Raw genomic sequence first — 57129 nt, 5'->3', positions numbered from 1 at the left:
CCGCGGATACAACGGCTTCAGCTACGCCGACGTCGCCGAGGAAGTGAAGGTGCGCAAGGCCAGCATCCACCACCACTTCCCCACCAAGGCGGACCTCGCGCAGGCCGTCGTCGAGGAATCGCGGACGGGCATCCTCGCGCAGACGCAGCTGATCGCGAACGCGCCCTTCGATCCCGTCGAGCGCCTGCGCTTCTACACCGGCTACTGGGAGAAGTGCATCGCGGACGCCACGGCGCCCTTCTGCGTCGCCGGCATGCTCGCGGCCGAACTGCCGTCGCTGCCGCAGAGCCTCGCCGAATCGGTGCGCGCGCATTTCCGCGATCTTTCGCGCTGGCTCGAGACGATCCTCACCACCGGCGCGCAGATGGGCGTTTTCCGCCTCATGGGCCCGGCGAGCGCGGAAGCCGAGGCGTTCATGTCGATCGTCTACGGCGCGATGCTCACCGCCCGCGCGTACGACGACCCGAAGAAATTCCCGGAGATCGTGCAGGGCGGGCTGCAACGGCTGCTCACGGTGGATGCGAGCGCCAAGGTCCGGCACTGATCGTCCGACACGCCACGGGGGGCTGCACGTCCGCATCGCCTGCCGTCAACGCCGCGTCCACCGCGGCCTCTGAATGCTTGGCCACCTTTCTCCGGCGCCACGCTCATGACGCAGTCCCCCACCGACCCGGCCATCCGCATCACGGAGGGCCGGCCATTTCCGCGCGGTGCCTCCTTCGACGGTAGCGGCACCAACTTCGCGATCTTCTCGGCGCACGCCACCCGGGTCGAACTATGCCTGTTCGACGACGAGGGCAACGAAACGCGCATCGATCTGCCGGAATACACCGACGAGGTGTGGCATGGCTATCTTCCGGATGTGAAAGCCGGACAGCTCTACGGCTACCGTGTCCACGGTCCGTATGAGCCGACGCAGGGCCATCGGTTCAACGCCAACAAGCTCCTCATCGATCCCTACGCCCGGGAGCTCGCAGGCGACCTGGTGTGGTGCGACGAGCTCTATGGCTACACCGTCGGGCATCCCGACAAGGACTTGAGCTTCGACGAGCGCGACAGCGCGCCATTCGTCCCCAAGGCGGTGGTCGTCGGCGACGATTACGACTGGGGCGACGACCGACCGCCCATGGTTCCCTGGGACGAGACGGTCATCATGGAAACGCATGTCCGCGGCTACACGATGCGCCACCCGTCCGTCGACACGGCGGTGCGCGGCACGTGCGCCGGCCTGGCGACCCCGGCCGTGCTGGACGGCATCCGCTCGCTGGGGGTCACGGCCATCGAGCTGCTGCCGATGCACGCCTACCTCGACGACAGGCATCTTCTCGAAGCCGGTCGCAGGAACTACTGGGGCTACAACACGATCGCGTTCTTCGCGATCAAGCGACGTTACCTCTCGACCGGACATCGCGACGAGTTCCGCGACCTGGTCAAGGCCGCGCACCAGCGGGGTCTCGAATTGATCCTGGACGTGGTCTACAACCACACCGCGGAAGGCAGCGAACTCGGTCCGACACTTTCGCTGCGCGGCATCGACAATCTCTCGTACTACCGCCTTGCGGAGGATCCGCGTTTCTACATCAACGACACGGGCACGGGTAACACGCTCAATGTCAGTCATCCCCGCGTCATCCAGATGGTGATGGATTCGCTGCGCTATTGGGTCACCGAGATGCACGTCGACGGGTTCCGGTTCGACCTTGCGACGATCCTCGGGCGTGAACCGACGGGCTTCGATCAGCGTGGCGGCATCCTCGACGCGGTCGCCCAGGACCCCGTGCTCGCGGCGGTCAAGATGATCGCGGAGCCATGGGATTGCGGACCCGGCGGCTACCAGGTCGGCCATTTTCCTCCGGGCTGGGCCGAGTGGAACGACCGGTTCCGTGACGATGTGCGTGCGTTCTGGAAGGGAGACGAGGGCAAGCTCGCCGACGTCGGCAAGCGGCTCACCGGCTCGGCCGACTTCTTCGACAAGCGCGGCCGACGTCCCTGGGCAAGCGTCAACTTCATCACGGCGCACGACGGCTTCACGCTGTACGACCTCGTGAGCTACAACCAGAAGCACAACGAAGCGAATGGCGAGGACAACAAGGACGGGTCCGACAACAATCACTCGTGGAACGGCGGAGCGGAAGGTGAAACGGAAGACACCGGCATCCGGGCCTTGCGCGAACGGCAGATGCGCAATCTCCTGGCGACCCTCTTCCTGTCGAAGGGCACGCCCATGCTTCTGGCGGGCGACGAGCGTGCGCAGACACAGGGCGGCAACAACAACACGTACGGACAGGACAGCGAGATCGCGTGGATCGATTGGGAGCGCGACCCGACCGAAGGCCGCCTGACGGACTTCGTGCGCGAGCTCACGGACTTGCGCAAGCGCTACCCCCTGCTCCGTCGCGGCAGGTTCCTCGACGGCCGATACGACGACGCGAGCGGCACGAAGGACATCGTATGGCTCGCGCCCGACGGCTCGGAGGCGGGCGAAGCGCAGTGGACCGATCCCAGCGCCCGCTCGATCGCCGCGCTCATCGATGGTCGCGCGCAGCAGTCGGGCGTGAAACGCCCCGGGACGGATACCAGCCTTCTCGTGCTGCTGAACGCATGGACGGAAGGCGTGGCGTTCCAGCTGCCCGGGGACGCGACCTGCGACGCGTGGAAAGTCGTTCTTTCGACCGCGCCCGAGCTCGCACCGGGCATCGCCGCCGGCAGTGGCACGTCCTTCGTCTGCCCTCCGCGCGCGATGGTCGTCCTCGCCTGCGACATCGCCTGATACCCGGGCGCACCGGCCGGGCCACGGAGGGCCCGGGCCGCGGGAGCCTGCTGTGGGGACGCAGGGAAGAAAGAATGTGCTCGAGACGATCGAACTGACCGCGGCGGCGGAAGGTGGATTCATTGGGACGCGGATGCAGACCGGCGAAGCGTCGTCGCCGGTGCGCCTGGATCAAGAAGTCGCGGCTGATTTTGCAAGTGTCTTGCAGCCGAGCCCTCTCGGCCCGCTTCGTCACCCTTCGGCCAAGCACGGGCAACCCGACCCGTCGTACTCGCTCAACGCGTGGACGTTGTCGACCCTTTCGATGATTCCCTTTGGAGAAGCGACCTTTTCCGCTCGATTCCCCAGGCGTATCCCCAAAGATTTCCGTCATCTCTAACGACGCGGTGGCAAGGAATCAGAACGGCAACCGGATTCGCCGCACACGCGGCGGCAACCGCCCGCTCCTGCCTTGGCACACCGAGGCGCAGTGCTATCTCCCGGTAAGTGATGGTGTGCCCGGAGGGGACATCCCGTAATACGTCCCAGACCTGCCGCTGGAAGATCGTCCCCTTGATGTCCAGAGGCAAGGAAACCCCGGCCGACGACTCGATGGCGCCCACCACGCTTGCGACCAGCCGTTCGTAGACCCGGTCGCCACCGATCAGCCTCGCCCTTCGAAAGCGCTGCTGGAACAGGGTGAGCACCTCGTCGGGTGAATCTCCGAGCATGACGCAAGCAACGCCCTTTGTTGTTGAAGCCACTAGCACGGTTCCAAGCGAGCATTCGCCGAGGGCGAAGTGCAGTTCGGCCCCTTCACCGCCTTTTCGGGTATTGCACGGGTCGCATGCCAAGGGCCCGACCCGTTGCCCCATAGAACTGGGCAGACGACGCGTACCCTGCTTCGAAAACGGCCTGCGTCACGGAGGAGCTTGACGGCAGCAGGCCACGCATCCGCGCTTCGATGCATGCCCGCCAGTACCCCTTCGGAGTCGTGCCGGTGTGGGCCTTGAACAAGCGGTGGAAATGGCTTGCACTCATGCCTGCCATTGCTGCGAGGGCTCGAAGCGGAAGCTCGCGATCCGCTTCCGCGATAGCTCGACATGCCAAGAGCATCGCCAGGCGGTTCGTTTCGTAACCCGGAAGCTGATCGGGCCTGCAGCGCCGGCACGGGCGAAACCCCGTCGCTTGCGCTTCCTGAAGGGTTTCATGCAACGTGATGAAACGTCTCGCTGCATGCTTGGCCGGACAAGACGGTCGGCAATAGACACCCGTGCTGCTGACGGAATACCAGAAGTGCCCGTCTGCCTCACGGCACCGCCCGAATAGTTGTTGCCAGCGTGGATCCACTCACCGGTCCTGTCGTCAGTTCACGCTCTTAGCGCAGTCCCGAACGGGTTGTCGATGAGGTAACGCCAGAGCCCGTCGCTACCCCGCCGCGCAATGTCGTTGGCAGTTGCCACCATGTTTACCTCTGTTCCGTCCGGTGCGACTCCACAAATGGACCAGTCAAGAACCAGGGAAGCGATATCCCCTGCGACGAAGATGTGCCGGGCCTTGATGGTCATGGGCAGTCGGTACGAAAAATAGCGTTCCAGTTCTGCGCGTATGCGATCGCGACCTTTGTGCGGAACGCCATCTGCACCCACCAGCATGGCGCCCGGCTCGTAAAACCCCAGCATGACATCTGCGTTCAGAGAATTGATGTGCGAAAGCAGGGAGGGAACGATGTCCTCAGGCATGGACGCAAGGGGAAGAACCGTATGCATGGAAACCTCATGGCTGGATGGTGAGGCCAAGGCTACGGTCCAAGGTCGGCCACGGACATCCGAAAACCTGCTTTCAAACCCGGCGCGGACGCGTGGACTCGCGGCGTGCGCGGTCTCCCTGCATTCCGATGAACAGGGGTACGCGGTCACTTTTGCCTATCTTGGGGGGGGGGACGCGGAATCGAACGTGGACCCCGGGGAGGGGCGATGCAGGGCAAGGCTTCGGCTCGAGGCCGATACCCCGAGCGATACCGTTCGAAGGCCTCTTCTCGGCGGCAATGATGCCTGCCACCGTCGAGCGCGAGAGCGCTGAGAGAGGCTGGAGCGGGTGAAGGGAGACCACGTCGCCCAATCGCAACACGTTGTTTTAGATCAACTTCTTGCCGCACCACTGATGATGAGACGATACCCTAAGCAGTACCCGATCGCCACCCCAGCTTGCGCCAGACAGCAAACCAGCTCACCGCTCGGCCGCCTACCCTACCGCCCGGACCTGTCCATTTCCGTCTTGCGCATGCCCAAGCTCAGGCCGGTGGGTAGGTCTTGAAGAGTGGCAATCAGCATCGGGCTGTCCACGATCATCCGTCCGTTTGCCAACCGGGCATACGACGGGTACCAGCGGCCCGAAGTCTCGTTGAACTCGTATACGACGGTGGCGACCGACAGGCCCTTGGCTTCCAACCTATCGATCAGGGTGGCCGCTTGGGCAGCTGCCTCTGACAGGCCCTCATACGCGGCCGCGTGCGTCGCCGGGTTGGTCCCTCGGATGAGAAACGACACCCGACATTGTCGATAAGGTCCTTCCAGGCAGATGATCGGCGACTCCAGCTGCCGGCTTCGATCAAGGACCGTCTTCAGCCAAGTCCGCGCGGCGGCGTATACATCCTTCCCCGCTTCCGTCGCAATGGCTTTGACGAAAGGGTTCCACAGAATGCCGTAAGCCAACGCGATCCGAATTAGCTCATGGGTGGTGTTCGCCGCGTTGTAAGACATCTGTACGTGAACGGTCCGCGGTGGCGCATCACTCAGGACCTCGTCCAACCACCCATTCGGCAGATCCCGAGGATCGGTGGCCAGCTCAATCGGACCATCGACCGCGACCAGAGGCGCCTCATCCCTGTGCTGCACCTCGCTGTCCGCTAGATCCAACTGAGCAAACGTTGCGAGGCCTCCCCGGCCGTAGTAGCCGACGATGCCTGCCACGAAGTGTTGGCCGTCAGGGGTAACGAAGGCTTCCACCTCCAGGACCTGACCCAAGGGAAGACCAGGGTCGTGGCCGTTCAGCAGCACGGCTGGGTCTCGTCGATGGCTGTCCACCAACGCTGCGGGGTCAGCTGGCACGGCCAGTCGGCCGCTGGCGTCCCGTTCGTCGGTCCAAAGGACCGCCGAGGCCACCTGGGCGTAAACGGGCGGCCCGTATCGTTCCAGCCCCTTTTCGGCCCACTGCTGTGCCTCCGGCGTCAGTTGAATTTTATTTGCCATGTCCCTGCTCCGGCCTTTGCTCTAGCCATGGAATCACCCGCTGCGCCGATATTCAAATGCTTCAGCAGGCCAGTCCAGGTGAGGCGCGCCCGACACTACGGCTCCAGCGCCTCAATCGAGTAAACCGCGCCGGGGCGTCTTGACTTCATGACGTTTGGGTTCAAGCTTTGTGCTCGACCAAAGGGAGGCAGGACGTATGATCGAACGGTACGAAGGGGATGCGGGGCAACGGCGGCTCATCGCTGCGTTGATGGAGGACCGTTTGGTGGCGCACCAAGCTGACTTGGCCGAACGCTTAGCTGCCGTCGGCCAACTCGTCGCTTTCGCGCCGGGCGACGTGTTCATCTCCCAAGGGGATCACACCAACGACGTGTTCTTCATTGTCGCCGGTGCCGTGAGCATCGCCGTCAATGGCGTCATCATCGCGAACCGCTTTCCCGGCCAATCCGTGGGCGAGATGGCAGCTGTCGAGCCGTCGCAACCTCGATCGGCAACCGTCACGGCGACCGAACCGACCGTCGTCCTGAAGGTCACGGAAGAACAGTTCTCTGGCGTCGCCGAGGCCTTCCCAACCATCTGGAGGCGCGTGGCGGCGACGCTGTCGCGGCGTCTTAACGAGCGCAATCATTTGGTGACCGCCAAGCGAGAGGTCATCAAAGTATTCGTCATGTCCTCGCGAGAAGCCCTACCCATCGTCGACTTGATGATCGAGCAATTTGCGCATGACCCATTTCTCGCGGTCGCCTGGAAGAACGGCGTCTTCAAGGCCTCCCATTACACCCTCGATGATCTCGAGGCCATGCTCGACGATTCCGACTTCGCCGTGGCCCTGGCGTATCAAGATGACGTCGTGATTACCCGCGACGACGAATGGCCCGTCATGCGGGACAATGTGGTGTTTGAGCTGGGCCTCTTCATGGGTCGTCTCGGCCGACGCCGCGCCTTCTTGATGGAGCCACGTGACGTAAAGCTCAAGCTCGCAAGCGATCTGACGGGATTGACGACTATTCCTTATCGGTACGTACCGGGTAAAAATGCGGCGGATTATCTGGCGCCAGCCTGCGCCGCTCTGCGCCGTTTGATCTTGGACTCGATGGCGAAGGAGTAGTCATGGGACGGAAAGCGGACTTAGAGTCATGGTGCAATAGCGTCTTTCGTGATGCCTGGGAGACGCGGCAGGGCGCCAAAGTGCCCGACGAAGACTCCAAGCTTAGCCTGATGAACGAAGCCATCGAATTGGAAGCGACGGTGCTCTACGCTGACATGGCCGACTCGACCAAACTGGTGGACACTAAGAAGGCGTCCTTCGCCGCCGAGATCTACAAGACGTTTTTGCACTGCGCCGCGCGAATCATCCAGCATTACGGCGGCGCGATCACCGCCTACGATGGCGACCGCATCATGGCGGTGTTCATCGGGGATCAGAAAAACACCAATGCGGTGAATGCGGCTCTAGAAATCCGCTGGGCCGTCCTGCACATCATCACCCCGCAGATGAAGCGCACGTATCAAACCACCGATTATGTCCTTCGCCACGTCACCGGCGTCGATTCAAGCTCGCTGTTTGTCGCCAAGACCGGTGTGCGTGGGGCCAACGATCTGGTCTGGGTTGGCCGGGCGGCCAACCACGCTGCAAAGCTCTCGTCCCTGCCCTCGGACTATATCTACATCACGAAGGCGGTCTACGGCCGATTGAACGATAGCGCGAAGCTAGGAAGCAACGGCAAAAATATGTGGGAGCCGAGAACGTGGACGTTCAACGATCAAACGATCTATCGGTCAAACTGGACTCGGTCTATCGGGTGACTCGGGTGGACGCGATGCCCTCAACCACCGCACGTCCGCGCCCCCAGCGGGTTTGGTAGGACCCACTGATTCCCGCCTTATTGTCAGCATAGATATCCGGCGCTGTTGGTGCGCAGACCGAATCTTTCGAGGCTTGTCCAGCCCGGGCCGCCGGGTCACGCTCTCCGGTGGTTGAGGGCAGTGTGATCGCTCCATCCACGGACGTCGCAACTCGGTAAGGAACGGGGTAATGCCGCTATATTCTGAGAAGGACCTAGACCGGGTGCGCCATGCGTTTCAGACCGCGTGCGCGGACTTGTTTTTGTGGCCCACGGCGGGCAACCCGCGGAGTCCAATCAGATCGGCCGATGTCTTGATGCCTTGCTTGATGCACTGGCCAACCTCGAGATCGTCGAAGAGTCCTTCCGCATGGAGGGAATGTCCCCGCTCGCGGCTGATGAGTTGAACTGCGCCCTGACGGACACGCGGCAAGCCGCGCCTCGCGTCCGCTGAATGGGTCCAATCGTCCGCTGGGTTGCGCGCGGCTAGGGCACCGAATATGCATATCGCGGATCCACATTTACCCCTTGAATTTGAGACATTCGTCACAGACATTTAGGTGGAGGAGCGCACACACCGCGGGGGTTGCATTGGTGTGCTGAGTTCCGGGGATTACAGGCCAACTATCGACCGGGGCCGCATCGGCCTCGCGGGGGAGAGCGCATGAGTTCCAGGACTTGGAGTGAGAGCCGTGCTGAAAAGCGCATTCAAGCCAGCATCGATGCTGTGCCGCTCTCGGACATCACGATCAAGAAGTATGTCCGCGACACGGACCTGAGCAATTTGAGCAAGAAAGTTGCCTACCGGGTGGACGGTGTGCATCTGTACGCCGACATTCTCAATTTGAAGGACATGTTGCATGTCACGGACACTGAGGGCGAATCATGCCACCGGCGCACGCTTCGTTTCCTGAACCTGCATTACCGAGCCGTCCAGCGCATCGTGAACAACGAGGACACGGTGCTGGTTGACTTTCACAATCAGCGTCTGCATACGGTCGTGACCAAGCCCTATGACGATGAGCCACAACGGATTCACCGTGCCGTCGCCATTGGCCAGTTGATCATCGATGTGCTTGCGCGCACGGGCGAAGACGCCGATCACCCTGCCGCGAAGGTTCGGGTGGGCATCGACAGCGGCCTGGCCCTGGCCGTCAACAACGGTCGGCGCGGCCATCGGGAGCCGCTGTTCCTTGGGGAGCCGGCCAACCATGCCGCCAAGCGCTCGGGCGGTGGCACGAAAGCAGGCATTTATCTCACCAACACCGCTCGTAAGGTCATCGGCCTGAAAACCGTGACTGACGAAGATGCGACGGCGCTCACGGCCGATGAAATCAGTATCAGTCAGGGCAAGGCCGCGCTGGTTAGCACCGTTGATAAGGTTGTCGCCGACTGGGAGGCCGATCTCAAGGCCAATCCCATCGGCCGGTTTGAGTTCAGCGCCCACACCCCGCCCTATGCCGGCCTCGACTTCGAGTCGTTGTCGGTTACATCAACTCGGCGGCAGGACGCAGCCACCGTCTACGCCGACATCGACGGCTTCACCAAGTATGTCAGCGCCAACATTACGGACGATGAGAAGGCAAAGCACGTCGTCCGAGCGCTCCGGGTCCTTCGGAGCGAGCTGGACGCGGTCCTCCATACCGAATTCCAGGGCCGGAAGGTACGGTTCATTGGCGATTGTGTGCACGGCCTCTTGGTCGAGGGAACATACGCGACCACGGATGAGGAGACCACCGTCAGCAACATGGTCTTGTGTGCCGGCGGCATGCGCAGCAGCTTTCGTCTCGCCCTGAAGTTGCTGGACGCGGCCGGCACCAATGCCAAGAGCCTGGGGCTCCAGATTGGGTTTGAATATGGGCCGATGACGGCGACCCGCCTGGGCCTGAAGGGCGACCTCATCCGCTGCTCGGTCAGCCGCGGCGTGCTCGAAGCCGAGCGAGAGCAAGGGCGATGCAAGGGTGCCGAGACGGCCATTGGCGAAATCGCGTACAAGCGCGGCTCGCAGGCCGTTCGAGACCTGTTCGGGACGACGCGTATTCGAGCGGATATGGACTACGCTGATGCCGTCGATGGGCTGGCCAACAAGGGCGACAAGACCGCGAAGGCAGCTCGCTCGGGCGGTGCGGGCGCATCGTTGCTTCAAGGGGCAACCTCGTCGTCCGGTGGGTATGGCTTTCGTGACAGCCCTGCTGGCCCGGTGAAACGCGATGGCTTCGCTTAATTTTTGGTATATCGAAAACCTCGCGCGCTTTCGCGATGAAGGCGTGGCGCTAGCGAACCTGGCGGCTCGCGTCGACTGGATTGAGGTGGGCCCGCAGCGGATTGATGCGGACGGCCGCGTCATTGTGGATTTCACCCTCGAGGTCGGCACGCGGATCTACGAGGCTCGCCTGCGCTACCCGACCACCTTTCCGTTGTCGCCCCCCATAGTCGGCTCGCGCGACGGATCGGCGAACTGGTCCCGGCATCAGTACCAAGGGGGCGACTTGTGCCTGGAATACCGCGCCGATAACTGGACGCCTGAGGTGCTGGGCGCGCAGGTGGTGGAAAGTGCCTATCGGCTCTTGGCTGGGGAGAATCCCTCTCCCGGTGTGCGCGCTGAAGTCCCAAGCGCGCATGTGGGCAGTGTCGGTCAGCGTCTGCGCGGCTCACACTCGCGCTTCGTCCTGACTCGGGACTCGCAGGCCGTATTGGCCGAGCTTATCCCGGGCCTAGGTTTCAACGGCATCGCCAGGCGCTTCAGCTTCGGTCTCACCGGCAACGTGCGCTTGATGAGCGAGGCCGTGTTGCCCGATGGTCGCGCGTGGGCGGACGCGACCCTGCCGGCGAGCGATTACAACGACCTGCTCGATGAAGCGATGCATGTCCGTCACCTGAGCGACAAGGAAGACCTCCCCATCGACCTGGACAAGGTCGCGTTCAACGAAGCGATGGTCCAGTTGGGCGTGCCTGCTGAGGCCAGGGTCGTCGTGCTTTTGAAGGACTTTAACTTCAAGGCCTATCGCATCTTTGACGATGAAGTTCATGCGCTTGCTGTCATGGGTGCCCCACCAGCGCGTCCACGCCTGACCGCCGCCCATGTCGCGCTTTCGCTCAAACAGGTCGCCGTGATCGGGTGCGGCTCGCTCGGCAGCAAGGTCGCCACCTCGCTGGCGCGGTGCGGCGTGCGCAGCTTTGTGCTCGTGGACGATGACATTTTCACGCCCGACAATCTGGTTCGCCACGACCTCGATTGGCGGTCGGTGGGTCTGCACAAGGTCGACGCACTGGCGAGCCGATTGAAATGGGTTCAGCCGGGTGCGGCGGTGACGGTTCGACGCAGCAAGCTGGGCGGCCAGGAATCCGCGACCACCTCTGAAAGCATCATCGCTTCCATTGCAGGGTCGGACCTGGTCATCGACGCCACCGGTGTGCCGGAAACGGGCAACTTGCTCGTGCTGCTGCGGGAACGAGTGCAGGTGCCAATCCTGTGGGGAGAGGTCTTTGCGGGAGGCATTGGAGGCCTGGTCGCTCGGCAACGTCCGGGCCAGGAGCCGAGCATCGGCTTGATGCGTCGCGCCATCGACAACTGGTTCGCCGAGCACGATGTCCGCGCTGAGGATCTGGCGGTGCCTGAAGAGCCTTACGCCCGCCGAACGGGGGAACAGGTCTTTGTCGCCGACGATGGCGATGTGAGCACCATTGCCAGCGCCATGACGCGCCTGGCGGTGGACACGCTGTTGGAGCGCTCGCCCTCGCACTTCTTGCACTCCATCTACCTCATCGGCATGGCCCCAGAAGGTCCGTTCACGCAGGCGTTCGACACTCGCCCCATCTACTTACCGGAGGTCGACGAAAGCCAGGAGACGCAGATCATGACCAAGGCCGAACATGAGGAAGCGGTCGCGATGCTGGCCAACATGTTTGGCCAGGACGTGGTCCAGTGATTGGCGTCACATTCACCGCCGACGCGTTGAACAAGCTGCGCTCCGCGCTGCAACGCACGCGCAGCCACGAAGTCGGCGGCGTGCTGGTGGGCCAGCACCTGAGCGCGGACTTATTTGCCGTGCTCGATCTCAGCGTTCAAGTCACTGAAGGAACCCGAGATCACTTCGTTCGAGACCCGAGCCAGCACCGCGCGTTCTTGGACGCGTTCTTCGAGCGCACCGGTCACGACTATGCGCGATTCAACTATCTGGGCGAGTGGCATTCGCACATCCATGTGGCTGCGATCGCCAGCGGGCCCGACATCGCCACGATGCAGGCGATCGTGGCCGATCCGGCCGTCAATGCGGCCATGGCGGTGTTGGTCGTTGCACGGCTCGGTGGAGGTGATCGTCTGGAAATGTCGGCCACGGTCTATCGCGATGGATCTGATCCAGCCCCCGTTGCCCTCTCGGTCATACCCCTTCACGGAGCGGCTGTTGCTCCGCCCACTCCCATCACTCCAACGGTTTAACCCTCACGAGGAAAGCCATGAAAGAGCGTTACGAAGACCCAACCGCCCTGAAGGAAGCTCTGCTGGGTCAGCGCATCGTCCAGGGTGATGCGGCCCTGGCTGATGCACTGATGTCCGAGGGGTCGCTGGTCGAGTTCCAACCGGGCGAGACCGTCATCACGCAAGGCACCTTTGACCGGGATGTCTACTTACTGCTGTCCGGCGCCGTGCGCATCATCATCAATGGCGTGCGCCACCATACGCGCACCAAGGGCGACACCATCGGCGAGATGTCGGCCCTGAACGCGTCCATCGCGCGGTCGGCCACCCTCGAGTCCGAGGGCCTCAGTGTGGCATTCAAGGTCGATGGTCCGCGGTTCGTTGCGCTGTTGAACGAGCATCCGCAAGCCTGGCCGCGCTTGGCGTCTGAGCTTGCCGCGCGCATCGAGCAGCGCAATCAGTATGTCAACCCGACCAACCGACGGCCGCGGGTGTTCATCATCAGCTCGCTCGAAGGCAAAGAGATTGCCAACGCCATCCAGCAAGGGCTTGAGTACGAGGACATTGCTGTCGAAGCGTGGGACGACCACAACATCTTCCCGCCGGGTGCTTATGTGCTCGAAACGCTGGAGAAGGAAGTCGCTTCGGCGGACTTTGGTATCGCCATCGTCAGCCCCGATGACCTAGTGCGGGCCCGCGACCGGGTCCAGCCGGCGCCTCGCGATAACGTCATTTTCGAGCTGGGTTTCTTCGTGTCGCGATTGGGGCGGCATCGCACGCTGTTGTTGACCCCGCGCGGTGCGCCGGACACCAAGATCCCCAGCGACTATAAGGGGATCGTGCCCATCTCCTACAAAGAAGCGTCCGCCGATCAAAAGCTCGCATCGGCCATCAAGCCGACCGTGATCCAGATCATCAACGTGATCAAAGAACGCGGCATGCGCGCTTCGTATCAGGTCGCTCAGTGATTGCTCGGGGAGGCGCGATGCCATCCGCCTCCCCGCGTGGGGCGCCCTCCCCTGGTCGGCGCTCGGCAAGGAAGGACCCAAGACCTTTGAGTTGGTGCATGCTTGGGTGACGTGTGGGTTGGCGATCGTTGGGATGATCTTCCCCGTGCACAGCTATCTCCGCTTGGTGAACCGCCAGAAGCAGAAGGGCGAGGTGGCCTATGCGGAGTGGTGGAGCGCCGAGAAACGGAGCACAACCAATCGTGACGTCCTGACCGTCGTCATTTGGATGGTCATGGTGGCCTTTGGACTGACCGCACCGTTGTATGCCTTGGATCACAAGGCCGGCGGCAGATCGTGTGGCACCAAAAAGCGCGCGAAAGTGCCTGAGGGACGGTCCAGCAGGAGGGCCTTAGCCATGGAAACGATACCCAAAACGATACCCGAAGAAATCGGTCTCTCGCTTTGCCTCGCACCATCTCCTCGTTCTGCTGCAAGCACTTACCAAGCAGAAGAGGACGGCTGGAGCGGGTGAAGGGAATCGAACCCTCGTCAGTAGCTTGGGAAGCTACAGCTCTACCATTGAGCTACACCCGCGTCGGGCTCGGATGGTAATACGCCGGGCGTGCCGGGGGAAAGGTGGCGGCCGGCTGAACCTGTCCGTCGGGCCCCGAGCGTTGCGCAAGGGCCGGGCGCATAATCGGGGCGGGGAATCCTCACGAGGGCCGGATCATGCGTCGTTCGTCTTCGTTGTCCATCGCCGTCGCCCTGGCGCTCGTCGCCGGGGGCGCCTCCGCGCAGTCGCGCAGCGTGTCGACCGCCGACATGCCCAGGCCGGGCGTGAGTTACATCTCCGGCCCCTCGGCGCCCGTCCGCAAGGAGACGGTGAGCACCGGCACCCTGCCCCAGCCCGCGCGCCTTTACGTGGGTGGCCAGGTGTCGGTCGGTGGTGGTGGTTATCAGGAGCGGACCAGCTACGGGAACGGCTCCCTCGTCGACAGCGGCTTCTACTACGGCGATGGCTATCCGCCGGGATACGGCTATGACCGGGGCGGCCATGGCGACGGCCGCGGCCGTCCGGGGCACGGGCACGATCACGACGGGCCCGGTGGCGGTCATGGCGGTGACCATGACCACGACCACGGACCGGGACGAAACAACGGGTCGTTGACGCTGGCCGCACCGCCGGGCGGTGGCGGCCACGGCATGGCCACGGGCGGCGGTGTCCGGTTGTCGCCGGATCGGTCGAACGATCGACCCGGGCACGGGGATCGCGGCTGGAATCAGGGTGTCTACGGGTACCCGCGGCCGGCGCAGCCGGGCACCGGCATGACGAACAGCCGCGCGCCTCAACCGGGGACCGGCATGTCGGGTGGGAATCAGCCGGGCACGGGAATTCCGATGCGGGGCGGGCCCGGCGGCTGGCGCGGGAACGGCCGCTAGGCTGCCCTTGCGCTCGCGATGTCGCCCGAAGCGGGCATGGGTCGTACAATTCGCGGATGCCGATGACGCCGGAGGCGCGGAGCGTGCGAATACGCGCCTTGTTCCTCCCGGCCGCCCGTCGAGCCGCGACTTTTCGACCGGACCCACCCATGAACCCTTTTTCCCCCGCCGCGGACGGCTCGCTCGTCGGTCGCCTCTTCTCTTCGCCGGAGCGTTGACGATGGCGCACGACGAAGACACCCCGGGCGACGCCCCGTTCCATCGCCGCATCCGTAGCTTCGTGCTGCGCGAGGGACGCATGACGCCCGCGCAGCAGCGCGCGTTCGACGACCACTGGGCGCGCTTCGGGCTCGACTACACGGGCGGCGCGCGCGATCTCGACGCGACGTTCGGTCGTGGCGCGCCGCGCGTGCTGGAAATCGGTTTCGGCAACGGCGAAGCGCTGGCCTGGGCGAGCGAGCACGATCTCGCCCGCGATTACATCGGCGTGGAAGTGCACGGCCCGGGCGTCGGTCGCCTGATGAACGCGCTCGCGGCACGCGACGCGTCGAACGTGCGCCTCTACAAGCACGACGCCGTCGAGGTGCTGGAGAACGAGATCGCGCCGGGCACCCTGTCCGAGGTGCGCATCTGGTTCCCCGATCCGTGGCACAAGAAGCGCCACAACAAGCGCCGCCTCGTGCAGCCGGCCTTCGTGGAGCTGCTCGCCTCGCGCATGGCGCCGGGCGGTCTGCTGCATCTGGCGACGGACTGGGAGGCGTACGCCGAGCACATGCGCGAGACGATGGAAGCCGCCGAGGGCTGGCGCAACCGCGTCGGGCCGGGCGCGGTCGCCGAGCGTCCGGCATGGCGCATCGAGACCCATTTCGAGCGTCGCGGCACGCGGCTCGGGCACGGTGTGTGGGATTACCTGTACGAGTGGTCGGGGGCGACGACAGGTCGTTGACTGATCGAGGCGCATAACATGGGGCTTCACGTCACCGACCGGAGCCCCTGTCCATGTCGATCTCCAATCTCGCCGACCTCATCGCGGCGACGCTCGAAGAAGCCGGCGTCCGCCGCATCTATGGCCTGGTGGGCGACAGCCTCAACGCCATCACCGACTCGCTGCGCGAGCGCGGGGCCATCGACTGGGTACACGTGCGTCACGAAGAATCGGCCGCGTTCGCCGCCGGCGGCGAAGCGCAGCTGACCGGTGAGCTCGCGGTATGCGCCGGCAGCTGCGGCCCGGGCAACCTGCACCTGATCAACGGCCTGTTCGACTGCCATCGCTCGCGCACGCCGGTGCTCGCCATCGCGGCGCACATCCCCAGCGGCGAGATCGGCAGCGGCTATTTCCAGGAGACGCACCCGACCGAGCTCTTCCGCGAGTGCAGCGTGTACTGCGAGATGGTCTCGGACGCGTCGCAGATGCCGCACGTGCTGGAGTCGGCCATCCGCGCGGCGGTGGGGCAACGCGGTGTCGCCGTCGTGGTCATTCCCGGCGACGTCGCGATGCGCAAGTCGCCGGTGAAGAAGGTGACGCCGGCCGCGGGCCTGCTGCCGCCGGCGCCGAAGGTGGTTCCGGGCGAGCGGGAACTCGACGCGCTGGCCGACTTGCTCAATGCCGGCAAGCGCGTGACGCTGCTCTGCGGTCGCGGCACCGCGGGCGCGCACGACGAGCTGATCGCGCTCGCGGAGGCGCTGAAGTCGCCGATCGTGCACGCGCTGGGCGGCAAGGAATTCGTGGAGTACGACAATCCGTTCGACGTGGGCATGACGGGCCTCATCGGCTTCAGTTCCGGCTACCACGCGATGGAGGATTGCGACACGCTGCTGATGCTCGGCACGGATTTCCCGTATCGCCAGTTCTATCCGGAGGACGCGACGATCGCGCAGGTGGACATCCGCCCGGGCAACATCGGGCGGCGCTGCCGTGTCGATCTAGGCGTCGTCGGCGACGTGGGCGAGACGCTGCGCGCGCTGCTTCCCCGCATCGAACCGAAGCGCCTGCGCGGCCATCTCGACCGTTGCCTGGCGCACTACGCGCGGGCGCGCGAAGGCCTCGACGAACTGGCGCGCATCGACGGTCGTCACGACCTCATCCATCCGCAGCAGGTGACACGCCTGGTCAGCGACCTGGCGGAAGAGGATGCGGTGTTCACCTTCGACGTCGGCACCCCGACGATCTGGGCCGCGCGCTACCTGCGCATGAACGGCAAGCGCCGTCTGCTGGGCTCGCTGGTGCATGGCTCGATGGCCAACGCGATGCCGCAGGCCATCGGTGCGCAGGCCGCCTATCCGGGCCGGCAGGTGATCTCGCTCTCGGGCGACGGCGGCTTCACCATGCTGATGGGCGACTTCATCACGCTGGCGCAGCAGAAGCTGCCGGTGAAGGTGATCGTCCTCAACAACGGCACGCTGGGCTTCGTGGAGCTGGAGATGAAGGCCTCCGGCTACATCGAGACCGGCGTGCAGCTCGACAACCCGGACTTCGCCGCGATGGCCAACGCGATGGGCATCCACGGCCGCCGGGTCACGCGCGCCAGCGATCTGCAGTCGGCCATCGCCGAGGTCCTCTCGCACGAGGGTCCCGCCGTGCTCGACGTCGTCAGCAACCGGCAGGAGCTGTCCATGCCGCCGAAGATCACGGCCGAACAGGCGAAGGGCTTCAGCCTGTACGCGCTGAAGGCCGTGATGAGCGGCCGCGGCGATTCGATTCTGGACCTGGCGGTGAGCAACCTCAGCCGCTGAGCGCGGCTGGGCGCGGTGCGCCGTAGGAGCGCACCTGGGCGCGATTGGGGGCTTGCCGCGAGCAGCTATCGCGCCCAGGTGCGCTCCTACGGGGATCAGCTTCAGCCGCGAGCCACCCCCAGCGCGTATACTCCTGCGGCAATCACCGCAGCTGGCGCCGTAGATGCCACCGCACGTCTCCATCGACCGGATCCGGACAGCCGGCTAGTGGCTCTGACCCTCACTCCCGAAATGATCCTCGTGCTGGGCCTGGTGGGCTTCACCATGCTCATGCTCGTTCTGGAGTGGATCCGGGCCGACATGGTGGCCCTGCTGGTCGTGGTCACCATCGGCCTCACGGGGCTCATTCCCGGCGACCAGGTGTTCAACGGCTTCGCCGGTAACGCCGTCATCGCGATCATCGCCATCATGATCATGGGCGCGGGTCTCGACCGCGCCGGCGTGCTCAACCTCACCGCGGCCTTCGTCATGCGCATGGCGCGCGGCGTGGAGTCCCGACTGGGTGTCGTCGTCAACAGCGTCACCAGCCTGTTCAGCGCCGTGATCCCCAGCCAGGCGCTGGCCGCGCTGATGATCCCGGTGACCAGCCGCCTGTCGGCCCGCACCGGCGTGCCACTGTCGCGCCTGCTGCTTCCGATGGCCTTCTGCATCCTGACGGCCACGAACACCACGCTGATCGCGAACTCGCCGCTGATCGTCCTCAACGACCTCGTCGCCAGCGCGAACAGCAACCTGCCCCCCGGCGCGCACACGATTCCCAAGTTCGGCCTGTTCAGCGTGACGCCCGTCGGCCTGGTGCTCGCGGTGGTGGGCGTCCTGTTCTTCTATTTCTTCGGCCGCCGGCTGCTGCCCGAGCGCGAGGACGAGCGCCTCAAGGTCACGCCGGGCCGCACCGAGAGCTACTTCGCCGACACCTACGGCATCGCGGGCGAAACGGCCGAGCTGACCGTCACCGCGGAGAGCCCACTGGTCGGCATGAGCATCGGCGAGGTCGAGCAGCTGCACGGCGCGCCGCTCATCCTGGCGATCAAGAACGGCAACGAGAGCCGCGTGGCGCCGCCCTCGGACCAGATGATCTGGGTCGGTACCGTGCTCGGTGTACTGGCACCGCGCGACGCCATTAACGCGTTCGCCAACAACCAGCTCTGCCGGGTGTCGTGGCGCATGCGCCAGCTCGGGGAGCAGTTCAACACCACCCGCGCCGGTATTTCCGAGGCCGTGGTGCCGCCCAGCTCGCGCTTCATCAAGCAGTCGGTGGGCGACCTCCGCCTGCGCAAGCGTTTCGGCATTTCGGTGCTGGCGGTGAACCGCGGCGACGAGGTGTTCCGCGAGGATGTCCGCGCCGTCACCCTCCGCGCCGGCGACACGCTCGTGCTGCACAGCAAGTGGCGCGACCTGATGCTGGCCGAGGAAGACCGCGACATCGTCGTCGTCACCGACATTCCGAAGGAAGAACAGCGGCCCGGCAAGATCTGGCAGGCCGTGGGCTTCTTCGTGCTGGCCAAGTGCCTGGCCCTGTTCACCCACCTCGACCTGTCGGTCGCGATGATGACGGGCGCGGTGGGCATGCTGCTCACCGGCGTGCTGAACATGGACGAGGCCTACAAGGCCATCAACTGGAAGACCATCTTCGTCACCGCGTGCCTGATTCCCCTGGGCTGGTCGATGGACTCGACGGGCACGGCGTCGTGGATCGCCCAGGAAGTGCTCGCGATCCTCGGCCACGCCCCGCAGTGGACCCTGCAGGCGTCCATCGCGATCCTCACCCTCCTGTTCTCGCAAGTGATGTCGAACGTGGGCGCCACGGTCATGATGGTGCCCATCGCGATCAGTGTCGCGGTGAGTACGGGCGGCAACCCGTCCGCTTATGCGCTGATCGTGGCCGTATCGTCGTCGAACACGTTCCTGCTGTCGTCGGGTCACCCGGCCCTGATGATGGTCGCGGGCCCCGGCGGCTATCGCTCGAAGGATTTCCTGCGGGCCGGCGTCCCGCTCACGGTCCTGATGCTGGTGATCACCATCGTGACCATCAACCTGATGTATCGCTGATCGAGAAATATCTCAGGCGAGGCGGACCGCGCCATCGACGACGCGGACGTCGACGCGCCGCAGGCTGTCGCCCTTGCACGGGCCCTGCGTGCATTCACCGGAATCGGCCGCGAAGGACGCGCCGTGGGCCGCGCAGATGATGGTGCCGCCGCGGACCAGGAACTTGCCCGGCGCGTAATCCAGCCGGCGGCCCGCATGGGGACAGACGTTGAGGTACGCCCTCGCCTCGTCGCCGTGACGGTAGACGAGCAGCGACTCGGCCTCGCCACGAAGAAGGGCCTCGACTTCGACGGCGCCGCCGTCGGGGATGTCCGTCAGGAGGCAGAGGGGAGCGGCATCGGTGATAGGGGTCATGGCACTTGTCTATGAGGATCGGATGCCCCAAGGTAAAGAGGCTCACACGCATGTCATTGTGCCATACGGATTTTTAACCAATGCGCTTCGTCTTCCCGCCCATCCGCCGCTCGCGTAATCCCCTCGTCCGCGCCCTGTCGCTGGTGCTGGGCCTCGCCGCCGTGGGCGTGCTGCTCGTGTTCGGCGTGGTGGTGATCGGCGTCCTGTTCGCCGGCGGCCTCGCGTTCTTCGCGGTGCGCCAGTGGAAGCTCGCCCGTGGCCGTCCCGTCGGCGCCCAGGCGTCCGCGCCGAAGGACCCGGACGTGCTCGAGGGCGAGTTCGTGGTGATCCGCCAGGGCCAGCCCGTCCACCACCACTGACGGCGCAAGAACCGGATGGTCGCGGGGCGCGGCCCCGCCTACGCTGGCTTCCCATGAAGGAGGCCATCATGAATCAGGCTCACGCCCACGCCATGCGTCCCCACGCCGACGATGCGCTCGAACGCGTCCGCGCCACCCTCGATCGCGAGGACGGGCCGACCGACCTCGCCAGCCTCGCCGCGGTCGCCGGTCTCAGTCCGACGCACCTGCAGCGCGCGTTCCGGCGCCGCTACGGCGTGAGTCCGGCGGAATACGCGCGGGCCCGCCGCTTCGATCAGTTGCGCGAGGCGCTTCGGGAGGGTGCCGCGGTCACGGACGCCGTCTACGAGGCGGGCTTCGGGTCGGGCAGCCGCGTCTACGAGGAAAGCGACCGGCGGCTCGGCATGACGCCGGCCAGCTATCGCGCCGGCGGTGCCGGTGCGTCGATCCGCTACACCACCACGACCACGCCGTTGGGGCGCCTGCTCGTCGCGACGACGGCGAAGGGCATCTGCTCGGTGACGCTCGGGGCCGACGACGCGGCACTCGAGGCGCGCCTGGGCGACGAATTCCCCTATGCGACCCGCGAGCGCGTCGACGAGGGGCGCGAGGAGTGGCTGGACGCGGTCATCGCGCGCGTCGCGCGCGAGCTGGGATGGAGCGACGCCGACGCGCCGGCGCTCCCCCCGCTCGACGTCGCGGCGACCGCGTTCCAGTGGCGCGTCTGGGATGCCCTGACCCGCATCCCGCGCGGCGAGACCCTGAGCTACGGCGAACTCGCGGCGGCGCTCGGCGTGCCCCAGGCCGCGCGGGCGATCGGTCGCGCGTGCGGCAGCAACCGCCTCGCCCTGCTGGTGCCCTGCCACCGCATCATCCGCGAGGACGGGAGCCTCGGCGGCTGGCGCTGGGGACTCGAGATCAAGCAGCAGCTGCTCGCCACCGAGCGGGCCATGAAAGCCGCTCAAGGCTGACCGGCGAAGGTTTCGCTACCGTCCGCGGCCCGCGGACGATATCGTGGGTGATTCGCGGCGCACGATGCGCCGCGTGACAGCCCTGGAACACCGCATGTCCGACGCCGCCCTCACGCCCAGTCAGGCCCCCGCCTCCGTCGTGCGCGACCCGCGCTGGATGGTGCCGCTCGCCCTGTTCGCGCTCTATGTGATCTGGGGTTCGACGTACCTCGGCATCCGCTATGCGCTGGTCAGCTATCCGCCGTTCCTGCTCGCCACGCTGCGTTTCGCGATCGCGGGCGTGCTGCTGTTCGCCGTGCTGCGTCTGCGTGGCGCCGCGCTGCCGACGGCGCGGCAGTGGAAGAACGCCGCCATCGTCGGCACGCTGCTGCTCGCCGGCGGCAACGGCCTGGTCTGCTTCGCCGAACAGTCGGTCAGTTCCGGGATCGCCGCCGTCGCGGTGGCGAGCATGCCGCTGTTCGCGGCCGTCTTCGGGGGCATCTACCGCGAGTGGCCGACGCGCGGCGAAACCGCCGGACTACTGCTCGGCTTCGCGGGCGTCGTCGTGCTGAACCTGGGGGCCGGCTTGTCGGGCGCACCGCTGGGCGCCGTCGCCCTGATCGTCGCCGCCATGTCGTGGGCCTTCGGCTCCGTGTGGTCGAAACGCCAGGACATGCCCAAGGGCCCGATGAACACCGCCGCGCAGATGCTCTGCGCGAGCGTGTCGCTGGCGATCATCGCGCTGCTGCGCGGCGAACGCCTCCCGGCGCATCCGGAGACCAGCGCGACCGTCGCGCTCGCCTACCTCATCGTGTTCGGCTCGATCGTCGCCTTCAGCGCCTACCTGTACGTGCTCAAGACGGTCCGTCCCGCGCTGGCCACCAGCTATGCGTACGTGAATCCGCCCGTGGCCGTCGTGTTCGGCGTGCTGCTCGCGGGCGAGCACGTGGGCGTGTTCGAACTGGTCGGCATGGCGATCATCCTGGTCGGCGTCGGCATCATCACGATGATGCGGGTGCGCAAAGTGTGACCTGCGTCGCAGGCCTCCGGCCTGCGGCGATTTTTGAGAAAACTTCCATATCCGCAACCGGTACGCGTCCCTAGCCTCGTCGCCTCTCTCAGCCGCCGGAGCTTACCGTGGGAACGATCGGGCCATCGTGCATTCGGTGCCCGCGGTGCCGGCGCTGGTGGCTGGCCCGCGCCGGCACGCTGTTCGGCATCGCGATCGCGGCGCTCGCCTCGTGCCAGCGTTTCCGCAACGAGGAGGTCAGAGCTCGCGAAGCGCCGCCGTCACCGGCAGACGCGCGGCACGCAGCGCTGGAAACAACCCGCCGATGAAGCCGATGGCCAGCGCCCATTTGATGCCCGTCCAGAGCAGGTCGCCGCTCACGTGGAAGCGGAAGACGACCTGGCTGAAATTCGCACCCAGCGTCGACGCGGTGTAGCCGTTGAAGATGATCCAGACGATGCCTGCGCCTATCAACCCGCCGAGCAGCGCGAGCAACATCGTCTCCAGCATGATCGACACCACCACGGGAAGGCCGCGGAAGCCGATGGCGCGCAGCGTCGCGATCTCGCGCGCACGCGCCTGGATCGCCGCGAACATCGTGTTGAGCGCACCGAAGACCGCGCCGATCGCCATGATGATGCCCACGGTGATGCCCACCGCGCGCAGCACCTTCGTCAGGCCTTCCGATTGCTTGCCGAAGTACTCGCGCGTCGTGCTGACGTCGACCTTCAGCCGTGGATCGCCGGCCAGGGCCGCCTTGAACGTGTCGAACGCCTTCGGTGAATCGAGCAGCACCGTCACGGACTGCACGCTGCTGCCGCGCCGGTAGGCGGACGCGACGCTCTGCGTGTCGCCCCAGAGCTCCGATTCGAGCGCGTCGCCCGAATCGAACACGCCCACCACCGTCCAGGTCTGCCCTGCGAGGCGGATGCTCTTGCCGACGTCGAGCCCTTCGAACTGCGCGCGGGCACCCTTGCCCACGATCAGTTCGCGCAGCCCCGGCTGGAACTTGCGACCTTCCACGATCTTCACCTGCTGGCGCAGGTTCCACACGTCTTCGCTCACGCCGCGGATGGGCACGTTGGCGTCGCTCTGCGGATCGCCCTTCTTCGGGAGGTTGGCCACCACGACCAGTTCGCCCGAGGCGATGGGCTTGCCCTGCGCATCCTTCTTCACGCCCGGCGCCTGGATGACGACGTTGGCGCTGTCGCGATCGAGGATCGAATTGAGTTCCGCCTGCGAGCCGCCGCGAAGCACGATCGCCGTCTGGTCGTTGCCCGTCGAGCGCAACGTCTCGGCGAAGCCTTCGCTCATCGCGAGCATGGCGACCAGCACGCCGACCACGCCCGCGATGCCCACGACCACGACCGACGACGAGCCGAGCCGCTGGGTCACCGTGGCGAGTCCGACCTTCGTCACCTCCCACGTCTGCCGACCGCGGCGGGTCAGCGCCATCCACAGCGCCAGCACGACGGCGAGCGCCACGATGCCGGGCCAGGGCAACGCGATCCAGATCGCGAGGAACACCGCGACGATCAGAAGCGTGAGCAGGCCGGCGCCGAACTTCTTCAGTGATTTCATCGTCAGTGTCCTCTCAACGACCGGCGAGCGCATCGACGATGTTCAGTCGCATGGCACGGATGGCGGGCAGCAGGCCGACGAGCGCGCCGATGACGAGCATCAGCACGATGCCGAGCGTCCAGGTCTGCATGCCGAGCGGCGGCAGGTTGAGCATGCCCCCGCTGCCCTTCGCGACGATCGGCACGACGATGCCTGCGAGCACGAGGCCCAGCACGCCGCCGAGCAGCAGCAGGAGCACGCCCTCGGCTAGCACCATGCACAGCACGCTGCGACTGGAGAAGCCGATGGTCTTCAGCACGGCCAGCTCGTTGGTTCGCTCGCGGACGGCCTGCGCCATCGTGTTGCCGGTGAGCAGGATCAGCGTGAAGAACACGGCGCCCATGATCGCGGACACGATGAGGCCGATGTCGCCGAGCTGTTTCGCGAACGAGGCGTTGAAGGCCTGCTCGGTCTGCGTCTTGGTTTCGTGGTCCGAGTTGGCGGAGAGCGCGTCGATCGCCTTCGCGACCGCGTCCGCCTTGTCGGCGGAGGTGAGCTTCACGACGTACCAGCCGACGGTCGTGCCGATGCCCTGGAACGCGTTGGCTTCCTGGAAATACTTGTGGTGGAAGAAGAACTGCTGATCGGTGCCGTTCGCCGCGCCGGGCGCCGCCTTGTAGATGCCGACGATGTCGAACGGCCAGGTCTTGTCGCCGTTGCGCTGCGGGAAGATCGTCGACTGCAGCGGGATCTTGTCGCCGACCTTCCAGCCGAAACGCTTCGCAAGCGGCTCACCGACGACGGCGCCGGTGCGCGTCGCATCGAACGCCTTGCGCTGGTCGGCGGGCAGTTCGATCTCGTGGTAGATGTCGAGGAAGTTGTCGCTCACGGCGAAGCTGAGCACGAAGTTTTTCGGATCCTGGTAGATGCCGCCGAACCAGTTCGCCGATCCCACCGCGGCCACGCCGGGCACGGCCGCGATGCGCGTGCCGAGGCTCGCCGGCAGCGACTGGATGATCGAGTACCTCGACGTCGTCAGCAGGCGGTCCACGCCGATGACGCTGTCGCCCGAGGAGAAGGCCGCGCGCGTGGCGTCGAGCATGCCGAAGAGCAGGAAGGCGGCGAGGATCGAGATGAGGGTGAAGAACGTGCGCGCCTTGCGACGGAACAGCGCGGCCCAGATGAGATGCAGGTATTTCATGCCGGCATCCTCCTGGCTCAGCTCACGACCTGTTCGACAAGGGATCCCTTGTCGAGGTGCAGCGTGTGGTTGGCGTACTCGGCGGCCTTCGGATCGTGCGTCACCATCACGATCGTCTTGCCGTGCTCGCGATTGAGTTCGCGCAGCAGGCCGAGGATGTCTTCCGCCGACTGGCGATCGAGGTCGCCGGTCGGCTCGTCGCAGACCAGCAGCGTGGGATCGGACACGATCGCGCGGGCGATCGCGACGCGCTGCTGCTGGCCGCCGGACAACTCGGACGGCTTGTGCGAGGCACGATCGGCGAGGCCCACGAGTTGGAGCGCGATCGACGCGTTCTGCCGGCGCTGCGCACCGGACAGCTTCGTCAGCAGCAGCGGCAGCTCCACGTTGCGCTGCGCGGTGAGCATCGGCATGAGGTTGTAGAACTGGAAGACGAAGCCGACGTGCGCGGCACGCCACTTCGCCAACGCGCCGGAGCCGAGCTGGTCGATGCGGTCGCCGCCCACCGTGATGCTGCCGCCCGTGGGCGTGTCGAGGCCGCCGATCATGTTGAGCAGCGTCGTCTTGCCCGAGCCGGACGGTCCCATCAGCGCGAGGAAGTCGCCTTGTTCGATCTTCAGATCGACGCCGTGCAGCACCTCCACCTTCTGCCGGCCGCGTTCGTAAACCTTCGAAAGATCCTGGATGTCGATCAGGGTGGCCATCGGTGAGTCTCCGCGGGGTCAGTTCGTGGTCGGTGAGGTGGCGACGCGGACGGCGGCGCCGTCGGCGAGGTCGGCGGGGGGCGAGACGATCACGGTGTCGCCGGCTGCGAGGCCCTCGCTGACGAGGCGCAGATCGCCATTCGGTTGAGCGGCGGCCGTCACCTGGCGGCGGGCGGCCTTGCCATCGGCCACGGCGAAGACGACGTCGCGATCGTCGCGACGGACGACGGCGCTGGCCGGCACCAGCACGCCTTTCGGCACGGCGGCCTGCGCAGGCGCGCGGCGTTCGAGGAACGACACGCGCACGCCCATGTCGGGCACGATCCGGCCATCCTTCGTTTCCAGCGCCACGCGCACCTTCACCGTGGCCTTGCCGCGGTCGGCCGCCGGCACGATGGCGATGACGTGCGCGGGGATGCGCCAGTCCGGGTACGCGTCCAGCACGGCTTCCGCCGGCATGTCGGGCTGCACGCGGCCGATATAGGCCTCGTTGACGTCGACGTCGATCTCGAGCGAATCCATGTCGACGATCGTGCCGACGCCGGTACGCGTGAAGCCGCCACCGGCCGAGAGCGGCGAGACGATCTCGCCGACCTGGGCGGCCTTGTCCGTGATCACGCCATCGAAGGGCGCGCGTACCACCGTGTAATCGAGGTTGACCTGCCCCACGCCGACCTGGGCATCGGCGGCGTCGGCCTGGCGCCGGGCCGTGTTGAGCTGCGCGCGGAACGTGTTGGCCTGCGTGCGCGTCTGCTCGGCGAGCTGGCGGGACACGAGCCCCCGCCCGACCAGCGTCTCCTGGCGATCGGCGTCGCGCAGCGCCTGGTCGAGCTGCGCCTGCGATTGAACGACGTTCGCGTGCGCGGCCGCGGCGTTCGCACGCGCGGACTCGAGGCTGGCGCGCAGGGCGTTGTCTTCGAGGCGGGCGAGGATCTGGCCTTTCGCGACGCGGTCGCCTTCCTCGATGTGCACTTCGACCAGCGCGCCGGTGATCTGGGCCGACACGGTCGCCTGGCGCCGCGCGGTCACGTAGCCCGTGGCCTGGAGCACCGCCCCGGCGTCGCCGGCGGCGGTCGGCGCGACGGCGGTCGCCGTGCGCACCTCCACCGGCCGCCGGGCGAGGAACGCCCACGCGCCGCCGGCGATGGCGAGGACGACGAGCACCGCCAGGGCGGCGATCAGCACGGTGCGCGCCCGCGGGCCACCCCCGCCGCCGTGCGCCTCCTTGTGCGACTTGTCGATCTTGAGCTGTTTGAGCAGCTCGGCGTTCGAATTCATCGTCCCCTTGCCCTCGCCCCTGGTCAGACTCGCAGCACGATCATGCGATGCGTCCGGACCGTGCACCACTTTCCGGTATCAGTCATCTGTCGTGACAGGTGTCACCTGATACGCTTGGCCTATGAATACCGTCATCCCCCCGCCGGCCTCGCCGAGCATCCCCGTCGTCGGCCGCACCGAACGGTTCCCCGTCCGCCGCGTCTTCTGCATCGGCCGCAACTACGCCGATCACGCGAAGGAAATGGGCGCCTCGGTCGACACGGCGAATCCCATGTTCTTCACCAAGCCGGCCGACGCGCTGGTCACCGACGGCGCCGACGTGCCCTACCCGTCCGCCACCAACGACCTGCATCACGAAGTGGAGATGGTGGTGGCGCTCGGCTGCGGCGGCACCGACCTCACGGTCGAACAGGCCGCGCGCATCGTCTGGGGCTACGGCATCGGGCTCGACCTGACCCGTCGCGACCTGCAGGCGCAGGCCAAGGCCAAGGGGGCGCCGTGGGACGTCGCCAAGGCCTTCGACCATTCCGCGCCGGTCTCGGCCATCGTCCCCGCGACGGATTACATCCCGGACGCGGCGACGCCCATCGCCCTGACGGTCAACGGCGAGCGCCGCCAGTCGGCGACGCTCGCGGACATGGTGCTCGACGTGCCGCACATCCTCAGCGCGCTGTCGCGGCTGTTCGAACTAAAGGCCGGTGATATCGTCTACACGGGCACGCCGGCCGGTGTGGCCGCGCTCCACCGCGGGGATCGCTTCGTCGCCACGCTGGGCGATGTCGTCACGCTCGAGGGACGCGTGAGCTGACTTCGCGGTATGCCTACATACGGATCGTTAGGTTTGACGACCGACGCCAATGCCACGAGGAGGAAGGGCCGATGAGTTTCGTCGCGGAATTCAAGAAATTCGCACTGCGCGGTAACGTGATCGACCTCGCGGTCGGTGTGGTGATCGGTGCCGCGTTCGGCAAGATCGTCACGTCGCTCGTCGACAACATCATCATGCCCCCGATCGGATGGCTGATCGGCGGCATCGATTTCTCGGACTGGAAATGGGTGCTGAGGCCCGCCAGCGAAGGGGTCAAGGAAGTCGCCGTGCAGTACGGCATCTTCATCAACGTGCTCATCCAGTTCATCATCATCGCCTTCGCGATCTTCGTCGTGGTCAAAGCGATCAACCGCATCACGCGTCGCGAGGAAGCGGCTCCCGCCGCCCCGCCGGCCGATGTCGCGCTGCTGACGGAAATCCGCGATCTGCTGAAGCAGCAGAATCGCGAGATCTGATATCCCGCGGCAGGAACGATCGCCGATACGATCGGCTCCCACCCCTTCGGTAGCCAGGCCTCTACCGAGGGGTGGAAGCCGGTCCCGGCCCATGACTTCCGGCCTATCTGCCCCGCGTTCCCCGGCGCAATAATCGACGTTTCCGTCCCCGGGGGTCATTCGATGCGTCACACCTTCCGCCTGCATGCGCTGGCCGCATGCCTCGCGCTCGCCTTCTCCGCCCACGCCGCCGACAAGGCCACGACGATTCCCGAGAAGGCCGTCGCCGCGGCGACCGAACTGCGCGACCGCGCGATGAACGACAACACCGGCTACGAATTCGTGTCGGGGCTCACGACCGAGGTGGGCCCGCGCGTGGCCGGCAGCGAAGCCGACGCGCGCGCCGTCGCCTGGACCGTCGCGAAGTTCAAGGCCATGGGCTTCGACAAGGTCTACACGGAGAAAGTCAGCTACCCGCTGTGGCAGCGTCGCAGCGAGCACGGCGCGATCGTCTCGCCGTATCCGCAGCCGCTCCTGCTCACGGCGCTGGGCTACTCGGCCGGCACGCCCTCGGGCGGACTCACCGCGGAAGTCGTCGGCTTCGACGACCTCGACGCGCTGAAGAAGGCCGATCCGGCCAGCGTGAAGGGCAAGATCGTCTACGTCAGCACGCACATGCAGCAGCAGAAGGACGGGCACGATTACGGCAAGGGCTCCGCCACGCGCACCGGCGGCCCCGTGCTCGCCGCGGAGATGGGCGCCGCGGCGTTCCTGCTTCGCTCGGCCGGCACCGATCCGCACAGCCGCACGCCGCATACCGGCGTCACCGGCTTCCAGGATCCGAAGGCAGCCATTCCCGCCGCCGCGCTGTCGCTGCCCGATGCCGACCAGCTCGAACGCGTGCTGAAGCAAGGCAAGCCCGTCACGCTGAAGCTCGATCTCGATGTGGGCTTCGCGGGCACGTACGAAGGCGCGAACGTCATCGGCGAAGTGACCGGCCGCAAGCATCCGGACCAGGTCGTCGCCATCGGCGGTCACCTGGATTCGTGGGATCTCGGCACGGGTGCCATCGACGACGGCGCGGGCGTGGCGATCGCGGCGGCCGCCGCGAAGCTGATCAAGGACATGCCGCAGCGTCCCGACCGCACCATTCGCGTGATCGCGTTCGCGAACGAAGAGATGGGTCTGTGGGGCGGCCGCGCCTATGCGGAAGCGCACGCGAAGGAGGTCTCGAAGTTCCAGCTCGGTACCGAGTCCGACTTCGGCGCGGGCCGCATCTGGCGCATGACCGCGAGCGTGAAGCCGGAAGCGCGCGGCGCGATCGAACAGATCGCGAAGGTGATCGAGCCGATCGGCGTCGCGTACGATCCGAACAAGCCCGGCGGTGGCGGCTCGGACCTCTCGCAGATGCACGCGAAGGGCATGGCCGCACTGTCGCTCACGCAGGACGGTACCGATTACTTCGACTACCACCACAACGCCAACGACACGCTCGACAAGATCGATCCGAAGGCGCTGGCGCAGAACGTGGCGGTCTATGCGACGTTCGCGTACATGGCCGCGCAGGCCAACGGCGATTTCGGCTCGGCGCCGGGCGCGTTCGCGAAGGACGGAGCGCACGACTGATCCCCCGCCGGGGATCGTCGCCGATACGATCGGCTCCCGCGAGGGCTCAGGCCCTCGCGGGATCGAGCTTCTTCCCGGGCGCCAGCCTGTCCTGCAGGCGATTCATATAGAGGTAGATCACGGGCGTCAGGTACAGCGTCAGGATCTGCGAGACGACGAGGCCACCCACCACCGCGAGGCCCAGCGGACGGCGCGTCTCCGCGCCCGCGCCGATGCCCAGCGCGATCGGCAACGTGCCCGCGAACGCCGCCATGGTCGTCATCATGATCGGGCGGAAACGCACGCGGCACGCCTCGAAGATCGCGTCGTGCGGCGCGAGCCCCGCGTCGCGCTGACGCTCCAGCGCGAAGTCGATCATCATGATCGCGTTCTTCTTCACGATGCCCACCAGCATGATGATGCCGACGAAGGCGAACAGGTCGAGCGACGCGTTGAAGATCACCAGCGTCAGCAGCGCGCCGACCGCCGCGGCCGGCAGGCCCGAGAGGATCGTGAGCGGATGGATGAAGCTCTCGTACAGGATGCCCAGCACGAGGTAGATCACGAACACCGCGAGCAGGAGCAGCAACCCCATGCCCTTGACCGAATCCTGGAACGCCTGAGCCGTGCCCTGCACGCTGCCGCTCAGTGTGGCGGGCAGCTTCATCTCCGTCGTCGCGCGGTCGATGCTTGCCACCGCGTCGCTCAAGGACACCCCCGGCGCGAGATTGAACGACACGGTCACCGCCGGCAGCTGGCCCTGGTGGTTCACCGTGAGCACCTGGGGCTTGCGCTCGAAACGCGCCACGGTGTTCAGGGGAATGAGCTTGCCGCTGTCCGACGTGACGTAGAGCCGCGACAGCACGGCGGGATCGTCCTGCATCCGGCGCTCCACCTGCAGGATCACCCAGTACTGCGTGGCCGAGCCGTAGATCGTGGAAATCTGGTTCTCGCCGAACGCCGTGCCGAGCGCGGTCTGCACCTGATCCATCGTCAGACCCAGCGGCGCGAGCTTGTCGCGATTGACGGTGACGACCATCGACGGGCTGTTCAGATCGAGGTCCGTCGTGACGTCCTGGAAGCCCGGCAGTTTCTGGAACGCGGCGACGAGCTTGCCCGACCAGTCGTACAGCGCATGCAGGTCGGTGGACTGCACCGTGTACTGGTACTGGGCCTTCGACTGCCGCCCTCCGACCTGGATCGCGGGTGGATTCTGGATGTACGTGCGGATGCCGGGCACCTCGGCGAACTGGCGCCGTAGGCCCTGGATGATCTCGTCGGGCGTCGTGCCACCGCGCGCGTCGCTGTCCTTCAGGCGCAGCAGGAGCGAGCCCGAATTCACGGTGGAGCGCGGGCCACCCGCGCCGACGCTCGACATGACCGCCGCGATGTTCGGATCCTTCATGGCGATGTCCGCGAGCGCCTGCTGCCGTGCGGACATGGCGGCGAACGAGATGTCGGTCGGCCCTTCGGAGGTGACGCGGAGCTGGCCGCTGTCGCCGGCCGGGATGAAGTCCTTCGGCGTGACGACGAAGAGCAGGCCCGTGGCGACGAGGCTCAGCGCGAAGCCGAGCAGCACCGTGCGCGGGTGCCGCATGCACCAGGCCAGCGTGCGCGTGTAACCGGCGGTCACCGCGGCGAAACCGCGATCGAAGCCGACGACGATGAAGCTTCGCTTGTCGTGGTCGTGCGCCTTGACGAAGCGGCTGCACAGCATGGGCGTGAGCGTGATGGAGACGAAGCCCGAGATGAGGATCGATACGCTGATGACGACGGCGAACTCGTGGAACAGCCGACCGACGATGCCGCCCATGAACATCACGGGGATGAACACCGCGACGAGCGACAGCGTCATGGAGAAGATGGTGAAACCGATCTCGTTCGCGCCCTTCACCGCGGCTTCGAAGGGCTCTTCGCCGAGCTCGATGTGGCGCATGATGTTCTCTAGCATCACGATGGCGTCGTCGACGACGAAACCGACGGCGAGCGTCAACGCCAGCAGCGAGAGGTTGTCGAGGCTGTAGCCGAGCGCGAACATCGCGCCGAACGTGCCGAGCACCGAGATCGGCAGCGCCACGGCGGGAATGAGCGTCGCCGACGCGTTGCCGAGGAACAGGTAGATCACGAGCACGACGAGGATGCCGGCGAGCACCAGGGTGAACTGCACGTCGTGCACGGAGTCGCGGATCGATACCGAACGGTCGTACATCACGTTGAGTTTCACCGACGGCGGCAACGTCTCCTGGAACGCGGGCAAGAGCGCGAAGATCTTGTCCACCGTCTCCACGGTGTTGGCGCCGGGCTGACGCTGGATCGCGAGCGTGATCGAGCGGTGGCCGTTGAACCAACTGGCCTTCTGGTCGTCCTGCACGCTGTCGCGCGGCACGGCGATGTCGGACAGCCGCACGGGTGCGCCGTTGCGATAGGCCACCACCACCTGGCCGTAATCGGCGGCGCGCATCAACTGGCCATCCGAACGGATCGACAGCAGCTGGCGTTGCCCGTTGAGCGAGCCGGTGGCCTTGTTGACGTTCGCCGCAGCGATCGCTTCGCGCATCTGGTCGACGCCGATGCCGGTGGCGGCGAGGCGGTCCGGATCGACGGCGATGCGCACGGCGTATTTCTGCGAACCGTAGACGTTCACCTGCGCCACGCCGTCGACCATCGACAGGCGCTGCGCCAGTTCCGTCTCGGCGTAGTCGTCCACCGTCGAGAGAGGCAGCGTCGACGACTGCATCGTGAGGAAGAGGATCGGCGCGTCGGCCGGGTTCACCTTGCGGTACGTCGGCGGCGTCGGCATGTCCTGCGGCAGCTGGCGCTGCGCGGCGGAAATCGCGGCCTGCACGTCCTGCGCCGCGCCGTCGATGCTGCGGTCGAGCGCGAACGTGACGGTGATGGTCGTCGAACCCAGTGAACTGGACGACGTCATCGAATCGATGCCGGCCACCGTCGACAGCTGCGCCTCGAGCGGCGTCGCGACGGACGAGGCCATCGTCTCCGGCGAGGCGCCGGGCAGGCTCGCGCTGATGTTGATGGTGGGGAAGTCGACGTTGGGAAGCTCGTTGACGGGAAGCCTCGGGTACGCGGCGATGCCGAAGATCACCAGCGCCGCCATCAGCAGCGTGGTCATCACCGGGCGGCGGATGCAGAGTTCCGGCAGGTTCACCTGGTGTGCCCCTCAGCCCTTGTCGACGCGCACGCGGGCGCCGTCCACCAGCAGCATCTGGCCTTCCGTGACCACGCGCTCGCCGGCGGTCAGGCCTTTGTCGACCACAACGCGGTCGGCAGTCGTCGCTCCGGTGGAAATGCTTCGCTGCTCCACCGTGTCGTCCGGCTTCACGACGAAGACGAACGTGCCGGCGGTGGAGCTCTGCAACGCCACGACCGGAATGCTGATCGCGTCCGTGAGCCGCGTGGTCGGCAGCGTGACTTCCGCGAACTGCCCTGCCGTGAGGCGGCCGTCGGCGTTCGCGAAGCGCCCCTTGAGCACGATGGTGCCGGTGGTCGCGTCGACCGCGTTGTCGATGAATTCGAGTTCGCCCTGCAACGGCTGGCCCTCGTCGCCCGGAATCTTCGCCTGCACCGGCAGCGTGCCGCGGCGCAGGCTGTTGCGCACGGCGGCGAGGCTGTCTTCGGGAATGGAGAACGCCACGCGCATCGGGTCGATCTGGTTGAGCACGACGATGTCGGTGGTATCGGCGGTGAGCGTGGCGCCGGGATAGGCGAGCGGCGCGCCGGTCACGCCGTCGAACGGGGCCACGATCGTGGTGAACTCCAGCTGCGTCTGCGCCGCACGCGCCGCCGCTCGATCGCTTTCGAGCGCCGCGCGCGCGACGCCGAGGTTCGCCTTGTAGAGATCGTAATCGGCACGGCTGACGAAGCCCTTGCCGAGCATGTTCTGGTAACGCTCCAGATCCGCCTCGGCCTTGACCAGCTGCGCCTGGTCGCGGGCCACGTTGCCCTGGGCCTCGTCGTAGGCCGCCTTGAGCGGGCGCTGGTCGACGCGCGCGAGCAGATCGCCCTTCTTCACGTGCTCGCCGGGCGTGAAGGCGAGCGATTCCAGCTGACCGTTCACGCGCGAGCGCACGTTCACTGTCGAATAGGCCTCCGCCCGCCCGATCACCTTCAGCGACAGATCGATCTCACCACGGGTGGCGACGGCCGTCGTGACCGGCACGCCCGCCGGCGCCTTCTTCGCCGGCTGGTCGGCGTCCTTCGCATCCGGATCGTGCTTCCAGACGCCGAAGCCGATGGCGACGACCGCGACGAGGCCGACGATGAGGACGAGTTTCTTCCCTGGGGATCGCTGCATGGGGTCTCCGGCCGGGTCCATCGGGATCCGGTCGCCGCGCTGGGGAACACGGGCGTGGGTTCTGGGACGGGTGAAACGTAAAAACTAACGCATCGGCCCCTGGATCGGTTGACCCGCCGGTCAGGCGTCGTCGGACGGGCCGTCGAGGCCCTGCAGGTTTTCCTTCATGCGGTCCAGCACGGCCAGCATCGTCTGCAGGTCGTCCGTCGAGATTCCCTGGGTGGCATCCCGGCGCAGGCCGCGGGCGATATCTTCCATGTCGTCGATGACACCCCGTGCCTGGTCGGTGTCGTGCAGGCGCCAGGCGCGGCGATCCTTGGGATCGGCGCGACGCTCGACGAAACCGGCCGCCTGCAGGCGATCGATGACGCGGCCCACGGCGATCGGCTCCATGTCGAGCTGCTCGGCCAGCTCGTTCTGGCGCATGCCCGGGCGCCGATGCAGCGCCTTCAGGGCGCGCCACTGCGCGCGCGTCAGCCCGAACCGCACCGCCCGCCGGTCGAAGTGCTTGCGGAAGAGCAAGGTCACGTCGTTGATCAGGTAGGCGAAGGAGATGTCTTCTACTTTGAGCTGGTCGGCCATAACCTTGGGCTGCATGGGTGGACTGTCACTCGCATCGTAGCCAAATGGCGCCTGCTCGTCACAAGGACACTCTGCCATGAACCCCCGAGTTTTCGAAGGCGACGTCACCACCCTGCGAGTGGATGCGATCGTCAACGCCGCCAACGAATCCCTGCTGGGCGGCGGGGGCGTGGACGGGGCCATCCATCGCGCCGCCGGCCCCGGCCTGCTGGCGGCCTGCCGCGCGCTGCCGGAGGTGCGGCCCGGGGTGCGCTGCCCCACCGGCGAGGCCCGGATCACCGAGGGTTTCGCGCTGCCGGCGCGCTTCGTCATCCATACCGTCGGGCCCGTGTGGCACGGTGGCCAGCGGGGCGAGCCGGCCCTCCTGGAGGCGTGTTACCGCGAGTCCCTCCGGCTGGCACGGGAGCATGGCGTCGCGTCGATCGCGTTCCCCGCGATCAGCGCGGGGGTCTATGGCTATCCGGCGGATGCGGCCGCCGCCATCGCCGTCCGGATGATCCGGGACGCGCCGTGGAGGCCCGGAAGCGTAGTGTTCTGTACGTTCAGCGCGGCGATGACGCGGGTCTATGCGTCGGCGCTAGGCTGAGATACGCCGTAGGAGCGCACCTGGGCGCGATGGCTTTTGGCCGTGAACCTGGAGCTGGCGCGCCAGCTTTCGGACTGGCGCGAGAAGCTGTCGCGGCCAGGTCCGCTCCCACGGCAAAACGCCGTTGGAGCGCATCTGGGCGCGATAGCCGTAGCCCCGGGGCTGGCGCGCCAGCTTCCGGAATGGCGCGAGAAGCTGTCGCGGCCAGGTCCGCTCCCACGGCAAAAGCCGTTGGAGCGCACCTGGGCGCGATAGCCGTAGCCCCGGGGCTGGCGCGCCAGCTCCAGGTTCACGGCGAGAAGCTGTCGCGGCCAGGTCCGCTCCCACGGCAACCCGGAGGTGGCGCGTATCAACGGGGATAGAGCGGCGGCAGGGCCTCGTCGCCCTTCGCTGCCGAGGGCGCCCAGTCGAAGCCCTTCGCGAACGCCTCCCGCAGCTTCGGGCCGGGCGCCTCGCCATCCGCGAAACGGGCACGCTGCAGCATCGCGATCGCCTCGCGCTGCGGCCCCTCGCGCAAGGCCGCGGAAAGCGCGCCGAGCGAATGGATCGAAGGACGCGCGATCCGGGCCCAACGCAGCAACGCATGTTCCACCGCGGCAAGGTCACCGCCGGCGGCGACCTTGAGGAATTGCTCATGCGCGGGCTTTTCGCGAACGATCTCGGGCTTCGGCCGCGGTTCGACGGCGACGCCGCGCGCACCGCGCCGGCGCGCCAGCACGAACCACGCGACCAGTGTCGCGAGCCAGAGCGAAAGGACGGCGACGAACAGCCAGCGCCACGTCGAGCCACCGCGTGTCCCCACGGCAGGAGCGGGAGCGGACGTGCCCGCCGGTGCCGGCGCGGCCGCGCCGCCCGCCGTCGAGGACGGCGGCACGGACGCCTGTGTCGCGCCCGCGGCGGTCACCTCGATGTCGTGCGCGGGCACCGTCGCCACTTCGGGCTTGTCGGTGACCACGTTCCACCAATGCAGCGTGGTGGCGGGAATGTGCAGCGTGCCGGGGCGCGTCGGCACGACGGCGAAACCCTGCTGGCGGCGACCGGTCACCCAGGCGCCGCTGCTTCCGCCGCCCGTCACGGCCTTGTCCGGATAGACGTCCGCACCGTCGAGCTTCGGCAGCGAGAGCGCCGGCAGCGCCTCGAACGGCATGCCCGTCGCGTCGAGCCGCATGGTCAGCGTCACCGGCTGCCCCACGCGCGCCTTGCCGTCCGCGGGGATGCCTTCGAGGGTGAGCTTCAGCTCGCGAGCGGGAATCCATGCACCGCCGGCGGCGCCATCGGGGCGCGCGCGCACGTCGACGCGCACGCGCTCGGCGACGGCGTTCACCGGTTCGCCCGCGCCGAAGAACGAGGTGGCATCGGTCGGATCGACCGCCGTGCCCTGGAACGTGGGCGGCTGGATATCGAGCGTACCCGGGTGCTGCGGGAAGATCGCGTAGTGCCGCTCGACGACGTTGAAGCGGCGACCGCCGCGCATGGTCTGGTAGTTGGCGTCCTGCCCGATGCGCCGCACCTCGGCGCCTTCCGCCGAGGGATCGCCAAGCTGGCCGTCGGCGAGATTGACGGCGAAATACAGCCGCAGCGTGTAATCGATCTGCTGGCCCACGTACGCGGTCGACGGATCGGCCTTGCCTTCGAGCGCGACGGGTCGGCCCTCGGCCGTCGCCGCGCCGGTGTCGGTCGACGCCGCGACATCGACCGACACCGGCTGCGTCGACTGCCCGCCAATGGCCAGCGCGGGCACCGTGAGGTGACCTTCGCGACGCGGGCGCAGGGCGATCCCGAGGATGGTTCGCGCCTCGCGTTTGCCGTTGACGATGCTCAAGGTGTGATTGGTCGACGTGCCCAGCACGACGAAGTCGGACATCAACGGCGACAGATCGGGCGAACCGTCCGCCTCGTCCGCCACCTCGATGTTGAGCGTGACGGTCTCGCCAAGCCCGACCTTGCTGCGGTCGAGCGTGGCGACCGGCGCCGCTCCCTGGGCCATCGCCATGAAGGGAATGCAGCAGAGCACGAAGCCGAGCAGTCGCGCACGTCGCTTCATTCTTCCGGCTCCGCGCCGTGACGGCGTTGGTACTCGAGCATGAACTTCCTCCTCAACAGGCCACCCGGATCGTCGGGCACGCGCATGAGCGCGCGCTGCACGTCCGGCGGCAGCTTCGACGCGGCGTCCTTCGCGGAGACCGCGCCGAGGTCGTGATCTTCCTCGCCTTTCTTTCCATCCTTGCCCTCGCCCTGCGCCGCCAGCTTCGCGTCCATCTGCCGCTTGAGGGCGTCCTGCGCCTGTTTCGCCTGCGCCTGCTCGGCCTGCGATTTCGTCGCGGCGTCGCCCTGGGGCGCCTGCCCCTTGCCGCCGTCCTTGCCGCGATCGCCGCCTTCGCCTTCGCCCGCCTTGTCCTTCGCACCCTGCGTATCGCCGGCGTCGTCCTTTCCGTCGGCGCCGGACTGCTGCCCACTCTGACCGTTCTGGCCGTCCTTGCCGTCCTGCTGGCCCTGCTGCTGATCCTTCTGCTGGCCGCCGGACGGCGGTTGCCGGTCCTTGTCGTTCTGGCCCTTGCCGCCCTGCTTGTCCTTGTCCTTCGAGTCTTTCTGTTGCTGCTTCTGCTTCGCGAGGAAGTCCTCGACGGCCTTGCGGTTCGCCGCCGCGTCGGCGTTCGACGGGTCGGCCTTCAGCGCGCGATCGTAGGCCGCGATCGCCTCCTCGTACCGCTGCTGCTTCGCCAGCGCGTTGCCGAGGTTGTACTGCGCGTCGGTGCCCTGGCCGTGCGCGAGCGCGGCTTCCGCCGCCGGATAATCCCCCGCGCGATACGCGGCGGCGCCACGCATGGCCTCGCCCCGCGCCAGCGACTGCGCGCGTTTCGCATCGCCGTCGGCCAGCGCGCGCGCGGCCTGCTGATCGCGTGTGCGGAACAGATCGGCGATGCCGTCCGCGCGGGCCGGCGACAGGGGAATGAAGGCGAGCGCCAGCACGAGCAGCCAGCCGCGGCGGAACGCGAGCGCGACGATCGGGAGCAACGGCAGCAGCAGCCACGGTCCACGATCCTGCCACTGGCCGGATGCCGCGCCCTCGACCGCCTTGCCGTCGCCCTCGTTGGTCAACTCGCCGGCGAGCGCCGCGACGTCGGACCCCCCGTCGGCGATGGGCACGAACCGGCCGCCGCCGGCGCTGGCGACGGCCGCGAGCGACGCGTCGTCGCGTCCGGCCATGACGATGTCGCCACGGGCGTCCTTGAGGAAGCCGCCGTCCTCGGCCGGAATCGGCCCCCCGCGCGTCGTGCCCACGCCCAGCACCGAGACGCGATCGCCAGCGGCACGCGCGCGGCGCGCGGCGGCGACGGCGGCGTCGTCGGCACGGTCGGTCACCAGCACGATCGAACCGCCGCGCAGGTCGGCGCGACGGATCAGGTCGGCCGCCTGGTCGATCGCCTTGCCCGGGTCGTCACCGTCCACCGGCATGGTGTCGGGCGCGAGCGCCGTCAGCAGATCGTCGACGCTGTGGGCGTCGGTGGTCAGTGGCGCCACCGTGAACGGCTCGCCCGTATAGGCGATCAGCGCGTTCATGCCGTCGCGGTTCGCCGCGTAGAGCTCGCGCACCTTGTAACGCGCGCGGCTCAGGCGGTCGGGGACGATGTCGTGGGACGACATGTGCGGCGACATCGACACGACGACCACCTGTGCCGCCCGCTCGGCGAAGAGCGGCTGCGACTGGCGATCCCACGCCGGGCCCGCGAGCGCGAGGATGGCGAGCACCGCGGCCGTGGCGAACGCGGCGACGGGCGCCCGCGACGTGGACGCCTTGCCGTCGAGCAGGTAAGGCAGCAGCTCGGGATCGGCGAGGCGCGCGAGCACGCGCTGGCTCGCGCGCCGCCGGCCGATGAACCAGGCGATGACGGGCACCGCCACGAGAAGCCACAGCCAGCGGGGCTCGATGAAATGGAACGAGCCGAACCAGGCGCTCATGCGTGGGCCCTCCCGCCGACGTAGCGCGGCAGCGCGGCGAGGCCGAACAGGATCAGCGCGACGATCAGCGGCCAGCGGAACAGCTCGTAGCGGGGACGCAGCGAGGCGCCCTCCTGCGGCACCGGCTCGAGCGCGTCGATCGCGCGGTAGGCCTGCGCGAGCTGGTCCGTATCGGTCGCGCGGAAGAAACGCCCGCCGGTCTGGTTGGCGATGTCTGTGAGCATGCCGACGTCCAGATCCGCGGAAGGATTGACCACGCGGCTGCCGAAGAAATCGGGAACGCGCATCGCGTTCGCGCCGATGCCGATCGTGTAGACGCGCACGCCCGCGGCCTTCGCGGCGCGAGCCGCCTCGCGCGGCGCGATCGAACCGGCGTTGTTCACGCCATCGGTGAGGAGCACGACGACGCGCGCCTGTTCCGGCATTTCCGCGAGGCGCTTCACCGCGACGGCGAGCGCGTCGCCGATCGCGGTTTCGCGACCCGGCAGCCCGACGACCGCGCCATGCAGCTGCGCTCGAACGGCGTCCAGGTCGTACGTCAGCGGCGTGACGAGGTAGGCCTGCGAACCGAACAGGATGAGACCGAGTTCGTCGCCGGCGCGCCGGTCGATGAAGTCGCCCGCGATCGCTTCCACGGCAGCGAAGCGCGTGACCTGCCGGCCGGCGAGCTGCATGTCGTCGAGCGACATGCTGCCCGAGAGGTCGACGGCGAGCATGGTCGCTCGGCCGCTGCGTCGCTGCGGCTCGGGTGGACCGAGGTGTTGCGGGCGCGCGGCGGCGACGACGAGGCAGAGCCAGGCGAGCGCGAGGAGCAGCGTCGCGGCGAACGGCGCGCGTGCCAGCGACGCCTGGACGAGCGCGATGCCGGGCTGCGGAAGGTTGAGCGCCTGCGCAGGCTTCACCGGACGGAGCACGTGGCGAAGCAGCCACGGCAGCGGCAGGGCGAGGAACATCCACGGCCACGCGAATTCAGGAAGCGACATGCGCGCGCCTCCGGTTGGCGACATGACGCCATGAAGGCGACGGCCTGCGCATCGCGGCGCGCGCCCAGGCCTCGACAACGCGCGCCGTCGCGTCGACGTCGATGTCGACGTCGCGCCGGTACTTCGCCGTGTCGAGAGCGGACACCGCGGCGATGTCGTGCTTCGGCGCCATCGTCGAGAGCGCGGCGCGCCATGCGTCGCCGCTGAGCGTCACGCTGTGCACGTCGCGCGTACGCGCGATGCGCCGCACGAGATCGCTCGCGCTTGCCGCGAACGCGCCGGCATCGCCGTCGGTCGCGTAGCGTGCGCGCGCGTCGCGCAGTCCGGCGAGTGCCGCGTCGACGTGGCGCTTCCATGCACGCCGGCGACGCAGCCACAGGACGACGACGACGCAGGCGATCGCGAGCAGGCAGAGCAGCATCCACCAGCCAGGCGCCAGCGGCCACCACGGCGAGATGTGCGGGACATGGATGTCGCGCAGTTCGGGACCGTTCGTGGGCATCAGCGCGTCCTCGCGCCCAGCAGGGCGACGATCGCGTCGAGCGGATCGGCACTGGTGTCGAGCGTACGTTCGCGCAGACCGAGCCCCGTGCAGAGCGCGGTCAGGCGACGATGGCCTTCGCCGAGGCTCCGCGCGAAATCCTCGCGCTGCCGTTCGCCCTGCAACACGACGTCGTAGTGCACGCCGCGATGCGCGAAGGGATAGCGGCCGGCCGGCGGCTGTGCAAGCTCGAGCGGGTCGGCGACGTTGAGTACCGCGACCTCGGCCTTGGCGACGAGGCCGAGCATGCGGCCGCGCGCGGCGTCGTCGACGGCGAAGCCATCGCTCACGATGAGGACGCGGGAGGCGCCATGCATCAGCCGGCCGGCGCGCTGGAGGGCGGCGGACAGCGTTTCGTCGTCACCCGGAGGCAACGCGTCCCACGCGGCGATGGCACCCGCGACCGCGAGCGCGCCGCGCGCACCGCCTTGCGGACGCAACAGCTGGCGCTGTCCACCGAAGGCGAGCACGCCCACGCGATCGGCGCCGCGCACGGCGTACCACGCGGCCATGGCCGCGGCGCGCGCGGCCTGCACCGATTTGAACCGCGTACGCGTGCCGAAGCGCATGCTCGCATTGGTATCGAGCAGTATCAGCAGGCGGCCTTCGCGTTCCTCCTGGAACAGCTTCGTATGCGCCACGCCACTGCGGGCGGTGAGGCGCCAGTCCATGCGACGGACGTCGTCGCCGGCCTGGTAGACGCGCGATTCCGCGTAGTCCATGCCGCGCCCGTGCAGACGGCCGGGGCGCTGACCGGCACGCTGCGCGCGCGAGACGACCGGCGGTGCCGGTGCGCGCGCGACGCGCGAACGCAACGCGATGAGGTCGGGCAGCGACACGCGGACGCGCCCATCGGCAACGGGGGCGACGGCGTTCACGGCAGCGGCACGAGGTCCAGCAGGCGGTCGATCACCGCGTCGATGCGCACGCCCTCGGCCTCCGCCTCGTAGCTCGGGAGCACGCGGTGGCGCAGCACTTCGTGCGCGATGGCGTGGATGTCTTCCGGCAGGACGTAATCGCGGCGCGCGAGCCACGCGTGCGCGCGGGCGCAGCGATCGAGTGCGATCGTGGCGCGCGGGCTGGCGCCCCAGGCGATCCAGCGGGCGAGCTCCGCGCCGTACTTGCCCGCCTCGCGCGTGGCGACGACGAGTTGCGTGATGTATCGCTCCAGCGGCTCCGCCATGTGCACCGCGAGCACGGCGTCGCGGGCGGCGAAGACGTCATGCGGCGTCAGCATGTGGCGCGGCGGCGGTGCCGGATGCAACGCCTCACGGGCCTGGTTCCGGGCAAGCCGCAGGATCGAAAGCTCGGCGTCGGCGTCGGGGTAACCGATGGTGACGTGCATGAGGAAGCGGTCGAGCTGGGCTTCGGGGAGCGCGAACGTGCCCTCCTGCTCGATCGGGTTCTGGGTGGCCATCACCATGAAGAGATCCGGCAGCGGCCAGGTTCGCCGCCCGATCGTGATCTGCCGCTCGGCCATGGCCTCGAGCAAGGCCGACTGCACCTTGGCCGGGGCGCGATTGATCTCGTCGGCCAGCACGATGTTGTGGAACAACGGGCCCCGCTCGAATTCGAAGCTGCCGGTTTGCGGACGGAAGATGTCCGTGCCCGTGAGGTCGGCCGGCAGGAGGTCGGGCGTGAACTGGATGCGGTGGAAATCGGCCTCGACGCGCGTGGCGAGCGCCTTGATGGCCGTGGTCTTGGCCAGCCCCGGTGCGCCTTCCACGAGCAGGTGCCCGTCGGCCAGCAGGGCGATCAGCAGGCACTCGACCAGATGGGGCTGGCCGATGATGCCTCGCGTCAGGTCCTCCCGCAGACGGACGAAAGCCTCCTGGAGAGGCGCGGGGGCGATCGGCAGGTCGGACATCGGTGGCACTTCCGCAAGAGTCTGAAGGTCCGATCAGACCACAGGAACCGGCGGAAGTTTAGGGCCGGAGGTAAGGAGTGCCGTGCCGGGCGACCCGGAAACGAGAAGGGCGGCCCGGAGGCCGCCCTTCTCGTCATCTCCAAAGCGCGCTTACTGCAGCGTGTCGCTGAGGATGCGCGGGGTGACGAAGATCAGCAGCTCGGCCTTGTTGTTGCCGCGGTTCGTGCGGCGGAACAGCACGCCGATACCCGGAATGTCGCCCAGACCGGGCACCTTGTCGGTGGTGTTGGTCTTGGTGATCTCGTAGATGCCGCCGAGGACGACCGTCTGGCCGTTGTCGACGAGCACCGACGTGTTGATCTCGCGGGTGTCGATCGAGGGGACGAAGCCACCGCCCGGCGACGGCGTGTTGCCGGCGAGGGCGTCCTTCTTCACGTTGATCTTCAGGTAGACGCGGCTGTCGGCGGTGATCGTCGGGGTCACGCGCAGCTCGAGCACGGCGTCCTTGAACTGGACCGTCGCGTTCTGCGCACCACCGCCGGAGCTGGATGCCTGGTAGGTCACGTAACCGATCTGCGTACCCTGCTTGATCACGGCTTCCTGCTGGTTCGCCGTGATCACGCGCGGGCTGGAGATCACTTCGCTGCGGCCCTCGGTCTGCGCCGCCGACAGTTCGAGGTCGACGAGGTAGTTGGCACCGAGGATCGCGAGGCCGATGCTACCCGCGGGGTTGGAGACCGGCAGGTTGACGTTGTATCCGCCCGGCAGCGTGTAGGGATCGCGGGTCGGCAGGTTGCCCGTGGCACCGTTGGCGAGGTACTGGTTGACCGAGTTGGCGTAGTTGACGTCGCTGTTGCGGACGCTGGTGACCAGCCCACCCGTACCGCCGGCTTCCGTACCCGTACCGCCGCTGGAAAGATCGGGCGACGTACCGACGATCTGGTTCGCATTGTTGTGATAGAAGCCCTGCGCGCCCCAGCGCACACCCAGCTGACGGGTGAACTGGTCGGTCGCCACCACGATGCGGGACTCGATCAACACCTGCTGTACCGGGCGATCGAGCGTGCCGATCAGCTCGCGCAGGTCGCGGATCTTGTCGGGCGTGTCGTTGATCAGGAGCGTGTTCGTGCGATCGTCGAAGGAGACGCTGCCACGCGCCGACAGGAATCCACGCGCGACGCTGCCGCCGGTGCTGCCACCACCGCCCTGCATGCTGCCCGAGGTCAGCAGCTTGGCGATGTCTTCGGCCTTGCCGTAGCTGATCGGGATGTAATCGGAGATGAGCTCGGCCGAATCCTCAGCCTTCTGACGGGCATCGGCGAGGCTCTGCTCGTAGGCCGCCAGCTCGTTCTGCGGCGCGATCCAGACGACGTTGCCGCTGCGGCGCTTGTCGAGGCCCTTGGCGCGCAGGATCACGTCCAGCGCCTGGTCCCACGGCGTGTTCACGAGGCGCAGGGTCACGCTGCCACCGACGCTGTCGGAAGCGACCAGGTTCAGCTTGGCCTCGTCGGCGATCAGCTGCAGGGCGGACCGGACCGGAATGTCCTGGAAATTGAACGTCAGTCGCGAACCGGAATAGGTCGGTTCCTGACCCTTGGCGGCCTTGCCGACCGGCGTCGCCACCTTCTTCGGCGCGACTTCGATCGCGTACTCCGTGCCGTTCTGGTAGGCGGACACCTCGACTTCACCGCGCGTGCGGATGTCGAGACGCGCACCGCCGGGACGGGAGCTCGGCTCGATCGCCTGGACCGGCGTCGCGAAATCCAGCACGTCGAGGCGCTTGGAAAGGTTCGGCGGCAGCGTGGCGCCCGGCAGGCTGACCACGACGCGATCGCCTTCGCGATGCATCTCCGGGGTCGACGCGGCGTTGCCGAGCGTCACCAGGACACGGCCCTCGCCGTTCTGGCCGCGGCGGAAGTCGATGTTCGACAGCGGCGTGCCCGCGCTGGACGGCAAGGCCTTCGTCGGGTCGGAGACGATGGCGGTCGTCGTCGTGGCGGCCGAGGGCCCGTTGTTGACGGTGACGACCAGGTTCTTGCCGTTGATGCTGGTCTTGTACGCGGAGTCACGGAACAGCTCCACCGTGACGCGCGTGCGGCCGCCGGCGGAAACGACGGAAACCCCGGACGTGGCACCCTTGTTGATGTCGATGTGGCGCGTGCTGTACGCGTTGGTCGTATCCGCGAGGTCGATCGCGATGCGCGGCGGGTTGCTGGTCGTGAACACCTTCGGATCCGGCGCCCGCTCGGAGAACGCGAGCGTGAGCTGCACGCGGCCGCCCGGCTGCGCGTCGTAGGTCACGTTCTGCAGCGCGTTGGCGGCCGATGCGGTGCCGGCGAAGGCACCGGTCACGGCCAGCGCGGCGCCGAGGATCCAGCGGCGCGACCGATGGCGCGCGCTACCCGGCAGATGATTGGATTTGGTCGTCATGTGCGTCATCCCCGAGTTCTTATTTTTCACCGACCGCGATGCTTGCCGGACGCTCCATCCAGCCGCCGCTGCCGTTCGGCACCAGCTCGACCAGATCGATGCGATCCTCCCCGACGGCAGTGATACGGCCGTAGGCCTGCCCCATGTACTCATTACGGTGGACGCGATGGATCACCCCACCGGGATCCTTCACGAGCGCCTCCAGGCTGGACCCAGCACCAACCGTGCCAACCATCTTCAGGCTGTCGAGCGTGAACATCTCGAGCGGCTCCTTGGGGCGGTTCTCGTCGGGGCGCGGACCCGTCGACGCGCTCGTGTCCATTTCAGCCGTGCTGGGGCTGAAAGGATCGCGCGCACCCTGGTCCTGGTAAGCGAACGTTTCGAACGTGCGGATCACGGGGAGAGGCGGAATCGGCTCGCCCTTCTTGTGCTTTTCGGCATCGACCCACTCGCGCAGGTCCGACGTGCCGCGGGTGCACCCCGCGAGCGCGAGCGCGCCGAACAGCGCGACGGCGAGAGGGCGGACGATGGCATGCATGCGCGTCATCACTTCGCCCCCTGGCCCGGCGTCGCCGGTTTGGCTGTTTCGTCGTCCTCGAGGTAGCGGTACGTCTTCACGGTGCCCTGGAGGACCAGCTGGCCGGCGCCGCCGTTCTTGCTGTCCTTGTCCTTCGGGCTCAGGGAGACGTCGTGCAGCGTCAGAATCACGACGCGTGGCAGCGAGGCCACGCCACTGATGAACGTGCCGAACTGGTGATACGTGCCAACCATGCGCAGCGTGATCGGTTTTTCGGCGTAGAAATCCTTCGGCGTCTCGGGGCCGGGCTGGAACAGTTCGGTCTCGATGCCCGAGGCGAGCGCCGTCTGCGAGATGTCGATGAGCAGCTCGGGCATCTCGGTACGGCTCGGCAGCTGGCGAAGCAGCGTGCGCAGCATGTCCTGCATGTCGGCGAGTTGCTGTTCCAGGGCCTCGAGGTTCGCGGCCTTGGCCTGCTTCTTCGAGAATTCCGCCTTCAGCGACTCTTCCTGGGCTTCCGCCTGTTCGAGGTCGTCCTGCTGCGTGCTGATCTGGAAATACCAGCCTCCGAGCAGCACGACGACGAACACGAGGCCCGTGAAGAACATCTTGACCGACTTCGGCCAGCCGCCAACGTTGTGGCGGTCGAGATTGCGCAGATCGTCGAGGAACTTCATGGCTTGGCTCCCGTCGGAGCCGCCGCGGGCGCTGGCGTCGTCACCCCGGCTGGCTGGGCGGCAGGCCCCGCGGCCACGGGAGCCGGGGACGCGGGCTGACCGGTCGCCGCCTGAGCGGCCTGCGCCAGGGGGGCCGGAACGGCGGCGGGTGCCGCCGGAGCCGCGCTGGTCGACGAGCCCGCGGGCGCGGCGCCATCGGCTTCGCCCGGCTTGTTAAGGCGAACGTCGAGCCCGAAGCTATACGGCATGCGCGAGGCGTCGTGCGTGTTTTCCGTCTTGCGCAGGTCGGCATGCCCCATCCACGGGGACGCCTCGATGTTGCGCATGTACTCGGCGACGCTGGAGTTCGACTGGGAGACGCCGTCCAGCGACATCGAATCGCCCGACTGCTTCATGCCGGAGAGCCGCGCGCTGGCGGGAATCGTCTTCACCATTTCGTCGAACAGGTGGACCATCTGGGAGCGGTTCGCCTGGAGCTGCTCGATGATCTGCTTGCGCTGGAGCAGGTCGGAGCGGACCTTCTCGAGGTCCTTGATCTTCGTGATGCGGTCGTCCAGCTGCTTGATCTCGGCCTGGAGGTACGCGTTGCGCTCCCCCTGGTTCTCGATGCGCGCGTCCATCCAGAACGACCACGCGATCAACGCGACGAGCGCCGCGGCGAACGCGACGCCCAGCTGGATGTAGAACTCCCTTTCCCTTTGCTTGCGGCGCTCCGCGCGCCAGGGGAGCAGGTTTATGCGTGCCATCAGTCGAAGCTCCTCATGGCCAGGCCGACGGCGATCATCAACGCGGGGGCGTCCTGGGCCAGGGTCTGCGCCTGCACGCGGCTGGAAAGCGCCATGCGCGCCAGCGGGTTGGCGACGACGCAAGGCACGCCCAGCTGCTGCTCGAGCAGTTCGGTGATGCCTTCGATGGCGGCGCAGCCGCCGGCGAGCACGACCTGGTCGACGCGGCTGTACTCGCTGCCCGCGAAGAAGAACTGCAGCAGGCGGCTGACCTGCTGGACGAGCGATTCCTTGAACGGCTCGAGGGCCTCGGACTCGTACGACTCCGGCAGGCCGCCCTTGCGCTTGGCGCGGCCAGCTTCCTCGTAGGAGAGCCCGTAGCGGCGCATGATCTCGTCGGTCAGCTGCTTGCCGCCGAAGACCTGCTCGCGGGAATAGATGGTGCGCTGGTTCTTCAGCACCGCCAGCGTGGTCATGGTCGCGCCGATGTCCACTACGGCGACCAGGGCGTCGCGCGAGACCGCGAGCTGGTCGGCGACCATGCCGAAGGCGTTCTCCATGGCGAAGGCCTCGACGTCGACGACCCGGGCGGTCAGGCCGCCGAGGTCGAGCGCGGCGATGCGCATGTCCACGTTCTCCGTCCGCGAGGCGGCGAGGAGGACGTTGTTCATCTCGGGATTGTCGCGAACGGGGCCCAGCACCTCGAAATCGAGGCTCACTTCCTCGATCGGGTACGGAATGTACTGGTTGGCCTCGACCTGGATCTGGCCTTCGAGGTCATCTTCCGAGAGGTCGGCCGACATGGGGATGATGCGGGTGATCACGGCCGAGCCGGCCACGGCGGCCGCGGCGTGCCGGACCTTGGCCCCCGACCGGGCCAGGGCGCGCCGGATGGCCTCGCCCACGGCCTCGACCTCGACGATGTTCTTTTCCACCACCGCGTTGGGCGGCAAGGGTTCGACAGCGTAATGTTCGACGCGATAGCGTCCGCCGGCTTGGCTGAGTTGAAGCAGCTTTACCGCGGTCGAGCTTATGTCGACACCGATCAACGGTGCCGCTTTGGGTGTAAAGAGCCCCACGTTGTCCCCCTTCCCCGCGCCTTGTCGGAATTTGGTCTTCGGCGCGAGGGCATTAAATCTAAAACTTAACGGATTAGCAACGGGCCTCGGAGCCGCTTACCGGCACTAATTCACAAATCGAGTCACCGGGTTAGCGAACCCCCTTCACACCGGGTCGAAAGATCGCGCGGGCCGCCCCCGACCCGGTCAGGCTCTATACTCGCGCTCGACCACACGGCGGTGAGCCCCACTTTTCCATGCGAATCCTCAAGCGTCTGCTGCGCTATGCGCTGTACCTGGCACTGGCCGGCATCCTGTTCGTGGCGGGCGCCATCGGCGTGGCCTACTGGCTCCTGGCCCCGCGCCTGCCCTCGGTGGCGGTGCTCCGCGACTACCACATGCAGGTGCCGCTGCGCGTCCTCAGCTCGGACGGCCGCCTGATCGCCTCGTTCGGCGAGACCCGACGCATCCCGGTCCGGATCGCCGACGTACCGGCGCGACTGAAGAACGCCGTCCTTTCCGCCGAAGATGCGGACTTCTACAGCCACCCCGGCGTCGACTGGCACGGCATCGCGCGCGCCGGCATCCACGTCGTGCTCTCGGGCGGCGACAAGGGCCCCGGCGGTTCGACGATCACCCAGCAGGTGGCCCGCAACTTCTTCCTCAGCCCGGAGAAGCTCTACTCCCGCAAGCTGACGGAGATGTTCATCGCCCTGCGCATGGAAAACGAGCTGACGAAGGACCAGATCCTCGAGCTCTACATCAACAAGATGTTCCTCGGCCACCGCTCGTACGGCCTCGCGGCCGCCGCGGCCTACTACTACGGCAAGAACCTCGACCAGCTCACCGTCGCCGAGAGCGCCGCGCTGGCGTCCACCTTCCAGCTCCCCTCGGTGGTCAACCCGCTGAACAACGGCAAGCGCCTCATCGCGCGCCGCAACTGGGTGCTGGGCCAGATGCTGGCCAACCGCTTCATCACCAAGGCCGAGTACGACGAAGCGATCGACGAGCCGAACGACGCCTTCCCGCACGAACAGCAGATCGAGGTCGACGCCCCCTACCTCGCGGAAATGGTTCGCCAGCAGGTCCTGGAGAAGCTCGGCAACGACGCACTGACCGAGGGCTACATCGTCCACACCACGGTGCCCAGCGACGGCCAGGCCGCCGCGAACGAGGCGCTGCGCAACCGGCTGTCGGCCTACGACCGCCGGCACGGCTACCGCGGCCCCGAAGGTCACGAGGAACTTTCGGCCCAGGCCGGACCCGAAGACTACGACCGCGTTCTCGCGGGCTACACGAGCGTCGCGGGCATGATCCCCGGCATCGTCACGGAAACCGGCGCGAAGGAGGCCAAGGTGTACCTCTCGCCCAAGGAGACGGTCACGCTGAGCCTGGCATCGATGGCCTGGGCACGTCCCTACGTCAACGAAGGCCGGGCGGGCGCCGCCCCGACGCGCGCCGACGCCGTGCTCAAGCGCGGCGACGTGGTTCGTCTGTTCCACGCCGTGAAGGACGACGTCAACGAGGATGCCGCCACCGAGGAAGGCAAGCCGGCCGCGTCCGAGCCGGCCCAGCTGGAATGGCGCCTGACGCAGATTCCGGCGGTGCAGGCCGCGCTGGTGTCGCTCGATCCCGAGGACGGCGCCGTGCGCGCGCTCGTCGGCGGTTTCAGCTTCACGCGGTCGAAGTTCAACCGGGCCGTGATGGCGGCACGCCAGCCGGGCTCGAGCTTCAAGCCCTACCTGTATTCCGCCGCCTTCGAGCGCGGTTTCACGCCGGCCTCGATCGTCAACGACGCCCCCGTCGCCTTCCCTGACCCGTCGCGCCCGGACGGCATGTGGACGCCGGCCAACGACGACAACAAGTTCAGCGGCCCGATGCGCCTGCGCGAAGCGCTGGTGCAGTCGAAGAACCTGGTCTCCGTCCGCCTGCTCGACGCCATGGGCCTGCGCTTCGCACGCGAATACATGACGCGCTTCGGCTTCACGCCGGACGCGCTGCCACAGAACCTGTCGCTGGCGCTGGGCACGGCATCGGTCTCGCCGATGAGCATGGCGCGGGGTTACGCGGTATTCGCCAACGGCGGCTACCTGGTCACGCCGTACTTCATCTCGCGGATCGACGATCGCGACGGCAACCCGGTCTACGTCGCGAACCCCGAACGCGCGTGCGCCGAATGCCAGGAGCGCCTGCTCAATCCCACGCCGCCGGGCCCGCCCACGCAGGCCTCCACGGCGCTGATCCCGGCCCGCCCGGCGACGGCCGGCACCGCGGGCGGCGGCACCGGCGACGCTGTGCTGCCGGCGGACGCGCACGCCAACGCCTCGGAGGCGCCGAAGCTCGCGCCCCACGTGATCGACGTGCGCAACGATTACCTCGTCACCTCGCTGATGCAGGACGTGATCAAGCGCGGCACCGGTTCCGCCGCGAAGGCGCTGGGGCGCGACGACCTGGCCGGCAAGACCGGCTCCACGAACGATCACCGCGACGCGTGGTTCGTCGGGTTCAACGGCGACATCTCGTCGGCGGTGTGGGTCGGCTTCGACGACTTCAGCTCGCTGGGCCGCGGCGAATTCGGCGCCAAGGCGGCGCTGCCGATCTGGATGGACTACATGGGCGCCGTCCTCAAGGACAAGCCCTCGCACGCGCTCGCCATGCCGCCCGGCATCGCGACGGTGCAGGTCGATCCGGGTTCGGGCCTGCCTTCGAACGGCGGCATGAACGAAATCATGAAGGTCGAGGACGTCGATCGTCTTCGCGAACAGGCGACGCAGAAGCAGCAGGAGGAACAGCAGGAACACGCCTACGACATCTTCTGACGCGCGCCGCGCGAGAGTGCGCGCGCCTGGTACACGAACACTTCAACGGGGGTGAGTCATGGCACGAGGCGAACACCACAGGATCCATGCCCAGGACCGGACGCAACGCAACCGCGTCCTCGTCGCCCAGGAGGCGGCGCGCCTGATGAGCGAGCATGGCATCCGTGACTTCCACCACGCGAAACTCAAGGCCGCCGAGCGGCTCGGCATCGTCGACACCCAGGCGCTGCCCCGGAACAACGAGATCGAGGATGCGTTGCGCGAGCACCAGCGCATCTTCCACGCCGACACGCAGCCGCAGGCGTTGCGCGCTCGCCGCGAGGCCGCCGTCGAAGCCATGCGCTTCATGCGCGCGTTCGATGCGCGCCTGGTCGGCGCCGTGCTCGAAGGCACGGCGGACGAACATTCGGCGGTCTGCCTGCACGTTTTCAGCGACGATCCGGAAGCCCCCGGGCTGTTCCTGCGCGAGCAGGGGATTCCGCTCGAGACCCAGAGCCGACGGCTGCGCTGGTCGAACCCGGGCGCGGATCAGGTCGATTACCCGGTGCTGCTGTTCGGCGCGGACGGCATTCCCTTCGACATCACGGTGCTGCCCGTCGACGCGCTGCGCCAGGCGCCGCTCGATCGCGTCGACGAAAGGCCGATGCGACGGGCGACGGCTTCGATGGTCCAGCAGCTGCTGGCGGAAGAGGACATCGCGGCGTTCGACGCGTCGTGTTGAAGGCGACGTGGCTGGCTCCGCCGTAGGAGCGCGCCCTGCGCGCGACGCCGTTGGGGCCGTGATCACGCGACCTGTGACCCATTCGCAAAAAGCTGTCGCGCGCAGGGCGCGCTCCTACCGGTCCCGCGAGAACAAAAAAAACCCCGCTTTCGCGGGGTTTTTCTTTCTTAGCGCTTGTCGTTCGGGACGTAATCGCGAACGTCGGCGCCCGTGTAGATCTGGCGCGGACGGCCGATGCGCGATCCCGGGGTCTCGTGCTGCTCGATCCAGTGGGAGATCCAGCCCGACGTGCGCGCGATGGCGAACATGACGGTGAACATCTCGGTCGGGATGCCCAGGGCCTTGTAGATGATGCCCGAGTAGAAGTCGACGTTCGGGTAGAGCTTGCGCTCCACGAAGTAGTCGTCCTTCAGCGCGGCCTCTTCCAGCTTCATCGCGACGTCGAGCAGCGGGTCGTTGACGCCGAGCTCGTTGAGCACCTTGTGGCACATCTCGCGGATGATCTTGGCGCGCGGATCGAAGTTCTTGTACACGCGGTGGCCGAAGCCCATCAGGCGGAACGGATCGTTCTTGTCCTTGGCGCGCTTGACCGCCGTCTCGACCTTGTCGGCCGTGCCGATTTCCTCGAGCTGGAGCAGCACGGCTTCGTTCGCGCCGCCGTGGGCCGGACCCCAGAGCGCAGTGATGCCGGCGGCGACCGAGGCGTACGGGTTGGCGCCCGTCGAGCCGACGAGGCGGACCGTGGAGGTCGACGCGTTCTGCTCGTGGTCGGCGTGCAGGATGAACAGCAGGTCGAGCGCCTTGGCGACCACCGGGTTCAGCTCGAGCGGCTCGCTCGGCACTTCGAACATGGTGTGCAGGAAGCGCGTGACGTACTCGAGGTTGTTGCGCGGGTAGCGGGTCGGCCAGCCGATCGAATGGCGGTAGATGGCCGCGGAGATCGTCGGCATCTTCGCGATCAGGCGAATGGCGGCGAGCTTGCGGTCGTCCGCGTTATCGACGTCGAGGTCGTCGTGGTAGAAGGCCGACAGCGACGCGATCGACGCGGCCAGCATGGCCATCGGATGCGCGTTGTGGTGGAAGCCCTTGAGGAAGTCCTTGAGGTTCTCGTGCATCATCGAGTGATGCGTGATCTCGCTCTCGAACTTCGCGAACTCGGCCTTCGACGGCAGTTCGCCGTTGAGGAGCAGGTAGGAGGTTTCGAGGAAGGTGGACTTCTCGGCCAGCTGCTCGATCGGGTAGCCGCGGTACAGGAGGACGCCCTTGTCGCCGTCGATGTACGTGATCGCGCTCTTGGTGCTGGCGGTGCTGCCGTAGCCCGGATCGTAGGTGAAGTAACCGGTGTCCTTGTACAGCGTGCCGATGTCGACGCACTCGGCGCCGAGCGTGCCGCCGATGACCGGCAGTTCGCTCACGGGCTTGTTGGATTCATCGACCAATTTGACGGTTTTGGCGTCGGACACGGCGAGCTCCTCTTGTTCTGTTGCCGCCGCCCGCGGGCGGGATCGGCGTACCGATGGTGGAAAACGACACCGTGGGGGAGGCGCCGTACCGGTCACGACGTGCGACCGAAGTTCCCCATTATCGCACACAGCCCATTCAAACGTCCGTTAGACGAACGTGCAGATCGCGGACGCAAAAAGACACGGGGCAAGCCGTGGGCCTGCCCCGTGTCTTCGATCCTCGCGAAACGCCACCCCGCGAGCGGCGCGCGGAATTCGCGGTATTACTTCTTGCCGTAGCGCTGACGGAACTTGTCGACGCGGCCGCCGACGTCCAGCGTCTTCTGCTTGCCGGTGTAGAACGGGTGCGAGTGGCTGGTGATATCGAGCTTGATCACCGGGTACTCGTTGCCGTCTTCCCACTTGACGGTCTCCTTGCTGGACATCGTCGAGCGCGTCAGGAACGCGAAATCCGACGACAGGTCCTGGAAGACGACCGGCTGGTAATTCGGGTGGATGTTCTCTTTCATGGCTTGAACCTGAGAAATAGCGGGGTGAAAAGAGCGGCATTGTAACCAGCGCCCGGCCAGGGCGCAACCTGCCCCAGGGGCCGGCTCAGGCCCCCAGGGCCCCCGCGATCAGCTCGCCGAAGCGGGCCTGGTCGACCTCGAGCACGATGCGGGCGTTCGGCCGGCCGCCCAGGCGCCGCTGCCAGTCGACGACCGTCGCGCCGCGGGTCAGGCGGCCGTCCAGTTCGATCGCCACGTGGCGGGTCTCGGCGCGCAGGATCATCCCGGGGTCGATCGCCACGGCCATGGCCAGGGCGTCGGCGGCGATGAAGCCGGTGCGCTCGTGCTCGGCGTTGAAGCGACGGGCGGTGCCGAAGATCTTCTCGAAGAACGTCGCCCTGGCGTCGCCCGAGGCCACCCAGCCTTCGTAGACGTCGTCCGGGAACGCATGGCGCACCGTCGCCTCCCAGTCCACGAGGTCGAACATCGGAAACGCCTCGAACACGACGTGCGCGGCCTCGGGGTCGAAGCCGATGTTGAACTCGGCGGGGATTTTGCCGGTGTTGCCGTGACCCGTGACCGCGCCACCCATGATGACGAGGCGCTTGACGCGCTCCGGCAGCGACGGGTCGAGGCGCACGGCCAGCGCGAGGTTCGTCAGCGGGCCGAGCGCCACGAGCGTGAGCTCGCCCGGACGCTCGCGGGTCAGCCGCAGGAGCGCCAGCGCGGCGTGCTCGGCCTGCGCCGGATGGGCCGGCTCGTCGAAGCCCACGTCACCGAACCCGTCGGCACCGTGGACGAAAGCGGCATCCTCGTCCGGATCGCGCACCAGCGGCGACGGGCAGCCCGGGAACACCGGGGTGGTGGCGCCGATGAGCTCCACCAGCGTCAGCGCGTTGCGCACCGTATGCCCGAGCCCCACGTTGCCGGCGGCGACGGTCAGGGCGGACACGTCCGCATGCTCGTGCGCCATGAGAATGGCGAGGGCGTCGTCCACGCCGGGGTCGGTGTCGATCAGCAACGGGGTACGGGTCATCGGTATCGCATCCATGAGCGGCCGCACAGCATAGCGCCGCGCGGACGCTCAGGCACCTTGCACCGCGGCCTCGTCGCGTCGGTCGAAATCGAAGCCCAGCGCGGCCGTCACCTGGCGCACCGACGCGCACAGCGCCTCCAGTTCCGGCGTGCGCGCCGCGATGCGCGAGCGCAGGTCGAGCGTGCAGGTCAGCCCCATCTGCAACAGATCGGCGTGGGCCACGTGCAACGTATCGGCCTGCGCCTCCGTCAGAACTCCCACGTCGCGCAGCACGTCGATCAGGGCGCTGCTCGCGGGCGTGTCGAGGATCGACGGATGCGTGGCCGCGTGCGCGAGCACCATGCCCTGCAGCACGAACTCGATGTCGATCAGCGCACCGGGCCCCTGCTTGAGGTCGATGCGCGACGCATCCGAGCGATCGCGCTCCGCGCGCCAGCGGGCACGCATGGTGCCCACCTCGTCGTACACCCGCGCGACGTCGCGCGGCGTCCCAAGGATGTCGCGCCGGATGGCCATGAGCATGTCGCCCAGCTTCGGGTCGCCGGCCACGGGGCGCGCGCGCAGCAACGCCTGGTGCTCCCACGTCCAGGCGCGGTCGCGCTGATAGGCCTCGAACGCGTCGACGCTCGCGACCAGCAGCCCCTTCGAGCCATCGGGCCGCAGGCGCGTGTCGACGTCGTAGAGCTTGCCGGCATGCGTCTGCACGCTGAGCCAGTGCATGACGCGCTGGGCCAGCCGCTGGTACCAGCGCGTGCCGTCGACCGACCGCGGGCCATCGCTCATCGCGTTGGCGCGCCGGCCGTCGTAGACGAACACGAGATCGAGGTCGGAGGCGAAGCCCAGCTCCTCCCCACCCAGGCTGCCGTACCCGAGCACCGCGAAGCCGCTGCCCTCGCCGGGCAGGCGTCCGTGCTGGGCGGTGAGCTCGCGCGTGGCGAGCGCGAGGATCGCCGCGACCACGGCTTCCGCGAGGCCGCCCAGGCGCCGCGCGGTGGCTGTCGCGTCGGCCCGGCCGTCGTTGAACGCGAGACCGAGCCGGAACGCGATGCTCGAGCGGAATTCGTTGATGCGTTCGAGCTCGCGCTCGGCGTCGCGCTCGTCCAGAGCGCCGAGCGTGCGGGCGATCTCCGCGGCGATGTCCGCGCGCTTCAGCGGCAGCTTGTCGATGCGCGGGTCGAGCACGTCGTCGAGCAGCAGCGGCTGCGCGATGACGCGTTCCGCGAGGAACGCGCTGTCCGCGAACACGCTCGCCACGCGGCGCCGCGCGTTGGGCTGTTCGTCGAGCAGCGCGAGGTACGACGAGCGGCGCGCCACCGCCTGCACGAGGCGCAGCATGCGCAGCAGGCTCGCCGTGGGCGACACGCTGCCGCGCGCGGCGTCGATCAGCTGCGGCATCAGGCGTTCGAGGCGTTCGGCCGAGCGCGCCGACATCGACCGCACGGCGGCGGCCTGCGGCAGCCTGACCATCTCGGCGGCGACGTCGGCACCCGGCACGAAGCCCGACGCTTCCATCGCGGCGGAGGTCAGGGATTCGTCGCGCGCGGCCGCCCACAAGGCGATGTCGGCGACCGGCGCCGTGGCGGTGCCGCCGGCCTCCGGCACGAGGACCGCGGCGAATTCCGCGGAGACCGCGCTGCGATGGCGCGCCAGTTCCACCGCCAGCTCGTCCCAGCTCGCGTAACCGAGTCCAAGCGCCAGCCGCTCGCGCGACAGCGCGTCGTCGGGGATGTCGTGCGTCTGCGCGTCGCGCAGCATCTGCACGCGGTTCTCGAGGCGCCGGAGGAAGACATAGGCCGCGCGCAGCAGCTTCGCTCGGGCGGCGGGAATGTAGCCGCGTGCCTCGCAGGCCTTGAGGGCCGGGAGCAGGCCGCGCACGCGGAGCGACGGATCGCGCCCGCCGCGGATCATCTGTATGAGCTGCACCACGAATTCGATCTCGCGGATGCCGCCCGGGCCGAGCTTGAGATTTCCCGCAAGGTCCTTGCGTGCGACTTCGGCGTCGATCAGCGCCTTCATCTCGCGCAGTCCTGCGAACGCGGTGTAATCGAGGTAACGCCGGTAGACGAACGGCCGCAGCATGTCCTGCAGCTCGCGCCCGGTCAGCCGATCGCCCGCGACGGGACGCGCCTTGATCCACGCGTAGCGTTCCCAGTCGCGGCCCTCGCGCTGGTAGTACTGCTCCATCGCGCTGAACGGCAGCGCGAGGCGCCCCGCCTGACCGAACGGGCGCAGCCGCAGGTCGACCCGCGCGCAGATGCCGTCCACGGTGGGCTCCGCGAGCAGGCGCACCAGCTGTCGCGCTTCGCGGACGAAGTACTCCGCGTTGTCGAGCGGCCGCGCGCCGTCGGTCTCGCCGCCGTGCGCATAGGCGAGGACGAGATCGATGTCGGACGAGAAATTCAGCTCGTTGCCGCCGAGCTTGCCGAAACCCAGCACGACCATCCGCTGCGCCACGCCCGCGCCGTCGCGCGGCTGTCCGTAACGTGCGTGCAGCGCGCTCTCCGACCAGCGCAGCGCCGCCTCGAGGAGCGTCTCGTAGAGCACGCTGGTCGACGACAGGGTTTCATCGATGTCGTCCAGCCCGTTGACGTCGCGGAACACGATGCGCAGGGCCTCGGCGTGCCGGAACCGGCGCAGCGTCGCCATGCAGAGGTCTTCATCCGCCG

48 protein-coding genes and 1 tRNA gene (2 of these 49 only partly in view) are annotated in these 57129 nt (G+C 67.4%); 23 read left to right on the top strand and 26 right to left on the bottom strand.

Going from position 1 to position 57129, the window contains the following annotated elements; genetic code table 11:
* The 3 genes from BMY69_RS03845 to BMY69_RS19510 form a co-directional block, all read left to right on the top strand.
* Nucleotides 1-544: the 3' portion of a TetR/AcrR family transcriptional regulator gene (locus BMY69_RS03845; protein WP_090056391.1), read on the top strand. The gene continues 50 nt to the left of window position 1, outside the view; 544 of the gene's 594 nt are visible here — the last part of the coding sequence; the start codon falls outside the window, past its left edge; its stop codon occupies nt 542-544.
* 105 nt (nt 545-649) lie between these two features.
* Nucleotides 650-2770: a glycogen debranching protein GlgX gene (glgX, locus tag BMY69_RS03840; RefSeq protein WP_090175397.1), complete on the top strand. Its 2121-nt coding sequence runs from the start codon at nt 650-652 to the stop codon at nt 2768-2770.
* A gap of 76 nt (nt 2771-2846) precedes the next feature.
* The gene (locus tag BMY69_RS19510; protein WP_177191020.1) at nt 2847-3149 is read left to right on the top strand and encodes a hypothetical protein; all 303 of its coding nucleotides are present in this window, start codon (nt 2847-2849) and stop codon (nt 3147-3149) included.
* Between the two features lie 970 nt (nt 3150-4119).
* Here the strand turns inward: BMY69_RS19510 and BMY69_RS03830 are convergent.
* Together BMY69_RS03830 and BMY69_RS03825 are read right to left on the bottom strand one after the other, a co-directional pair.
* Nucleotides 4120-4518, bottom strand: coding sequence for a YybH family protein (locus BMY69_RS03830; protein WP_090175396.1), 399 nt, complete (start codon nt 4516-4518; stop codon nt 4120-4122).
* Nucleotides 4519-4998: 480 nt separating this feature from the next.
* Nucleotides 4999-6000 (bottom strand): hypothetical protein, encoded by a 1002-nt coding sequence (locus tag BMY69_RS03825; protein ID WP_090175395.1) that lies wholly within the window; start codon nt 5998-6000, stop codon nt 4999-5001.
* Nucleotides 6001-6196: 196 nt separating this feature from the next.
* Between BMY69_RS03825 and BMY69_RS03820 the strand changes: the two genes are divergently transcribed.
* The 7 genes from BMY69_RS03820 to BMY69_RS03785 all read left to right on the top strand — a co-directional run bounded on the left by BMY69_RS03820 (nt 6197) and on the right by BMY69_RS03785 (nt 13746).
* On the top strand, nt 6197-7108 hold the full coding sequence (locus BMY69_RS03820; RefSeq protein ID WP_090175394.1) for a TIR domain-containing protein: 912 nt from the start codon (nt 6197-6199) through the stop codon (nt 7106-7108).
* Nucleotides 7109-7110: 2 nt separating this feature from the next.
* Nucleotides 7111-7806, top strand: a complete 696-nt coding sequence (locus BMY69_RS03815) for an adenylate/guanylate cyclase domain-containing protein (RefSeq protein WP_090175392.1) — start codon at nt 7111-7113, stop codon at nt 7804-7806.
* 702 nt (nt 7807-8508) lie between these two features.
* Nucleotides 8509-10068, top strand: coding sequence for an adenylate/guanylate cyclase domain-containing protein (locus BMY69_RS03805; RefSeq protein ID WP_090175388.1), 1560 nt, complete (start codon nt 8509-8511; stop codon nt 10066-10068).
* On the top strand, nt 10055-11773 hold the full coding sequence (locus BMY69_RS03800; RefSeq protein WP_090175387.1) for a ThiF family adenylyltransferase: 1719 nt from the start codon (nt 10055-10057) through the stop codon (nt 11771-11773). The genes BMY69_RS03805 and BMY69_RS03800 overlap by 14 nt, the downstream gene beginning before the upstream one ends.
* Nucleotides 11770-12285, top strand: a complete 516-nt coding sequence (locus BMY69_RS03795) for a Mov34/MPN/PAD-1 family protein (protein WP_090175386.1) — start codon at nt 11770-11772, stop codon at nt 12283-12285. Before BMY69_RS03800 ends, BMY69_RS03795 begins: the two co-directional genes overlap by 4 nt.
* Nucleotides 12286-12302: 17 nt before the next feature.
* The gene (locus BMY69_RS03790; protein WP_090175385.1) at nt 12303-13232 is read left to right on the top strand and encodes a TIR domain-containing protein; all 930 of its coding nucleotides are present in this window, start codon (nt 12303-12305) and stop codon (nt 13230-13232) included.
* Between the two features lie 145 nt (nt 13233-13377).
* Nucleotides 13378-13746, top strand: coding sequence for a hypothetical protein (locus BMY69_RS03785; RefSeq protein WP_143070376.1), 369 nt, complete (start codon nt 13378-13380; stop codon nt 13744-13746).
* On the opposite strand, the gene BMY69_RS03780 is transcribed toward BMY69_RS03785, so the two are convergent.
* Nucleotides 13735-13808: transfer RNA gene (locus BMY69_RS03780), tRNA-Gly, on the bottom strand. The two genes, BMY69_RS03785 and BMY69_RS03780, sit on opposite strands and share 12 nt — an antisense overlap.
* Nucleotides 13809-13943: 135 nt before the next feature.
* Here BMY69_RS03780 and BMY69_RS03775 point away from each other — a divergent pair.
* From BMY69_RS03775 to BMY69_RS03760, 4 genes are all read left to right on the top strand, one after another.
* Entirely contained in the window at nt 13944-14654 is a 711-nt protein-coding gene (locus BMY69_RS03775) for a hypothetical protein (RefSeq protein WP_090175383.1), read from the top strand.
* Nucleotides 14655-14874: 220 nt separating this feature from the next.
* Nucleotides 14875-15600: a tRNA (guanosine(46)-N7)-methyltransferase TrmB gene (gene trmB, locus BMY69_RS03770; RefSeq protein WP_090175382.1), complete on the top strand. Its 726-nt coding sequence runs from the start codon at nt 14875-14877 to the stop codon at nt 15598-15600.
* Nucleotides 15601-15653: 53 nt separating this feature from the next.
* Nucleotides 15654-17387 (top strand): ubiquinone-dependent pyruvate dehydrogenase, encoded by a 1734-nt coding sequence (gene poxB, locus BMY69_RS03765; RefSeq protein ID WP_175472849.1) that lies wholly within the window; start codon nt 15654-15656, stop codon nt 17385-17387.
* Nucleotides 17388-17618: 231 nt separating this feature from the next.
* Entirely contained in the window at nt 17619-19436 is a 1818-nt protein-coding gene (locus BMY69_RS03760) for an SLC13 family permease (protein WP_090175381.1), read from the top strand.
* 12 nt (nt 19437-19448) lie between these two features.
* Here BMY69_RS03760 and BMY69_RS03755 read toward each other — a convergent pair whose 3' ends face one another.
* Nucleotides 19449-19790: a Rieske (2Fe-2S) protein gene (locus BMY69_RS03755; protein WP_090175380.1), complete on the bottom strand. Its 342-nt coding sequence runs from the start codon at nt 19788-19790 to the stop codon at nt 19449-19451.
* Between the two features lie 80 nt (nt 19791-19870).
* Between BMY69_RS03755 and BMY69_RS03750 the strand changes: the two genes are divergently transcribed.
* The 3 genes from BMY69_RS03750 (at nt 19871) to yedA (ending at nt 22108) form a co-directional block, all read left to right on the top strand.
* On the top strand, nt 19871-20149 hold the full coding sequence (locus BMY69_RS03750; RefSeq protein WP_090175379.1) for a hypothetical protein: 279 nt from the start codon (nt 19871-19873) through the stop codon (nt 20147-20149).
* A gap of 68 nt (nt 20150-20217) precedes the next feature.
* Nucleotides 20218-21099, top strand: a complete 882-nt coding sequence (locus BMY69_RS03745; protein WP_255364448.1) for a methylated-DNA--[protein]-cysteine S-methyltransferase — start codon at nt 20218-20220, stop codon at nt 21097-21099.
* Nucleotides 21100-21193: 94 nt separating this feature from the next.
* Nucleotides 21194-22108, top strand: coding sequence for a drug/metabolite exporter YedA (gene yedA, locus BMY69_RS03740; RefSeq protein WP_090175378.1), 915 nt, complete (start codon nt 21194-21196; stop codon nt 22106-22108).
* A 237-nt stretch (nt 22109-22345) separates the two neighbouring features.
* Here yedA and BMY69_RS03735 read toward each other — a convergent pair whose 3' ends face one another.
* From BMY69_RS03735 to BMY69_RS03720, 4 genes are read right to left on the bottom strand one after another with little or no spacing between them, the layout of a single operon-like run.
* Complete coding sequence (locus BMY69_RS03735) at nt 22346-23668, bottom strand: ABC transporter permease (RefSeq protein WP_177191062.1); 1323 nt, start codon at nt 23666-23668, stop codon at nt 22346-22348.
* A 13-nt stretch (nt 23669-23681) separates the two neighbouring features.
* On the bottom strand, nt 23682-24848 hold the full coding sequence (locus BMY69_RS03730) for an ABC transporter permease (RefSeq protein ID WP_090175377.1): 1167 nt from the start codon (nt 24846-24848) through the stop codon (nt 23682-23684).
* Nucleotides 24849-24865: 17 nt separating this feature from the next.
* Nucleotides 24866-25552, bottom strand: coding sequence for an ABC transporter ATP-binding protein (locus tag BMY69_RS03725; protein ID WP_090175376.1), 687 nt, complete (start codon nt 25550-25552; stop codon nt 24866-24868).
* Between the two features lie 18 nt (nt 25553-25570).
* Nucleotides 25571-26830 carry an efflux RND transporter periplasmic adaptor subunit gene (locus BMY69_RS03720; protein ID WP_090175375.1) on the bottom strand — a complete coding sequence of 420 codons (1260 nt, stop codon included), beginning with the start codon at nt 26828-26830 and terminating at the stop codon, nt 25571-25573.
* A gap of 121 nt (nt 26831-26951) precedes the next feature.
* Between BMY69_RS03720 and BMY69_RS03715 the strand changes: the two genes are divergently transcribed.
* The 3 genes from BMY69_RS03715 to BMY69_RS03705 all read left to right on the top strand — a co-directional run bounded on the left by BMY69_RS03715 (nt 26952) and on the right by BMY69_RS03705 (nt 29719).
* Complete coding sequence (locus BMY69_RS03715) at nt 26952-27638, top strand: fumarylacetoacetate hydrolase family protein (protein ID WP_090175374.1); 687 nt, start codon at nt 26952-26954, stop codon at nt 27636-27638.
* A gap of 71 nt (nt 27639-27709) precedes the next feature.
* Nucleotides 27710-28114, top strand: a complete 405-nt coding sequence (gene mscL / locus BMY69_RS03710; protein WP_090175373.1) for a large-conductance mechanosensitive channel protein MscL — start codon at nt 27710-27712, stop codon at nt 28112-28114.
* Nucleotides 28115-28276: 162 nt separating this feature from the next.
* Nucleotides 28277-29719, top strand: a complete 1443-nt coding sequence (locus tag BMY69_RS03705) for a M20/M25/M40 family metallo-hydrolase (protein ID WP_090175372.1) — start codon at nt 28277-28279, stop codon at nt 29717-29719.
* 46 nt (nt 29720-29765) lie between these two features.
* Here the strand turns inward: BMY69_RS03705 and BMY69_RS03700 are convergent, their stop codons facing one another.
* From BMY69_RS03700 to BMY69_RS03690, 3 genes are all read right to left on the bottom strand, one after another.
* Nucleotides 29766-32864 carry an efflux RND transporter permease subunit gene (locus BMY69_RS03700; RefSeq protein ID WP_090175371.1) on the bottom strand — a complete coding sequence of 1033 codons (3099 nt, stop codon included), beginning with the start codon at nt 32862-32864 and terminating at the stop codon, nt 29766-29768.
* Nucleotides 32865-32876: 12 nt separating this feature from the next.
* Nucleotides 32877-34010, bottom strand: a complete 1134-nt coding sequence (locus BMY69_RS03695) for an efflux RND transporter periplasmic adaptor subunit (protein WP_090175370.1) — start codon at nt 34008-34010, stop codon at nt 32877-32879.
* 120 nt (nt 34011-34130) lie between these two features.
* Nucleotides 34131-34607 carry a MarR family winged helix-turn-helix transcriptional regulator gene (locus tag BMY69_RS03690; protein WP_255364447.1) on the bottom strand — a complete coding sequence of 159 codons (477 nt, stop codon included), beginning with the start codon at nt 34605-34607 and terminating at the stop codon, nt 34131-34133.
* A 61-nt stretch (nt 34608-34668) separates the two neighbouring features.
* On the opposite strand from BMY69_RS03690, the gene BMY69_RS03685 reads away from it, so the two are divergent.
* On the top strand, nt 34669-35178 hold the full coding sequence (locus tag BMY69_RS03685) for an O-acetyl-ADP-ribose deacetylase (protein WP_090175369.1): 510 nt from the start codon (nt 34669-34671) through the stop codon (nt 35176-35178).
* A gap of 349 nt (nt 35179-35527) precedes the next feature.
* Here BMY69_RS03685 and BMY69_RS03680 read toward each other — a convergent pair whose 3' ends face one another.
* The 11 genes from BMY69_RS03680 to BMY69_RS03630 form a co-directional block, all read right to left on the bottom strand.
* Complete coding sequence (locus tag BMY69_RS03680) at nt 35528-37222, bottom strand: BatD family protein (protein WP_090175368.1); 1695 nt, start codon at nt 37220-37222, stop codon at nt 35528-35530.
* Nucleotides 37219-39138 (bottom strand): tetratricopeptide repeat protein, encoded by a 1920-nt coding sequence (locus BMY69_RS03675; protein ID WP_090175367.1) that lies wholly within the window; start codon nt 39136-39138, stop codon nt 37219-37221. The genes BMY69_RS03680 and BMY69_RS03675 overlap by 4 nt, the downstream gene beginning before the upstream one ends.
* A complete protein-coding gene (locus BMY69_RS03670; protein ID WP_090056331.1) occupies nt 39135-40121 on the bottom strand; it encodes a VWA domain-containing protein in 987 nt (328 codons plus the stop codon). The genes BMY69_RS03675 and BMY69_RS03670 overlap by 4 nt, the downstream gene beginning before the upstream one ends.
* Nucleotides 40108-40623 (bottom strand): DUF4381 domain-containing protein, encoded by a 516-nt coding sequence (locus BMY69_RS03665; RefSeq protein ID WP_143070375.1) that lies wholly within the window; start codon nt 40621-40623, stop codon nt 40108-40110. Before BMY69_RS03665 ends, BMY69_RS03670 begins: the two co-directional genes overlap by 14 nt.
* Nucleotides 40623-41540: a DUF58 domain-containing protein gene (locus BMY69_RS03660; RefSeq protein ID WP_090056327.1), complete on the bottom strand. Its 918-nt coding sequence runs from the start codon at nt 41538-41540 to the stop codon at nt 40623-40625. The genes BMY69_RS03665 and BMY69_RS03660 overlap by 1 nt, the downstream gene beginning before the upstream one ends.
* Nucleotides 41537-42529 carry an AAA family ATPase gene (locus BMY69_RS03655; protein ID WP_090175365.1) on the bottom strand — a complete coding sequence of 331 codons (993 nt, stop codon included), beginning with the start codon at nt 42527-42529 and terminating at the stop codon, nt 41537-41539. The genes BMY69_RS03660 and BMY69_RS03655 overlap by 4 nt, the downstream gene beginning before the upstream one ends.
* Nucleotides 42530-42679: 150 nt before the next feature.
* A complete protein-coding gene (gene pilQ, locus BMY69_RS03650) occupies nt 42680-44959 on the bottom strand; it encodes a type IV pilus secretin family protein (RefSeq protein ID WP_090175364.1) in 2280 nt (759 codons plus the stop codon).
* 19 nt (nt 44960-44978) lie between these two features.
* Nucleotides 44979-45506 carry a pilus assembly protein PilP gene (locus tag BMY69_RS03645; RefSeq protein WP_090056323.1) on the bottom strand — a complete coding sequence of 176 codons (528 nt, stop codon included), beginning with the start codon at nt 45504-45506 and terminating at the stop codon, nt 44979-44981.
* A complete protein-coding gene (pilO, locus tag BMY69_RS03640) occupies nt 45506-46153 on the bottom strand; it encodes a type IV pilus inner membrane component PilO (RefSeq protein WP_090175363.1) in 648 nt (215 codons plus the stop codon). The genes BMY69_RS03645 and pilO overlap by 1 nt, the downstream gene beginning before the upstream one ends.
* Nucleotides 46150-46899 carry a PilN domain-containing protein gene (locus tag BMY69_RS03635; protein WP_090056319.1) on the bottom strand — a complete coding sequence of 250 codons (750 nt, stop codon included), beginning with the start codon at nt 46897-46899 and terminating at the stop codon, nt 46150-46152. Before BMY69_RS03635 ends, pilO begins: the two co-directional genes overlap by 4 nt.
* Entirely contained in the window at nt 46899-47957 is a 1059-nt protein-coding gene (locus BMY69_RS03630; protein WP_090056316.1) for a pilus assembly protein PilM, read from the bottom strand. The genes BMY69_RS03635 and BMY69_RS03630 overlap by 1 nt, the downstream gene beginning before the upstream one ends.
* A gap of 236 nt (nt 47958-48193) precedes the next feature.
* On the opposite strand from BMY69_RS03630, the gene BMY69_RS03625 reads away from it, so the two are divergent.
* Both BMY69_RS03625 and BMY69_RS03620 read left to right on the top strand, forming a co-directional pair.
* Entirely contained in the window at nt 48194-50755 is a 2562-nt protein-coding gene (locus BMY69_RS03625; protein ID WP_090175362.1) for a penicillin-binding protein 1A, read from the top strand.
* Between the two features lie 58 nt (nt 50756-50813).
* Entirely contained in the window at nt 50814-51476 is a 663-nt protein-coding gene (locus BMY69_RS03620; protein ID WP_090175361.1) for a hypothetical protein, read from the top strand.
* Between the two features lie 167 nt (nt 51477-51643).
* Here BMY69_RS03620 and BMY69_RS03615 read toward each other — a convergent pair whose 3' ends face one another.
* The 4 genes from BMY69_RS03615 to glnE form a co-directional block, all read right to left on the bottom strand.
* Nucleotides 51644-52939: a citrate synthase gene (locus BMY69_RS03615; RefSeq protein WP_090175360.1), complete on the bottom strand. Its 1296-nt coding sequence runs from the start codon at nt 52937-52939 to the stop codon at nt 51644-51646.
* Nucleotides 52940-53202: 263 nt separating this feature from the next.
* Nucleotides 53203-53448 carry a type B 50S ribosomal protein L31 gene (locus BMY69_RS03610; RefSeq protein ID WP_090056306.1) on the bottom strand — a complete coding sequence of 82 codons (246 nt, stop codon included), beginning with the start codon at nt 53446-53448 and terminating at the stop codon, nt 53203-53205.
* Between the two features lie 85 nt (nt 53449-53533).
* Nucleotides 53534-54463: a nucleoside hydrolase gene (locus BMY69_RS03605; RefSeq protein ID WP_090175359.1), complete on the bottom strand. Its 930-nt coding sequence runs from the start codon at nt 54461-54463 to the stop codon at nt 53534-53536.
* Between the two features lie 48 nt (nt 54464-54511).
* Nucleotides 54512-57129: the 3' portion of a bifunctional [glutamate--ammonia ligase]-adenylyl-L-tyrosine phosphorylase/[glutamate--ammonia-ligase] adenylyltransferase gene (glnE, locus tag BMY69_RS03600; protein ID WP_090175358.1), read on the bottom strand. It continues 271 nt past the right edge of the window; 2618 of the gene's 2889 nt are visible here — the last part of the coding sequence; the start codon falls outside the window, past its right edge — the gene reads right to left on this strand; the stop codon is at nt 54512-54514.

It is taken from the genome of Luteibacter sp. UNC138MFCol5.1 (genome assembly GCF_900110505.1).
Classification (GTDB): Bacteria; Pseudomonadota; Gammaproteobacteria; order Xanthomonadales; family Rhodanobacteraceae; genus Luteibacter.
This window is presented reverse-complemented; position numbering and strand designations above follow the sequence as displayed.

Excerpts from the sequence above, each read along its gene's own strand:
- trmB (WP_090175382.1), top strand. The coding sequence starts at position 14,875 with ATGGCGCACGACGAAGACACCCCGGGCGACGCCCCGTTCCATCGCCGC.
- BMY69_RS03695 (WP_090175370.1), bottom strand. The coding sequence starts at position 34,010 with ATGCAGCGATCCCCAGGGAAGAAACTCGTCCTCATCGTCGGCCTCGTC.
- BMY69_RS03725 (WP_090175376.1), bottom strand. The coding sequence starts at position 25,552 with ATGGCCACCCTGATCGACATCCAGGATCTTTCGAAGGTTTACGAACGC.
- glgX (WP_090175397.1), top strand. The coding sequence starts at position 650 with ATGACGCAGTCCCCCACCGACCCGGCCATCCGCATCACGGAGGGCCGG.
- pilO (WP_090175363.1), bottom strand. The coding sequence starts at position 46,153 with ATGAAGTTCCTCGACGATCTGCGCAATCTCGACCGCCACAACGTTGGC.
- BMY69_RS03635 (WP_090056319.1), bottom strand. The coding sequence starts at position 46,899 with ATGGCACGCATAAACCTGCTCCCCTGGCGCGCGGAGCGCCGCAAGCAA.
- BMY69_RS03775 (WP_090175383.1), top strand. The coding sequence starts at position 13,944 with ATGCGTCGTTCGTCTTCGTTGTCCATCGCCGTCGCCCTGGCGCTCGTC.
- BMY69_RS03735 (WP_177191062.1), bottom strand. The coding sequence starts at position 23,668 with ATGAAATCACTGAAGAAGTTCGGCGCCGGCCTGCTCACGCTTCTGATC.
- BMY69_RS03715 (WP_090175374.1), top strand. The coding sequence starts at position 26,952 with ATGAATACCGTCATCCCCCCGCCGGCCTCGCCGAGCATCCCCGTCGTC.
- BMY69_RS03820 (WP_090175394.1), top strand. The coding sequence starts at position 6,197 with ATGATCGAACGGTACGAAGGGGATGCGGGGCAACGGCGGCTCATCGCT.
- BMY69_RS03620 (WP_090175361.1), top strand. The coding sequence starts at position 50,814 with ATGGCACGAGGCGAACACCACAGGATCCATGCCCAGGACCGGACGCAA.
- BMY69_RS03705 (WP_090175372.1), top strand. The coding sequence starts at position 28,277 with ATGCGTCACACCTTCCGCCTGCATGCGCTGGCCGCATGCCTCGCGCTC.
- BMY69_RS03670 (WP_090056331.1), bottom strand. The coding sequence starts at position 40,121 with ATGTCGCTTCCTGAATTCGCGTGGCCGTGGATGTTCCTCGCCCTGCCG.
- BMY69_RS03690 (WP_255364447.1), bottom strand. The coding sequence starts at position 34,607 with ATGCAGCCCAAGGTTATGGCCGACCAGCTCAAAGTAGAAGACATCTCC.
- poxB (WP_175472849.1), top strand. The coding sequence starts at position 15,654 with ATGTCGATCTCCAATCTCGCCGACCTCATCGCGGCGACGCTCGAAGAA.
- BMY69_RS03750 (WP_090175379.1), top strand. The coding sequence starts at position 19,871 with ATGCGCTTCGTCTTCCCGCCCATCCGCCGCTCGCGTAATCCCCTCGTC.
- BMY69_RS03760 (WP_090175381.1), top strand. The coding sequence starts at position 17,619 with ATGATCCTCGTGCTGGGCCTGGTGGGCTTCACCATGCTCATGCTCGTT.
- BMY69_RS03680 (WP_090175368.1), bottom strand. The coding sequence starts at position 37,222 with ATGAAGCGACGTGCGCGACTGCTCGGCTTCGTGCTCTGCTGCATTCCC.
- BMY69_RS03675 (WP_090175367.1), bottom strand. The coding sequence starts at position 39,138 with ATGAGCGCCTGGTTCGGCTCGTTCCATTTCATCGAGCCCCGCTGGCTG.
- BMY69_RS03800 (WP_090175387.1), top strand. The coding sequence starts at position 10,055 with ATGGCTTCGCTTAATTTTTGGTATATCGAAAACCTCGCGCGCTTTCGC.
- BMY69_RS03685 (WP_090175369.1), top strand. The coding sequence starts at position 34,669 with ATGAACCCCCGAGTTTTCGAAGGCGACGTCACCACCCTGCGAGTGGAT.
- BMY69_RS03720 (WP_090175375.1), bottom strand. The coding sequence starts at position 26,830 with ATGAATTCGAACGCCGAGCTGCTCAAACAGCTCAAGATCGACAAGTCG.
- BMY69_RS03805 (WP_090175388.1), top strand. The coding sequence starts at position 8,509 with ATGAGTTCCAGGACTTGGAGTGAGAGCCGTGCTGAAAAGCGCATTCAA.
- BMY69_RS03665 (WP_143070375.1), bottom strand. The coding sequence starts at position 40,623 with ATGCCCACGAACGGTCCCGAACTGCGCGACATCCATGTCCCGCACATC.
- BMY69_RS03625 (WP_090175362.1), top strand. The coding sequence starts at position 48,194 with ATGCGAATCCTCAAGCGTCTGCTGCGCTATGCGCTGTACCTGGCACTG.
- BMY69_RS03755 (WP_090175380.1), bottom strand. The coding sequence starts at position 19,790 with ATGACCCCTATCACCGATGCCGCTCCCCTCTGCCTCCTGACGGACATC.
- BMY69_RS03790 (WP_090175385.1), top strand. The coding sequence starts at position 12,303 with ATGAAAGAGCGTTACGAAGACCCAACCGCCCTGAAGGAAGCTCTGCTG.
- BMY69_RS03605 (WP_090175359.1), bottom strand. The coding sequence starts at position 54,463 with ATGACCCGTACCCCGTTGCTGATCGACACCGACCCCGGCGTGGACGAC.
- BMY69_RS03815 (WP_090175392.1), top strand. The coding sequence starts at position 7,111 with ATGGGACGGAAAGCGGACTTAGAGTCATGGTGCAATAGCGTCTTTCGT.
- BMY69_RS03825 (WP_090175395.1), bottom strand. The coding sequence starts at position 6,000 with ATGGCAAATAAAATTCAACTGACGCCGGAGGCACAGCAGTGGGCCGAA.
- mscL (WP_090175373.1), top strand. The coding sequence starts at position 27,710 with ATGAGTTTCGTCGCGGAATTCAAGAAATTCGCACTGCGCGGTAACGTG.
- BMY69_RS03645 (WP_090056323.1), bottom strand. The coding sequence starts at position 45,506 with ATGACGCGCATGCATGCCATCGTCCGCCCTCTCGCCGTCGCGCTGTTC.
- pilQ (WP_090175364.1), bottom strand. The coding sequence starts at position 44,959 with ATGACGACCAAATCCAATCATCTGCCGGGTAGCGCGCGCCATCGGTCG.
- BMY69_RS03730 (WP_090175377.1), bottom strand. The coding sequence starts at position 24,848 with ATGAAATACCTGCATCTCATCTGGGCCGCGCTGTTCCGTCGCAAGGCG.
- BMY69_RS03830 (WP_090175396.1), bottom strand. The coding sequence starts at position 4,518 with ATGCATACGGTTCTTCCCCTTGCGTCCATGCCTGAGGACATCGTTCCC.
- BMY69_RS03655 (WP_090175365.1), bottom strand. The coding sequence starts at position 42,529 with ATGTCCGACCTGCCGATCGCCCCCGCGCCTCTCCAGGAGGCTTTCGTC.
- BMY69_RS03610 (WP_090056306.1), bottom strand. The coding sequence starts at position 53,448 with ATGAAAGAGAACATCCACCCGAATTACCAGCCGGTCGTCTTCCAGGAC.
- BMY69_RS03745 (WP_255364448.1), top strand. The coding sequence starts at position 20,218 with ATGAATCAGGCTCACGCCCACGCCATGCGTCCCCACGCCGACGATGCG.
- yedA (WP_090175378.1), top strand. The coding sequence starts at position 21,194 with ATGTCCGACGCCGCCCTCACGCCCAGTCAGGCCCCCGCCTCCGTCGTG.